This window comes from Thiorhodospira sibirica ATCC 700588, assembly GCF_000227725.2.
Lineage (GTDB): Bacteria > Pseudomonadota > Gammaproteobacteria > Ectothiorhodospirales > Ectothiorhodospiraceae > Thiorhodospira > Thiorhodospira sibirica.
In genome coordinates, this window is the sequence record NZ_MU255056.1 from 1,979,837 (window position 1) to 2,036,522 (window position 56,686).

General features: G+C 55.1%; 57 protein-coding genes. 39 read left to right on the forward strand and 18 right to left on the reverse strand.

The genetic code is table 11. The features are described from left to right. Nucleotides 1-524 precede the first annotated feature (524 nt). Nucleotides 525-1,187, forward strand: a complete 663-nt coding sequence (locus THISIDRAFT_RS09290) for a hypothetical protein (protein WP_006787896.1) — start codon at nucleotides 525-527, stop codon at nucleotides 1,185-1,187. Nucleotides 1,188-1,210: 23 nt separating this feature from the next. Beyond that, complete coding sequence (locus THISIDRAFT_RS09295; RefSeq protein ID WP_083824637.1) at nucleotides 1,211-1,546, forward strand: DUF1294 domain-containing protein; 336 nt, start codon at nucleotides 1,211-1,213, stop codon at nucleotides 1,544-1,546. A gap of 6 nt (nucleotides 1,547-1,552) precedes the next feature. Here THISIDRAFT_RS09295 and cas1 read toward each other — a convergent pair whose 3' ends face one another. The 4 genes from cas1 to THISIDRAFT_RS09315 all read right to left on the reverse strand — a co-directional run bounded on the left by cas1 (nucleotide 1,553) and on the right by THISIDRAFT_RS09315 (nucleotide 4,706). Beyond that, nucleotides 1,553-2,476 (reverse strand): CRISPR-associated endonuclease Cas1, encoded by a 924-nt coding sequence (gene cas1, locus THISIDRAFT_RS09300; protein ID WP_006787897.1) that lies wholly within the window; start codon nucleotides 2,474-2,476, stop codon nucleotides 1,553-1,555. Between the two features lie 67 nt (nucleotides 2,477-2,543). Further along, nucleotides 2,544-3,164, reverse strand: coding sequence for a CRISPR-associated endonuclease Cas2 (locus tag THISIDRAFT_RS09305; RefSeq protein ID WP_006787898.1), 621 nt, complete (start codon nucleotides 3,162-3,164; stop codon nucleotides 2,544-2,546). After that, on the reverse strand, nucleotides 3,161-4,015 hold the full coding sequence (locus tag THISIDRAFT_RS09310; protein ID WP_006787899.1) for a reverse transcriptase domain-containing protein: 855 nt from the start codon (nucleotides 4,013-4,015) through the stop codon (nucleotides 3,161-3,163). Before THISIDRAFT_RS09310 ends, THISIDRAFT_RS09305 begins: the two co-directional genes overlap by 4 nt. Nucleotides 4,016-4,100: 85 nt before the next feature. Further along, a complete protein-coding gene (locus THISIDRAFT_RS09315; RefSeq protein WP_006787900.1) occupies nucleotides 4,101-4,706 on the reverse strand; it encodes a hypothetical protein in 606 nt (201 codons plus the stop codon). A 189-nt stretch (nucleotides 4,707-4,895) separates the two neighbouring features. Between THISIDRAFT_RS09315 and THISIDRAFT_RS09320 the strand changes: the two genes are divergently transcribed. The 13 genes from THISIDRAFT_RS09320 to THISIDRAFT_RS09375 all read left to right on the forward strand — a co-directional run bounded on the left by THISIDRAFT_RS09320 (nucleotide 4,896) and on the right by THISIDRAFT_RS09375 (nucleotide 15,032). Beyond that, complete coding sequence (locus THISIDRAFT_RS09320; RefSeq protein WP_139064050.1) at nucleotides 4,896-5,699, forward strand: hypothetical protein; 804 nt, start codon at nucleotides 4,896-4,898, stop codon at nucleotides 5,697-5,699. Between the two features lie 14 nt (nucleotides 5,700-5,713). Next, nucleotides 5,714-5,908, forward strand: coding sequence for a hypothetical protein (locus THISIDRAFT_RS09325; RefSeq protein WP_006787902.1), 195 nt, complete (start codon nucleotides 5,714-5,716; stop codon nucleotides 5,906-5,908). Between the two features lie 155 nt (nucleotides 5,909-6,063). Then, a complete protein-coding gene (locus THISIDRAFT_RS15045) occupies nucleotides 6,064-6,198 on the forward strand; it encodes a hypothetical protein (protein ID WP_256439201.1) in 135 nt (44 codons plus the stop codon). Between the two features lie 15 nt (nucleotides 6,199-6,213). Further along, nucleotides 6,214-6,879 carry a LabA-like NYN domain-containing protein gene (locus tag THISIDRAFT_RS09330; RefSeq protein ID WP_006787904.1) on the forward strand — a complete coding sequence of 222 codons (666 nt, stop codon included), beginning with the start codon at nucleotides 6,214-6,216 and terminating at the stop codon, nucleotides 6,877-6,879. A 3-nt stretch (nucleotides 6,880-6,882) separates the two neighbouring features. Beyond that, the gene (locus THISIDRAFT_RS09335) at nucleotides 6,883-8,301 is read left to right on the forward strand and encodes a ThiF family adenylyltransferase (protein WP_006787905.1); all 1,419 of its coding nucleotides are present in this window, start codon (nucleotides 6,883-6,885) and stop codon (nucleotides 8,299-8,301) included. 201 nt (nucleotides 8,302-8,502) lie between these two features. Then, nucleotides 8,503-8,715, forward strand: a complete 213-nt coding sequence (locus THISIDRAFT_RS09340; RefSeq protein WP_221913989.1) for a helix-turn-helix domain-containing protein — start codon at nucleotides 8,503-8,505, stop codon at nucleotides 8,713-8,715. Continuing rightward, a complete protein-coding gene (locus THISIDRAFT_RS09345) occupies nucleotides 8,693-9,526 on the forward strand; it encodes a GTPase (RefSeq protein ID WP_006787906.1) in 834 nt (277 codons plus the stop codon). Before THISIDRAFT_RS09340 ends, THISIDRAFT_RS09345 begins: the two co-directional genes overlap by 23 nt. A gap of 53 nt (nucleotides 9,527-9,579) precedes the next feature. Then, on the forward strand, nucleotides 9,580-10,101 hold the full coding sequence (locus THISIDRAFT_RS09350) for a hypothetical protein (protein WP_006787907.1): 522 nt from the start codon (nucleotides 9,580-9,582) through the stop codon (nucleotides 10,099-10,101). A 29-nt stretch (nucleotides 10,102-10,130) separates the two neighbouring features. After that, on the forward strand, nucleotides 10,131-11,906 hold the full coding sequence (locus tag THISIDRAFT_RS09355; RefSeq protein ID WP_006787908.1) for a dynamin family protein: 1,776 nt from the start codon (nucleotides 10,131-10,133) through the stop codon (nucleotides 11,904-11,906). Between the two features lie 23 nt (nucleotides 11,907-11,929). After that, nucleotides 11,930-13,567 (forward strand): GTPase, encoded by a 1,638-nt coding sequence (locus THISIDRAFT_RS09360; RefSeq protein ID WP_006787909.1) that lies wholly within the window; start codon nucleotides 11,930-11,932, stop codon nucleotides 13,565-13,567. Nucleotides 13,568-13,845: 278 nt separating this feature from the next. Beyond that, on the forward strand, nucleotides 13,846-14,061 hold the full coding sequence (locus THISIDRAFT_RS09365) for a hypothetical protein (protein WP_139064051.1): 216 nt from the start codon (nucleotides 13,846-13,848) through the stop codon (nucleotides 14,059-14,061). A gap of 60 nt (nucleotides 14,062-14,121) precedes the next feature. Then, nucleotides 14,122-14,487, forward strand: a complete 366-nt coding sequence (locus THISIDRAFT_RS09370; protein WP_006787910.1) for a DUF6717 family protein — start codon at nucleotides 14,122-14,124, stop codon at nucleotides 14,485-14,487. A gap of 365 nt (nucleotides 14,488-14,852) precedes the next feature. Further along, nucleotides 14,853-15,032 (forward strand): hypothetical protein, encoded by a 180-nt coding sequence (locus THISIDRAFT_RS09375; protein ID WP_040852661.1) that lies wholly within the window; start codon nucleotides 14,853-14,855, stop codon nucleotides 15,030-15,032. 373 nt (nucleotides 15,033-15,405) lie between these two features. Here THISIDRAFT_RS09375 and THISIDRAFT_RS09380 read toward each other — a convergent pair whose 3' ends face one another. Both THISIDRAFT_RS09380 and THISIDRAFT_RS09385 read right to left on the reverse strand, forming a co-directional pair. Beyond that, nucleotides 15,406-16,047: a TerD family protein gene (locus tag THISIDRAFT_RS09380; RefSeq protein WP_006787912.1), complete on the reverse strand. Its 642-nt coding sequence runs from the start codon at nucleotides 16,045-16,047 to the stop codon at nucleotides 15,406-15,408. A 39-nt stretch (nucleotides 16,048-16,086) separates the two neighbouring features. Further along, complete coding sequence (locus tag THISIDRAFT_RS09385) at nucleotides 16,087-16,650, reverse strand: TerD family protein (RefSeq protein ID WP_006787913.1); 564 nt, start codon at nucleotides 16,648-16,650, stop codon at nucleotides 16,087-16,089. 171 nt (nucleotides 16,651-16,821) lie between these two features. Between THISIDRAFT_RS09385 and THISIDRAFT_RS09390 the strand changes: the two genes are divergently transcribed. After that, nucleotides 16,822-18,609: an ABC transporter transmembrane domain-containing protein gene (locus THISIDRAFT_RS09390; protein WP_006787914.1), complete on the forward strand. Its 1,788-nt coding sequence runs from the start codon at nucleotides 16,822-16,824 to the stop codon at nucleotides 18,607-18,609. A 57-nt stretch (nucleotides 18,610-18,666) separates the two neighbouring features. Beyond that, nucleotides 18,667-19,980 (forward strand): MFS transporter, encoded by a 1,314-nt coding sequence (locus tag THISIDRAFT_RS09395; RefSeq protein ID WP_006787915.1) that lies wholly within the window; start codon nucleotides 18,667-18,669, stop codon nucleotides 19,978-19,980. Nucleotides 19,981-19,984: 4 nt separating this feature from the next. Here the strand turns inward: THISIDRAFT_RS09395 and THISIDRAFT_RS09400 are convergent, their stop codons facing one another. Next, nucleotides 19,985-20,896 (reverse strand): ATP-binding cassette domain-containing protein, encoded by a 912-nt coding sequence (locus THISIDRAFT_RS09400; protein ID WP_006787916.1) that lies wholly within the window; start codon nucleotides 20,894-20,896, stop codon nucleotides 19,985-19,987. 155 nt (nucleotides 20,897-21,051) lie between these two features. Here THISIDRAFT_RS09400 and THISIDRAFT_RS09405 point away from each other — a divergent pair, with 155 nt between their 5' ends. The 6 genes from THISIDRAFT_RS09405 (at nucleotide 21,052) to THISIDRAFT_RS09430 (ending at nucleotide 26,707) form a co-directional block, all read left to right on the forward strand. Then, nucleotides 21,052-21,534 carry a DUF3299 domain-containing protein gene (locus THISIDRAFT_RS09405; protein WP_050984906.1) on the forward strand — a complete coding sequence of 161 codons (483 nt, stop codon included), beginning with the start codon at nucleotides 21,052-21,054 and terminating at the stop codon, nucleotides 21,532-21,534. A 355-nt stretch (nucleotides 21,535-21,889) separates the two neighbouring features. Next, nucleotides 21,890-22,618, forward strand: coding sequence for a septum site-determining protein MinC (gene minC, locus THISIDRAFT_RS09410; RefSeq protein ID WP_006787918.1), 729 nt, complete (start codon nucleotides 21,890-21,892; stop codon nucleotides 22,616-22,618). A gap of 236 nt (nucleotides 22,619-22,854) precedes the next feature. Continuing rightward, nucleotides 22,855-23,664, forward strand: coding sequence for a septum site-determining protein MinD (gene minD / locus THISIDRAFT_RS09415; RefSeq protein WP_040852664.1), 810 nt, complete (start codon nucleotides 22,855-22,857; stop codon nucleotides 23,662-23,664). Between the two features lie 3 nt (nucleotides 23,665-23,667). Next, on the forward strand, nucleotides 23,668-23,961 hold the full coding sequence (gene minE, locus THISIDRAFT_RS09420) for a cell division topological specificity factor MinE (protein ID WP_006787920.1): 294 nt from the start codon (nucleotides 23,668-23,670) through the stop codon (nucleotides 23,959-23,961). Nucleotides 23,962-24,059: 98 nt separating this feature from the next. Further along, nucleotides 24,060-24,989: an NAD(P)-dependent oxidoreductase gene (locus THISIDRAFT_RS09425; RefSeq protein WP_006787921.1), complete on the forward strand. Its 930-nt coding sequence runs from the start codon at nucleotides 24,060-24,062 to the stop codon at nucleotides 24,987-24,989. Next, nucleotides 24,989-26,707 carry an ABC transporter ATP-binding protein gene (locus tag THISIDRAFT_RS09430; RefSeq protein ID WP_006787922.1) on the forward strand — a complete coding sequence of 573 codons (1,719 nt, stop codon included), beginning with the start codon at nucleotides 24,989-24,991 and terminating at the stop codon, nucleotides 26,705-26,707. Before THISIDRAFT_RS09425 ends, THISIDRAFT_RS09430 begins: the two co-directional genes overlap by 1 nt. Here the strand turns inward: THISIDRAFT_RS09430 and THISIDRAFT_RS09435 are convergent. The 7 genes from THISIDRAFT_RS09435 to THISIDRAFT_RS09465 all read right to left on the reverse strand — a co-directional run bounded on the left by THISIDRAFT_RS09435 (nucleotide 26,704) and on the right by THISIDRAFT_RS09465 (nucleotide 32,947). Next, complete coding sequence (locus THISIDRAFT_RS09435; protein ID WP_006787923.1) at nucleotides 26,704-27,894, reverse strand: PilT/PilU family type 4a pilus ATPase; 1,191 nt, start codon at nucleotides 27,892-27,894, stop codon at nucleotides 26,704-26,706. The two genes, THISIDRAFT_RS09430 and THISIDRAFT_RS09435, sit on opposite strands and share 4 nt — an antisense overlap. Before the next feature lie 55 nt (nucleotides 27,895-27,949). Further along, entirely contained in the window at nucleotides 27,950-28,153 is a 204-nt protein-coding gene (locus THISIDRAFT_RS09440) for a hypothetical protein (RefSeq protein ID WP_006787924.1), read from the reverse strand. Beyond that, nucleotides 28,150-29,229, reverse strand: coding sequence for a homoserine O-succinyltransferase MetA (gene metA, locus THISIDRAFT_RS09445; RefSeq protein ID WP_006787925.1), 1,080 nt, complete (start codon nucleotides 29,227-29,229; stop codon nucleotides 28,150-28,152). The genes THISIDRAFT_RS09440 and metA overlap by 4 nt, the downstream gene beginning before the upstream one ends. Nucleotides 29,230-29,368: 139 nt before the next feature. Continuing rightward, the gene (locus tag THISIDRAFT_RS09450) at nucleotides 29,369-30,160 is read right to left on the reverse strand and encodes an ATPase (protein ID WP_418896143.1); all 792 of its coding nucleotides are present in this window, start codon (nucleotides 30,158-30,160) and stop codon (nucleotides 29,369-29,371) included. A 92-nt stretch (nucleotides 30,161-30,252) separates the two neighbouring features. Next, on the reverse strand, nucleotides 30,253-30,744 hold the full coding sequence (gene mreD, locus THISIDRAFT_RS09455) for a rod shape-determining protein MreD (RefSeq protein WP_006787927.1): 492 nt from the start codon (nucleotides 30,742-30,744) through the stop codon (nucleotides 30,253-30,255). A gap of 29 nt (nucleotides 30,745-30,773) precedes the next feature. Then, the gene (gene mreC / locus THISIDRAFT_RS09460; RefSeq protein WP_006787928.1) at nucleotides 30,774-31,673 is read right to left on the reverse strand and encodes a rod shape-determining protein MreC; all 900 of its coding nucleotides are present in this window, start codon (nucleotides 31,671-31,673) and stop codon (nucleotides 30,774-30,776) included. Between the two features lie 227 nt (nucleotides 31,674-31,900). Further along, the gene (locus THISIDRAFT_RS09465; RefSeq protein ID WP_040852666.1) at nucleotides 31,901-32,947 is read right to left on the reverse strand and encodes a rod shape-determining protein; all 1,047 of its coding nucleotides are present in this window, start codon (nucleotides 32,945-32,947) and stop codon (nucleotides 31,901-31,903) included. A gap of 601 nt (nucleotides 32,948-33,548) precedes the next feature. On the opposite strand from THISIDRAFT_RS09465, the gene THISIDRAFT_RS09470 reads away from it, so the two are divergent. Further along, nucleotides 33,549-34,526, forward strand: a complete 978-nt coding sequence (locus THISIDRAFT_RS09470; protein ID WP_040852509.1) for a cytochrome-c peroxidase — start codon at nucleotides 33,549-33,551, stop codon at nucleotides 34,524-34,526. Between the two features lie 118 nt (nucleotides 34,527-34,644). On the opposite strand, the gene folB is transcribed toward THISIDRAFT_RS09470, so the two are convergent. Next, nucleotides 34,645-35,004 carry a dihydroneopterin aldolase gene (folB, locus tag THISIDRAFT_RS09475; protein ID WP_006787754.1) on the reverse strand — a complete coding sequence of 120 codons (360 nt, stop codon included), beginning with the start codon at nucleotides 35,002-35,004 and terminating at the stop codon, nucleotides 34,645-34,647. A gap of 425 nt (nucleotides 35,005-35,429) precedes the next feature. Here folB and THISIDRAFT_RS09480 point away from each other — a divergent pair, with 425 nt between their 5' ends. The 15 genes from THISIDRAFT_RS09480 (at nucleotide 35,430) to THISIDRAFT_RS09550 (ending at nucleotide 52,309) form a co-directional block, all read left to right on the forward strand. After that, nucleotides 35,430-35,792: a HesB/IscA family protein gene (locus THISIDRAFT_RS09480; protein WP_006787752.1), complete on the forward strand. Its 363-nt coding sequence runs from the start codon at nucleotides 35,430-35,432 to the stop codon at nucleotides 35,790-35,792. A gap of 170 nt (nucleotides 35,793-35,962) precedes the next feature. Next, nucleotides 35,963-36,460 (forward strand): protein-export chaperone SecB, encoded by a 498-nt coding sequence (gene secB, locus THISIDRAFT_RS09485; protein WP_006787751.1) that lies wholly within the window; start codon nucleotides 35,963-35,965, stop codon nucleotides 36,458-36,460. A gap of 11 nt (nucleotides 36,461-36,471) precedes the next feature. Next, on the forward strand, nucleotides 36,472-37,479 hold the full coding sequence (locus tag THISIDRAFT_RS09490; protein WP_006787750.1) for an NAD(P)H-dependent glycerol-3-phosphate dehydrogenase: 1,008 nt from the start codon (nucleotides 36,472-36,474) through the stop codon (nucleotides 37,477-37,479). Between the two features lie 39 nt (nucleotides 37,480-37,518). Continuing rightward, nucleotides 37,519-39,210, forward strand: a complete 1,692-nt coding sequence (locus THISIDRAFT_RS09495; RefSeq protein ID WP_139064036.1) for an ATP-binding protein — start codon at nucleotides 37,519-37,521, stop codon at nucleotides 39,208-39,210. A gap of 73 nt (nucleotides 39,211-39,283) precedes the next feature. After that, nucleotides 39,284-40,063 carry an inositol monophosphatase family protein gene (locus tag THISIDRAFT_RS09500; RefSeq protein WP_217159226.1) on the forward strand — a complete coding sequence of 260 codons (780 nt, stop codon included), beginning with the start codon at nucleotides 39,284-39,286 and terminating at the stop codon, nucleotides 40,061-40,063. A gap of 44 nt (nucleotides 40,064-40,107) precedes the next feature. After that, entirely contained in the window at nucleotides 40,108-40,959 is an 852-nt protein-coding gene (locus tag THISIDRAFT_RS09505) for a tetratricopeptide repeat protein (protein WP_006787747.1), read from the forward strand. A 40-nt stretch (nucleotides 40,960-40,999) separates the two neighbouring features. Beyond that, nucleotides 41,000-41,773 carry a sulfite exporter TauE/SafE family protein gene (locus tag THISIDRAFT_RS09510; RefSeq protein ID WP_006787746.1) on the forward strand — a complete coding sequence of 258 codons (774 nt, stop codon included), beginning with the start codon at nucleotides 41,000-41,002 and terminating at the stop codon, nucleotides 41,771-41,773. A gap of 135 nt (nucleotides 41,774-41,908) precedes the next feature. Then, a complete protein-coding gene (locus THISIDRAFT_RS09515; protein ID WP_006787745.1) occupies nucleotides 41,909-44,635 on the forward strand; it encodes a DNA methyltransferase in 2,727 nt (908 codons plus the stop codon). 264 nt (nucleotides 44,636-44,899) lie between these two features. Next, nucleotides 44,900-45,580 (forward strand): zinc metallopeptidase, encoded by a 681-nt coding sequence (locus THISIDRAFT_RS09520; RefSeq protein ID WP_006787744.1) that lies wholly within the window; start codon nucleotides 44,900-44,902, stop codon nucleotides 45,578-45,580. A 119-nt stretch (nucleotides 45,581-45,699) separates the two neighbouring features. Then, entirely contained in the window at nucleotides 45,700-46,800 is a 1,101-nt protein-coding gene (gene hypD, locus THISIDRAFT_RS09525; protein WP_006787742.1) for a hydrogenase formation protein HypD, read from the forward strand. Between the two features lie 166 nt (nucleotides 46,801-46,966). After that, the gene (gene glgC / locus THISIDRAFT_RS09530; RefSeq protein WP_006787741.1) at nucleotides 46,967-48,232 is read left to right on the forward strand and encodes a glucose-1-phosphate adenylyltransferase; all 1,266 of its coding nucleotides are present in this window, start codon (nucleotides 46,967-46,969) and stop codon (nucleotides 48,230-48,232) included. Beyond that, a complete protein-coding gene (locus tag THISIDRAFT_RS09535) occupies nucleotides 48,222-49,955 on the forward strand; it encodes a glycoside hydrolase family 57 protein (RefSeq protein WP_006787740.1) in 1,734 nt (577 codons plus the stop codon). The genes glgC and THISIDRAFT_RS09535 overlap by 11 nt, the downstream gene beginning before the upstream one ends. 23 nt (nucleotides 49,956-49,978) lie before the next feature. After that, nucleotides 49,979-51,448 carry a 4-alpha-glucanotransferase gene (gene malQ / locus THISIDRAFT_RS09540; RefSeq protein WP_040852512.1) on the forward strand — a complete coding sequence of 490 codons (1,470 nt, stop codon included), beginning with the start codon at nucleotides 49,979-49,981 and terminating at the stop codon, nucleotides 51,446-51,448. 30 nt (nucleotides 51,449-51,478) lie between these two features. Continuing rightward, nucleotides 51,479-52,018, forward strand: a complete 540-nt coding sequence (locus THISIDRAFT_RS09545; protein WP_006787738.1) for a hypothetical protein — start codon at nucleotides 51,479-51,481, stop codon at nucleotides 52,016-52,018. An 84-nt stretch (nucleotides 52,019-52,102) separates the two neighbouring features. After that, nucleotides 52,103-52,309, forward strand: coding sequence for a dodecin family protein (locus tag THISIDRAFT_RS09550; protein ID WP_006787737.1), 207 nt, complete (start codon nucleotides 52,103-52,105; stop codon nucleotides 52,307-52,309). A gap of 2 nt (nucleotides 52,310-52,311) precedes the next feature. Here the strand turns inward: THISIDRAFT_RS09550 and dusA are convergent, their stop codons facing one another. The 3 genes from dusA to THISIDRAFT_RS09565 form a co-directional block, all read right to left on the reverse strand. Continuing rightward, nucleotides 52,312-53,298: a tRNA dihydrouridine(20/20a) synthase DusA gene (dusA, locus tag THISIDRAFT_RS09555; protein ID WP_083824625.1), complete on the reverse strand. Its 987-nt coding sequence runs from the start codon at nucleotides 53,296-53,298 to the stop codon at nucleotides 52,312-52,314. Nucleotides 53,299-53,860: 562 nt separating this feature from the next. After that, nucleotides 53,861-55,162: an ISNCY family transposase gene (locus THISIDRAFT_RS09560; protein ID WP_246585315.1), complete on the reverse strand. Its 1,302-nt coding sequence runs from the start codon at nucleotides 55,160-55,162 to the stop codon at nucleotides 53,861-53,863. A gap of 35 nt (nucleotides 55,163-55,197) precedes the next feature. Continuing rightward, nucleotides 55,198-56,478, reverse strand: coding sequence for a glycoside hydrolase family 15 protein (locus THISIDRAFT_RS09565; RefSeq protein ID WP_006788871.1), 1,281 nt, complete (start codon nucleotides 56,476-56,478; stop codon nucleotides 55,198-55,200). Nucleotides 56,479-56,686 lie beyond the last annotated feature (208 nt).

Genomic DNA, 56,686 nt, shown 5'->3' on the forward strand with positions numbered 1-56,686 from the left:
CAAGATGATGCTGCCACAACGCAAGCGGCGTCCGCCACAAGCCCCTGGAAAAGCGCCAAGGATGTTTTCCAGAACATGAAGTTTAACGGGACGTAGTGGCATGATTCCTGGGAGCGCGCAGCACCGGCTGCGCACCGAGGCCGTAGGCCTCGCGGGGGTTTAACGGCTATGCGCAGCTGGTGCTGCGCGCTCCCAGAGGCGGCATCAAGATGATGCCGCCACAACGCAAGCGGCGTCCGCCACAGGTCGGCTTATCTTTGCGAATGCGTCGAAAAATTGGAAAGGTATCTGAACGCTTACGTTGAGGCTTTAGGAGCGATGCAAACCCGTCGATCTTGAATTATTAAAATAAGGCGGTCATTCATACGCCTATACAGGACAAGAAAAACGGTAATCCATTGAATTATTAAAAAATCATATACTGCCCGATGCGCTAGCGATGCCCACCTGGCCGAATGTGATTACATGCATGCGCTTTTGAAAATGATTTTGACGAAGCGATTGCAAATTTTGATAAAGCATTGATGTTATTTGCACGACTGTCTGACCCAGATCAAGCCGAAAAAGAGGCCGCTCAGACACAAATTTATCGATTGATTGCGTTGATGGATCATCCGCATATTATCCCTGATGTTTTGTCTCGGGAGCTGTCGAAGCACCTGCTCAAAATAACTGGTGAAAAAACCTTGTTTGCGGTAACACACGCCTTGGCGTCCTGTGCAAAGCCCGTGCGACGGTTTACACATCATCTGTTTTTACGTACATTGGTGAATTATCCAGAAACATTTAGTGCTGAACGGCATGCATATCTTCAGCAAGCAACGAACTGGAAACATCAAGAGGACTATCCTTGGCCGCATATTGAGGCATATCGCGCATGGTTATGGGTGTTGGAAAATGAGCCTAAGCAGGCGCTTAAGCATATGAATGCTGCTATTGCGCTGGCTGAACATCATGCTTATGGCCCTATCATGCACTGGATTGCTGAGGTATTGCGCACCCTGGCGCAGGTGTTAGGATTGCAGACGCATACCCTACCAACGCAGACAGAACGTATGCGTTTGCAACAAACACTCAAGATGGCTCCACATACAGCACTGGCTGAATTCAATTGCCTGGAACAGCATAGTGCTCATGCGCATGTACGCGCTGCCATGAAACACTGTTTACCATTTAATTTTTGCTAAAATAAATTTAAAAGGAATAAAAAGTGAATAATGCGATTATTACTGGCGTTGTTATTTTCAGCATAATTGGCGCTGCATTTTTTTCAGAAAAAACAGATATAAGCTTTATTTATTCATGGATTTTAGTTATAAATGTTTCTTCTTTCTTATGTTATGGGTATGATAAAAACCAGGCCATACAAAGCCGATATCGCATACCAAACAGGTTTTTTATTTTGTTAGTCATGGTTGGCGGAGCAATAGGATCTTTTGCAGGCATACATCTTTTTCGTCATAAATATAAGTTTCAACCGATGTTGTTTTTTATAACATCAATACACTGCCTTATTTTATATATTTTTTGGTTTATGAGTCATTAAATTTAATCAATTCATTGACGTAGTGATCCCCAGCGCATCTCGCAAGGCTCCAAGCTCAATGCGTGTGCGCTGCTCTAAATGCTTTTCAATGGTAGTAAACCACAAATTAAAAAATTGCCGTGAGGCTTTTTTTTCTAAGCGGCAACCTTGTTTAGTATCATGAAAAAAATCACTGGGTTTAAATACCGCTTGATGGCATAAACTCAAAACCCATGTATCAATCCAGGGGCGCAGTGGCTCAACCAAATCCAATGCAAGACTGGGTCGCCCTGATGCGCCAGCATGCAAAAATCCCAGCGTAGTTTCATAGCCGTCCTGAGCTGTTAAACGGCCGACGGCATGACATGCCAACATGTAGCTCAATGACAATAAAGCATTGACTGGATCTTTGGGAGGACGGCGATTGCGTCCATGAAACCCCCATTCAGGCAATAATAGTTGTGGCCACTGCTTAAAATAATAAGCACTTGCTGCACCCTCAACCCCCATAAGGCTTGGAATGTCTTCACACTGACGGGCATGCAAAATAAAACGTTGAAAAGAGCTATTCAATCCATAATGACGTAAACAATGCGCTTGTCCTTCAAGCTTGTTAATTATAAATTGCTTTGCTATTGTGACTCGAAAAGCAGGATCAAAATAGGCTTTATATTGTGCCATACGCACATGCAAAGCTCCGGATGCCTGAGCAAAAACATGGCGGGTAGCTTCACCGCGCTGCGCCGGAAAAACTACCAGACTGATGCCTTCTTTTAAAGTTTGTTCAAGTAATCGACTGGAAAGACTAATTTCTTTTTTAATAATAATCTGTTTAAGTGCTTTGATTCCAATGCGATGGACTGCTCCATCGGGCTGCCGCAGCACTAAAACATCTTTTTGAAAAGATATTGAGGCTCCCGCCTGATCAATAATTAACGTTGCTTTATCCATGATATAATCCGGTTTAATAGATGTTTTTGTCAGTATTGTCAAATACTTTAATTAGATCAAAGTCGCGTTATTCATATAAATTTTCAAGACCTGCTAAAGGTGGTGTGTTTCCACACAAAAACCATAAATCACTCGGCTTGGACAAAGGATATACCCGTAAATCATCCTCTCCATTTAAAAGTAATTCTACTGTATCATTAAGTAGTTTTATTAAATGAAATCCCAATCCATAAAATAAATAGACTGACCGCTGTAAAAATATGGTTTTACGACGCAATAGACGCTGTATGCGTATTAGACGCTGGCGATCAAAGATATCGTAAGCCAATACATACCAACCATCGTGCAGTGATTCAGGCATGGTTTGTGGCAAATGTGCAAAGGGAATAACTGGTTGCACCGCGCTCAGCTGTAAAACTGGACCCTGACCACGCCGTGACAAGCGAAATACCAATAATCGATCAGTTTGTGGATCAATAAGTTCAGCCAGCTCTACACTTAAAGTTTCTACTTCCACTGCGGTCATCACTGCTTCATGCACTGAAAGCTGTCCATCCATGCGCCACCGCTGCAGGCAACGACGTACCGCTCGTGCATTTTTGGGATCTGAAATATCGTAACTAAATACAAAAGACGATCGTTCAAATCCCATGTGTTGCAACTGTGTCAGTTTATCAAGCAGGCTCATCCGGCAATCCTTTGTGGGCGTTTGGCTTTGGGAAGACGTTTTCCTAAAAAACGATGATGTGGTGATGTGCGTATGACCTGAGTTTTTTCAGGATGTAGCTGCAATTGCAGGCGTTGCAAGCTGTTAGCAGCGGCTTGCAGCGCCTGCCAAGCACCAGACTCTGTTTGACTTAATACGATAAAATCGTCGGCATAGCGTATACAGGGAATACCCTGTTCATGCAGATCCATATCCATATCATGCAAATAGATATTGCATAAAAAAGGTGACAAAACCATTCCCTGAGGCAAGCCATATCCAGCTCCAAAAGGTTGATGCTGTGGAGGAATGTTTTCCATCCATGCGGTAAGCAAATTAACGATTTGTTGGTCACCACACAATGCAAAAATCTGCTCTAAAACTGGCGCATGAGGAATATGATCAAAACATTGTAAAATATCTGCATCACCTAGCCATATATATCCTTCACGTACCCACTCACGCAAGCAAGATAGCGCCATATCCAGTGTACACATTGGACGGTATCCAAAGCTATGTGGATGAAATTTTTCTTCGCCTAGTGGTTCGAGCACAATCAATACTGCGCGTTGTATCAATTTGTCACGCACCGCTGGGGCACAGATCAATCGTTGACTGCCATCACCTTTACTGATTTCAAAGCAACGCACTTTTTGTGGCTGATATTGTCCACTCAGAAGATCCTCAGAAATTCTGCCTATGTGTAATGGCAGATCACGCGCTACATCTTGCATAGAAAGATCACGCGTCCAGCGTGATTTGTCTTTGCGAACATGACTCCAGGCCTGATTTAACACGGCTGCGCTAGCAACCTGACGAATAAAGTCAACCATATCAGTTCTCCATTTTGGTACATGCTTTAGGCTTTGCGTGTGTCTTTTTTTATACTTTTTGTGGACACACGATTTTTTATTTTGCTTACATGACCCGTGTTTCTTTGATTCGACCTGCTTCGGTATAGCGAACAAAGTCTTTTTGATAAAGAGTCCATCCGCAAATTTCTTTTATGTCTTGACCAGGTTCAGGTTTTTTTGAAGTTACATAATAGTGATAACCAATATCTTTCTTCCACAACCCCCAGTAATTTTTTTCAATTTTTACTAAATTTAAGTATTTTTTTAATAGCCGGCCATCACTTTCTATCATTAATGTCATGGTTTTTTCTGGAACTGCATTAAAGGTTTTATGAATACCTAAAAAACATCCTATAGACTCGTAATATTTTGGCTTTTCATGGGATTTATTTTTTATGTATAGGCTTGTTTTTTTATATATTCCTTGAGAAAAAATATCTACTCCTTTTGCAGTTTTTTCAGGATCATTATTGATTTTGTCTTTAAGTGATTTTATTGATCTAATTACTGACTTTTTTTCTTTAAAGTTATAGGCCAAAAAATTGAAACTATATGGAAGAAAGTAATAAGGTATATGAATATTTATAAGTATATTTCCATTGTTGTCAGAAATATAGTTTATAGAAAAATTACCTTTGAGCTTAAAAAAGAAAAAGCAACAAACATTCATATAGAATACTCCTGCTCAGGTTATGGACTGGGGGATGTTCAAGTCAATTAAAGCTTGTTGTATATATAACGTAGCAGAGTGTAATTTTTTTAAACGTAATGTTTACAGGGTATTTAAAAATGTAGCCACGGCGTGCGTTTATCTTTACAGGAACACAGGATTGGGCATCACGGAGGATGCTGGCCACGGATGGCATTTTACGACACTTTTTACCTGGAGACATGCGTCATGCAGATTCCTAACCCGATGTTTCGCGCTCGTCATACGGACACATCCAACGCTTCATCTGCTCCATTTAACACGACACCCCATCGGAGGAATTTAAACATGGCGATTATCAACGGCAGACGCATTGATCCCAGCCGCATTGGCAATGGTGTACGCGGTAGCGATTTGACCAGCCACATCAATGCCGGTCCAGGGCGTCGCACAATTATTGAAAATCAGGGCAAGGTAGAGCAGGTGGATCCTCACCGTTGGTATAAACCGCATGAGCTGGTCGATAAGAATGGACGTGGCGCGAAAGTCACCTCCATGCCGGATCGCTCCAAGGGCTATGGTTTTGGTGGGCCGCGTTCGCAGGAATCTTATCAGATTATCACCGAGCAGGTGGTTGATATTGCAGAAAACCTGTTCAAGCAGGGTGTTGCATTTGATGAAGACGAGGCCCACTGGATGGTGGTACCCAATTACTTTTTACCACCGCGTTGGCATAGCGTTGCTCGCAATACTTCGCTGCTGGTGGCATTTCCGAATGAATATCCACGCCTGCCACCGATTGGCTTTTATATGACGGCGGATTTGCCACTTTCGCCGGATGGTCATTTTTTCGATTGGGTCGCGCATGGTGCCTGGGAAGCACCGATCAGTCAAGGCTGGAAATGGTATTGCACCTACATTCACGACGGGGCCTGGCAACCGGCGCGCAACTGGCGCAACGGCGATAGCCTGTACACCTATTTTCACTTGATTAATGAAGTGCTAGGTAACTGAGGAGGATGCACATCATGGCAAATATTCCGCACTCGCATGAATTTCGCAATGGCTACAAACCGACGGCACCACAGGCCAATGTTAAGCCCACAAAGCAGCAACCGCAACAGACCTCACACAGTGATTCGCAAGAGGATGTGATTGAGGATCTGCTGAAGACGGCAGTGGTGGGTATCGGAGTGTTTTTACTTTTCAAGTTGTTTAGCTAACCGTCCATTCAGCGAGGCAAGCACTCATGGCTAATATTCCCCATTCCAGCCATTTTCGCAATTATTCGAGCACACACAAAAAGCATCCGTCAGTGCGTTCAAAAAAACGCAGCACACCTTCACAAAAACCTGGCCAGTCTGCAAAAAATGCGGATATGCGCCATACGATTGCGCTGTGGATCACGCTGTGCATCGCGTTACTGGTGGGGAGTTTGATGCTGCTGCAGTGGTATTGGACGGCCTTGTTCATCACTGCGTTGACGGGTTTTATCGTCGGCAAGCTGACCTAAAAAGGAGAATGTATTATGTTAGCCCACTCGTTAAATGCCCAGGAAAATCCCGGTGCATCCAATACCACCCCGGAGTATGCCATGGAAAAGCTCGTTGTTTTTTTAGATTATGCCAACATCAATGCGGCCTTTGATCTGCAAGGCTATATTCCGGATTATCAGGATCTGCTGGCCTATCTGGCAGAAGGGCGGTTTTTGGTGGAAGCCCATGCCTTTGTGCCGATTGATCCACGCAACCCGCATGCCCGCGATCATCTGATTGAATCGCTTTGGGATGCTCGCTATCTGGTACACAGCAAGGTCGGCAGTATCGCCGGGGAGACGTATCGTTGTGATTTTGATGTGGAAATTACTCTGGAAATGATGCGTACTGCCGAGATCGTGCGCCCGGATATTTTGGTGCTGGTCTCCGGTGATAAGGATTTTGTCCCGGCAGTTTTGGAGCTGCGCCGCCGTGGAGTGCGCGTTGAAGTGGCTGCCTTTGCCGGTGTCAATATGGCGCGTGAACTGCAACTTAAGGCCTCAGGCTTTATCGATCTGGAGGTTTATTTAAACGAAAACACGGATCTGGCAAATACCCCTTACCCTGCTGAGGGCGCTGCTGATGAAGATGACGAGGATGCAAACAGCGATGCGCACCCATTTGATTTGCGCCGTTATACACAAAAATACGAGGACTAAGTAATGCGTGCTAACGTGCATATCCGTTTCCCGCAAGGCGCGTTTGCCCGCTTGCATCAACGGCTGCTGCAAGACAAGCAGCGTGAGGCCTTTGCATTACTGTTGGGGCAAAGCCATCGTTTTGAGGATTACACCGTGATCAAAGTGGTGGAAATGGATATTGCACGGCCTGAGGATTATACCAGCCAAGGGATTGCACACCTGCGCCTGAAACGTGAATACATTTATGATCGCTTGGTCAAAATGCAGCGCCAGGGACATGCCGACACGCTGATTGATGTTCACACCCATCCCTTTTGTACTCAAGGCGCGGCTTTCTCCGGCGTAGATGACCGGGATGAGCGGGTTTTTCATCAATGGCTTGGGGATACCCTGGATAATGTGCATTATGCCAGCATTGTCCTGTCGCAAACCGACTACGCCGCCCGCCTGTGGGAACGCCGTCAAAATCGCCTGTTTGCAATCCCGGCGCAGATCAAAACCCAGACCGTTGCCGAGGCCTGGCCGTGCGCTCAGCAGCCGCCTGACAAGCGACCGTGTGAGCAAAATACCTTCGCCCGCGCTACCGATGCGCAGCAGGGGTTTTTAGCGCGCAGTGTGTTGGCATTGGGGCTGGAGAATTTGCGGCGCATGACCAATGACCAACGTATTGCCGTTGTTGGCGTGGGCGGGCTTGGTTCCATCATTGCAGAGCACTTGGTGCATTCGGGCTTTATGCACCTGGACCTGATTGATCATGACGTGCTAGAGATCACCAATCTCAATCGCATTGTTGGCGCGTATTATCGGGATGCCAAAGCGGCCAGACTCAAGGTTAAGACGGTGCAACAGCATCTGCAGCGCATCAACCCCTTTGCAACGATCCATGCGCACCCACAACGCATTGAAGAGGATAGTCTGTTGCCGGTGCTGGCGCGTGCTGACTGGATCATCCTGGCGACCGATGATCATGCCAGCCGCTTCAAGACACAAGAGATTGCCTTGCGTTTTGGTATTCCGCTGCTCTCTGCCGGGGTTAATATCACCGTCGAGGCGGGGCAGATCAGCGACATGAGCGGGGAGGTGATCATTGCGCGTCAAGGGGATCGCCTGTGTTTGAACTGCCTGGGGCGCATCTCTACTACCCGTCTGGCAGCGCAAGCCTTCCCTGATTTAGGAAAAACCCTGGCTGCACGCGGCTATGTCAGCGGTGCCGAGGTCAAGGAACCGGCCGTCAAAACCCTCAATGCTTTGCTTGCGACACTCAGCGTTGATCTGCTGATCAATCAATACACGGAACGCCAGCCGCATGTCCCGGTGTGGGTTTATGAAAACAACCTGGCGCCTTGCATCTATCCCGATACCGACAGCGTGGCACAGCGTCGCAAAGACTGCTTTTATTGTCATGATACCTGCAGCGACACTGCCGCCGTGTCGCACTAAGCCTGCAGACCGTCCTGTTTGTGTAGAGGCGCCAGGTATTGGCTTGGTACCTTATATTTTCTTCTTTAGTTTTTATCAGTTTGCGCGGGAAACCTCGGCCTTCAGGCCGAGGAGGGATAGCGCGGCGTGCGAAGCAAGCCTCCCGCGCTCCTTTCTATGTTGAGGTTTTACACAGTGCGCTATCGCGTGTAACGTATGGACATGGACATCAAACGCGCCTACCGCTTCCGGTTCTACCCGACGCCCGCGCAGGAACAAAACCTTGCCCGGACGTTCGATTGCGTAACGCCTATTTTTATTTTAAAGACGGCAGGTCGAGATTTAAAAATCACCAGGGATGCTTCGTTAAATAGGGTAGCGTTGATATTCCCACCTGTTTTGGAGGTTTTCCATGCTGCAATCCTTGCTGAGTGATTATCCTGAGTTAGCCCGTGCACTGTCGGCCTTAGAGGCTTTTGATCATGACGCACTCTCTGAGCGGCCCGTGTGTGTGGCGGCGCTGGGTTTATATAACGGCGGCAAAAGCACCTTGTTAAATGCCTTGACCGATCAGATTGAAGCGGAGTATTTCCCTACTGCATGTGTGCGTGAGACCCGCACGGCAAAAATATTGCACTTGCCCACGCATGATGTCATGGATACGCCCGGCATTGATGCGCAAGACGAAGACGACGCACATACCTTCGCCAGCATTGTAAAAGCCGATGTTTTGTTGATGGTGCATAACCTGCGTCTGGGTGAGCTGGATGCCCAGGCCCTGGATTATTTGGCCAAGATTCAAAAACAATCAACAGAGCCTTTGCATGAGCGCTTACTGTGCGTGTTGACCCATGCCGAGGGTAAGCGCGCTGAATTTACCTCGCTCATTGAGATGATCAATGCGCAATTGCACCATATCAGCGGCAAAGCAGCACCGATTTTTCTGGTCAGCAGCACGATTTATCTGCAAGGCCGCCGCGAAGGACAGCAGGCATTTATACAGGCCAGCGGTATTCCCGTATTGCAAAGTACCCTGGCTCGTCGGATTAGTGAGCTGCAACAGACCTTGACCACCGTCCGGGCGAAAAAGCGTCAAACCGTTGTGGCGCAGGTGTATGAACGCGTGACTCAGGCAATGCAAAGCGAGACCCAGCAAAAACACCATTTGCAGCGGTCCCTGGCAGAAAAATTACAGCGGGCGAATGAAAATTCCGCACAGCTGTTGCGTTCTTTACAGGGTGGTTAAGTCGTTTTTTGTAGCGAAGCCTCACACCAGTTATATATTTCAGGAGAATACATATGTTTTTTCTGGCAGCAATTCCTTTAGTAAAGATTATTGGTGGCGCTATTGCGACAACTGCAGCAGTAAGTACTGCTGCCTATGTAGCACATAAACTGAGCGAAAACTCCTCAAGCGCAGATGATGAGTATCATGCAAAACTCAAGGCGAGTCAGGAAGCCGAGGCCCGCCGGCAGCAGGCGCGTCAACAGCAGCTGCTGCAGGCCGCCACGGACAGCGTTGATCGCATCCTGCATCCCTTGGGCTTTGCCCGCCAGGGTGCGCTGGAGCCATACGATCTGCAGTGCTTGGCACAGCAGGATGTGGCGCTGGATGAAGATACGCACGAATGGGTGACTCACATGGCGCACCTGGCTGAAGTAGAGCCGACGCAGTTACAGGCCCTTGAACATGTGCTGACTTGCCTAAGCGCAAGCTATGAAGTCAAAGGCGATGGCCCGGTGCTGGCGATGCTTGAGCAGGTAAACATCCGCGCCCAGCGTATCGATGCCCTTGAGCAGCTATTGCACACGGTTAACTAAACCATATCCACGATAACAGGGAGTTTCTAATGCATCTCCAGCACGACACCGACCGTCACCACTTGCTTGCAACTTTTGCGGGTTTGGCCGAGCAGTTTGCTCAGGCCAAAGCCGATATTGCGCACAAGGAGCAGCACATTGACGCTGCCTTGCAACGCTTGGAAAAACAGCTTAGCGCACAAAAGCGCCTACCGAGCGTGGATTTAAAAAACAAGCATCCAGTGATGCAGGCCTTTGAGCACTATCATCAGCAATTCCAAAACATTGCGCACAACTGGCAGCAGCAGGTCAAGCAATACGAACGCAATACAGCGTTTCGCAAGGGGCTGGGTGATGCCTTTTTGTTGTATGTCTATGGCAAGGTCAATTCGGGCAAAAGCTCTTTGGGCAATTATGTCGCCACCGGCAGCGACACCCCAGATACAGCACGGGTGCAGCAGTGCAAAGCCGAAAGCGGCCTGCAATTTGGTTTACAGGAGGTTTCCAGCGTGGGCACCATTCACGAAGATGAGTTGCAGCAAGGTTTTGGAGTAGATCGTAAGGAATGTACCTGCGCCATTCAGTATTTTCTACTGCCGGGGCTAAACTGGGTGGACTCCCCCGGCTTGCATTCCAAAAATCCAAAAAATGGCGATTTGGCGCGTGAATATGCCAATAGTGCCGATCTGATTGTATACACCATGTCGGCGGCCAATCCTGCACGCCAATCTGACATGCACGAGATTGAACAACTGTTAAGCCTGGGCAAGCCGTTGATGATCTTGATCACACGTTCAGATACGACAGCGCCCGTGCTCACAGAACACGGTGAAGTGGAGTATCAAACCGTGATGTTCAGTGAAGCCGATCAGCAGGCGCAAATCCAGTACGTTCGCGATGAGCTTGAGCGGCTGCTGGCTCATGATCAGGCCCGGCGTGCTTTGATTAAGGCTGAGATCGTGCCGGTTTCCGTGAAAGTCGCTCAAGCGCAAAACGTTGAGATCTCTGGCATGGGCCGTTTGTTTGCGGTGATGTGTGAGCTTACTCAAAAAGAAAGTGTGCAGATGAAACTCAATACCCCGAAAAACAACCTGGCGCAATTCATCCTGCATTTGCAGGCATCAACGACGCGACTGGAAGAGGGGCTTGCCAAGCTTGCAGAGGTCATCGCGGATTGTGAGCAAGGCATTGAGGAAGGACGCACAGAGATCATAACCACTCTGCAACAAAGCTTGAATATCGTTCTCAATCAGGCCATGCAGCAGTATCAGGGAGATAACAAAGCATTGTTAAGCCGTGTCGGTGAACATTTAAACAAGGAGCTCGCTCGCGTGATAGAAAACAAGCTTCGTGAGCAGCTTGAGCAGCTGGATCAGGCGGTGCAAGATGCCCTGGATTTTTCTGATGCCACGGCCTTGCCAGGCTTTGAACAGCACTTTGAGACCATATCTTATTCAAATAGCGCAAGCCGTAGCGCCCTGGGCGGATTATTTGGCGCCGTGGTTGGAGGCGTTGCCGGATTTTTGATCGGCGGCCCGATGGGCGCAGCCATTGGCAGTACCTTAGGCAGTGCTGCCGGAGGAATGGGTGGCAAAGCATTGTCTGAGCAATTGGTACGGCGCATTCCCAACGGTGACAACCGTGAACAGATCGAAAACACGGCGCGTGAACTATTTACCCAAGGCTTGATCCGCGCTGTAGATACGCACTACACCCGTCCAGCCAAACAGGCGTACGTGCCGATACAGCAGCGCATGTTAGAAAGCCAAAAGGCCCTGCAACAGTTCAAACAGGCTCTGGCAAGTTTATCTATGTCCCGCGCCTGATCCAAAGGATAAGGAAACATACCATGATGCAAGACATTCATCCCGTTTTACATGCCTTCAACACGACCCGTTCGATTTTGGCGCGTTATCTGCCCGCCGAACGCCTTGAGGCTCTGGCCGCACACATAGAGGCGCGTGCCAGCGCAGCAACGCCGGTGATCTTGGTCTATGGTGTTTACAATGCAGGCAAATCCACCCTGATCAATGCCTTGCTGGGACGTGCTGAGGCGCCGATGGGATGTGTCCCTACGACAGCACAAACCCACCCTTATCAGTGGCGTGGTTACACCGTACTCGATAGCCCTGGCATTGATGCCCTCAGTGAACATGAACGGGTTGCGCAAGCACAGTGCGAGCGCAGCGATGTCGTGATTTTTGTGATCAACAGTTCACCGGCTGCCGATGAATTGCGTACCTATACCTGTATGCTTGAATTCGTGGCACGCAAACAGCGGGTCATGCTGGTCATTAACAATACCAGCGGTATCCGCTGGGGCAGTGCCGAACAATTTGCTGTGGTTGATGAAGTCCGCGCCAACGTACAAAAGCAAGCGAGCATCCATTCACAGGAAATACAAAAGGCCGTTGCACAAATCCCCATACACTGGCTGGATGCCAAGCTCGCCTTAGAGGGACGACTCACGCAACAACCAGCGTTCGTGCATCACAGTGGGATCATCCCCTTTGAACAATCGCTGCACAGCTTTATTGCCGCCACCGACAAAAGCGCACTGACCAAAAGCCTGGCCAGCCAACTGCACAGCGTGTTTGAGGAGGTACTTGCCGAGATCGAAAGTCGTCAGACCAACGAACACGACGCCCAGCTCAGCCGGATTCAAACGCGCTTGATGAACGAAGACGCTCGTTTGCGCAACGTCTTTGCCGAATTTATCCGCCATCAACAGCAACACCTCAAAAGCCACATCAAGGCACTGCTTAACCATCCCATGCAGGACCAAATGCAGGTGGAACAGGCCATGCAAGCCCTGAGCGAAACCCTGGGGAATGCCCTGCAGCAACGGCTGGAACAGGAACTGGAACACACGGCACGGCTGACCACGACACTAAATCAGACACTCGGACAAATACCGCCGCCTGCCATTGCGCTGCATCCAGAGGCAGTGCTACCGGTATCGCCGGAAACCTCAGCGCCAAACGCTGTGGAGCTTGATCAGCTTTTGCAGACGCATCAGGATAAAGTTGCTCTGCTGTTAAAAAGCATCAAAGAAGAACATATCATCACCGTACTCACCACGGTTAAAGCATACTTTCCCAGTTTGCTCAAAGGGATTGGGCCTAAAACCATGGAAAAAATCGCTGGCAAATGGGTGGGCATCCTAACCAAAGGCGTGCCGGTGGTATCCATAGGCCTGCAGGCTATTTTGGGGGCGGTGGATTACTATCGTGCACAGCAGGCACAAGAAGAAGAAATCAATGCCAAACAGCGCTATTTTCAGCAAGTCAATGACCTGGCCGAGCAGTTATCACAACAATACCAGTATGCCGCCAACACGGTCATTGAACAGTGTATCGTACAGGTTTTACAACCCGCACTGGAGACACTGCAAGCCATGCAGACAACGCTGCAAACTCAGTCTACGCAGCAGGCGCAGGATCAACAAAGCCTGCAGAGCGCGGCCAATCAGCTTAAGCGCCTCTGAATAAAATCCTGTGCGGCCTCACTGTAAATCGGGGCTTTGAAAAATCTCCAGCCTGGTTACGTTATATATATCAATAAAGCCAAAGCACTGCTGATGATCCTGGATGCGGGATGCATGCAGGCTGACAGGATGCCTTGCCCACGGAAGGGCTTTTTTTCAGGTTTGGCACCTCATCATTTAAAATCTGCCGAAATCATGCGTTAAGTCTATATAAACCGCGCAAGCCCGAAAAATGCCTCGCTTGTTGCTTCATTTCAAAAAATCACGGAGAACAAAATGTGCCATTCATTATTCCCGTTTGGGGTGTTGTTGCCATTGGTGTAATAGTTGCGGGCGCAATCGCCGCTTCTTCAAAAAGTGAACCAACGGTAGTTAATATTACAAAAGAAGTTGTTTGTAATGCACATAGACCTAAATGGTGGCTACTGGTCACTGCTATATCCTCAGTCATTGGGGCCATTTTATCCATTCTGCAAATTATTATTTTCAATTAGCTTAAAATTTCATGATCTAGCGATACACTTAATAACAAATCTTAATAAGAAAAATGCCCGATGAATAGCACCCCCTATGCCAATAACAGCATTCTGGTTTTAACCGTTTATTATTCCGATGGTCTGTGGATGTTTGATGATGACCGTGTTGGGTTATGCCGTGAGCCTTTTGTTGAAGGTGTTCCCGAGATCATAGAACATCATGTAAAAGACATTCACAATGCAGAAGATGGCTTCCGGATGATCTTTTCGGCAAAACCCTTCCCAGGATATCAAGAGCATCTGGTCTGGCAACGAGCGGAATACGGTGGTAACTGGTATTTAAGCAATGTCCTGCAAACGCAAGGCTGGCTGTGCCCCGCGATGTACAAATATTTCGAAAAAGCTCCCGAAAATATTTACGTCAAATGTGAGACACTCCGCTGATGACATAATCACCCGGTAGCATCATCATGCAGATGCTATCTTTTTTGCAGAGGCTACTTTTTTTCGTACCTTAACGTAATTTTATAAAAATTAAATTTTTAGTAATTCAAATTAAATACCTTCCTGCTCAGTCTCATTTTTTAAAAAATCCCGCATCAAGCGTTGTAATCATTAATGTATGCTTTTGCCAAGCTCGGCAGAAGTGACATCACCATCTTCATGTGTCTATACACTTCACAAAAGGAATGCTTTGATGATGTCTACCGCCCCTGTTGCACCATCGGTTTTTATTGAAGTATCTGGCGATGAACATATGGGAACCTCGAAAAACCTTGGCCCCCGCTGAGAAATAAAATGACATCGTAGTGAAACTTGCCATAGCCTATCCCGATGAAAAACGCACCGCCCTCAAGACAGAGCTGTTCGCTGACGAGCAGCACCGCAAGAAGACCGATGCTTTGGGGGATCCGCTGGTCGAGATCGCGTGCCTTGAATTTTCATCAGTTTGCGCGGGAAACCCCGGCCGCAAGGCCAAGGAGGGATAGCGCAGCACGCAAAGCGTGCGCCTGTTCCCGAGGCCTCCTCTTTGGTAGCTTGCTCTCTTATACATGGATGCTATCTTTATTTTAACCGCAGGGCTGGCGGGGTTAGTCTGTGGAGAAACTGTAAGTCCGGTATCTCTTTGAGGCATTTGGCAGGTAGGGCGGGGTGGATGTCAAGTTCTCAAACAGTGGAAGGCTTGGGACGTGGAGTAATAACGTAGCGAGGAGCGCCGAGTTGCACTCGGCTAGTCGGGATAAGGAGTTAAAAATCAGCCGAGTACAACTCGGCGCTCCAGATAACCACCCCGGCGCTACGCGCCACCCCTCCTTGAATAAGGAGGGGAGTTTTTTATGCGGCATCAAGACGATGCCGCCACTAAATATACTGCTTAAGCCAGTCTACAAAGGAATCGGCCTGGCTGGGGGTGCCAATGGCGCGAAACTGCCAGCCATCGCCTTCGCGTTCCAGTTCGGCGAATAAAAACGAGCGCGCTGAGGCATATTCTTGCCCGCCCGAGAGGTCAAAACGCGCCATTTCATGCCCTTGGGCGTCCACCGCCCGGATAAAGGCATTGCGCACATCGCCAAAGCTTTGCTTGTTTTCGATGCCGTTATAGATCTGGATGATAAATACCAGCTTGTGATACTGCGCGGGTAAGTCGTTGAGCCTGGCGATGATCTGCTCATCATCGCCCTCGCCTTCGCCGGTGCGATTATCGCCCGTCAGCCACACACAGCCGCTGGCGTGACGCAGCGCATTGAAAAACACAATATCGCCGTTGCGCAGCGATTTGTCCTCCTGCTTTTCCCCCAGATTGGCCACCTTGCCTTCGGCATTGCACAAAAAGGCAATCACATCCAGATCATAATCTGCGGCCTTTTGTCCCAGTAGACCGCCCAAAAATCCCCGGCCCTTGGCCTCATTAACATCCCAGCCCAAGCCGATGGTCACTTGCGAAAGATCATAATCGCTCTTGCGCAGACTCACCCCTTGGCCTTTGCGTAAACTCACCGCCATAGCCTTGACTCCTTCTCGTTTAAAAATAGACAACGCACATCAGGCGACATGCACCCCGAATTGCTCGCACAAGCCGTGCAGTCCATCCGCGTTACCCTCGCCGAGGGTCTTAAAAAACCAGCCGTTTTTCTCTTTGTAAACCTCGGCCACCTGCAGCGCGGTCTGGGTAGCGTATTGGCCGGTTAAATCAATACGCGCCAGTTCGGCCTGCGTATCCAGGTCCAGCATACGGATAAAGGTGCCAAACACCCGTCCGAAAGTCTGCTCGCGCAGATCGGCATCATGCAAAGACACCGTGAGTACAATACGCGTGACATGTTCCGGGGCTTTGGCAAGTTCCAGGGTGATGGTTTCATCATCACCCTGCCCCTCGCCGGTCAGGCTGTCCCCGGAGTGTATCGCAGTGCCACACGGTGAGCTGAGCTGGTTATAAAAGATAAAATCCCGATCACTGAGCACCCGGCCTGCCTTGGTCAGTAAAAAAGCGCTGAGATCCAGATCAAAATCCACCCCCTCGGTGATCCGCGCCTCCCAGCCCAGACCGATCAGCAGCCGCTTGATGGCAATGGCTTCGGCGTCTTTTTTGCGATTTTTGAAAAACATGTTGGTATTCCTCTTTCCAGTAACCATGAATTTGCATAAGACTTTGCCAGACTAATAACCTCTGGTAAAGTCTTGGCCCGCATTACAGATTACAGACGGCAGTTTAGCGTCTGTGCCCACGCACCGCCGCTGATTTGCACGGCATCAACCACAGGCATTCTGAAACCATTCATGCAACCACCTTCGATCAAAACGCCCGACAGCCGACAGCCGCGTAAACAGCTTGGTCCGTTATTGCAACTGGCGGGTTTTCTGCGCCCGTATAAAATCCGTCTGCTCTGGGCGGCGCTGGCCTTGCTCACCGGGGCGCTGGGGGTGCTGGCCTTTGGCGGGGTGTTGCGCATGGTCATTGACCAGGGTTTCCGCAGTGGCGATGCCGCCGCCCTGAATCAGGCCCTGCTGTGGCTGTTTGCGGTGGTTATTACCCTGGCGCTGGCCGTAGCGGCACGGGTGTATCTGGTGACCTGGCTGGGTGAGCGGGTGGTGGCGGATCTGCGCAAGGCCGTCTTTGAGCGCGCCTTGCAGCTGGAGCCGGCCTTTTTTGAAAGCACTCGTACCGGCGAGGTGATTTCGCGCCTGACCACCGATGCTGCCCTGATTCAGGTGGTGATCGGCTCAACGCTTTCCATTGCGGTGCGCAATCTGCTGCTGTTTAGCGGTGGGCTGATTCTCTTGATCATGACCAGTCCCACGCTGACCTTGTGGGTGTTGGGCGGGGTGCCGGTGGTGGTCTTGCCGGTATGGATTTTGGGGCGACAGGTGCGCAAACGCTCACGCCTGGCCCAGGATCGGGTCGCCGATATCAGTGCCTATCTGGATGAGACGCTGTATGGCATTCGCACCGTTCAGGCCTTTTGTCATGAGGCTCTGGATCGGCGTCGCTATGCCCAGCATGTCGAGAATGCCTTTGGCGCAGCCATTGCCCGCACGCAGAGCAGTGCTTTGCTTTCGGGGCTGGCGATGTTATTGATGTTCACCGCCGTGAGTCTGGTGTTGTGGGTGGGCGGGCATGAGGTTCTGGCCGGGCGCATGAGCAGCGGCCAACTGGCTGCGTTTGTGTTTTATGCGGTGTTGCTGGCAGGGACCGTCAGCGCCTTGAGCGAGATTGCCAGCGATCTGTTTCGGGCGGCCGGCGCGGCTGAGCGGCTGGTAGAATTGCTCAATACCGAGCCGCATATTACCTCGCCCCCGCAGCCTCGTGCCTTGCTCACCCCCGTTCAGGGCCGACTTGGCTTGGAAAATCTCCGCTTTCATTATCCGGCCCGCCCGGAATCGCTGGCCCTGGATGGCTTTTCCCTAAACCTTGAGCCCGGCCAACAGGTGGCGCTAGTCGGCCCTTCGGGGGCGGGTAAATCCACCCTGTTGCAATTATTGCTGCGTTTTTATGACCCGCAAAGCGGGTGCATCACCTTTGATGGCATCGACATCCGTGAGCTGGATCTCAACAGTCTGCGCAGTCAGATTGCCTGGGTTTCACAAGACCCGGTGATTTTCGGCACCACCGCCTGGGAAAACATTGCTTATGGCCTGGAGGGGGTTGGCGAAGACGCCATTTTAGCGGCCGCCGAGGCGGCCCATGCCCGCGAATTTCTGCAGGCCCTGCCGCAGGGGTTTGACACCTATCTGGGCGAGCGCGGCGTGAGACTCTCCGGCGGTCAGCGCCAGCGCATTGCCATTGCCCGTGCCCTGTTACGCAATCCTGCCGTGTTGCTGCTGGATGAGGCGACCAGCGCGCTGGATGCCGAAAGCGAGCACAGTGTCCAGCAGGCACTGGAGCGCCTGTTAAGCGGTCGCACAGCCCTGATCATCGCCCACCGCCTGGCCACCGTGCGCAAGGCTGACCGCATCGTCGTCATTGACCAGGGACGCCGGGTGGCCACCGGCACCCATAGCGAACTGGTCAAACAGGAGGGCCTCTACCGCCGCCTTGCCAAACTGCAGTTTCGGGATACCGTTTAAACGAAACGGTTACATAACACTGATTCATATCCAATACACGGACATTAACCCCGCACCATGACAGCCTTTGATATTGCCCGCTTCAGCCGGATTCGCTGGACCATTTACACCATTTTGGTCAGCGCCTATATGTTGGTGTTTTTCCACCGCTTTGCTCCGGCGATGGTGTCCGGGGAGCTGACGGAGGCCTTTGCGGTCAGCGCCGCCGCCCTGGGTTCGCTCTCGGCCATGTATTTTTATATCTACACCGCCATGCAGATCCCCGCCGGCGTTCTGGCCGATACCCTCGGCTCACGCTATGCCGTTACCCTGGGCAATCTGGTCGCCGGTATCGGCTCCATCACCTTTGGCCTGGCAGAAACCCTGGCCATAGCCAGCGTCGGGCGCTTTCTTGTCGGTCTGGGGGTATCGGTGGTGTTTGTCGGCCTGATGAAAAGCAACAGCGTCTGGTTTAGCGAGCGGCGCTACGGCAGCATCAGCGGCCTGACCCTTCTGCTGGGCAATCTGGGCGCTATCGCCGCCACCGGGCCACTGGCCTTGATGCTGCTTTATGTGGAGTGGCGCAGTCTGTTTGTGGCCCTGGGCCTGATTGCCATTGCGCTGGCCCTGCTGTCGTGGTGGCTGGTACGCGACCGCCCAGAGCAGCTGGGTTTTCCATCGGTGCGCGAGATGGAAGGATTGCCCGCCCACAACGCCCCGCGCCAGCATTGGCTCAAGGAGCTGCGCGTTGTGTTGGCGAACCGCCGCCTCTGGCCGGGATTTATCTATGACTTTGGCATCACCGGCAGCCTGTTTGGGATGCTTGGGCTGTGGGCGATTCCCTGGCTGCGTGATGTACACGCGCTGAGTCGCAATGAGGCGGCGCTGTATACCACCGTGGCGACCATCGCCTTTGCCGTGGGCTGTCTGTTTGCCGGGACCCTTTCTGACCGGCTGCAACGCCGCAAAATGGTATTGCAAAGCGGCGCACTGGCCTATCTGGGCGTCTGCCTGATGCTTATGTGGCTACCGTGGGGGCCGGGTTTGTCTGGATTATTATTGTTTGGACTGCTGGGGCTGACCGCCAGCGCCTTTGTCGTGGCCTACGCCCATGCCAAAGAAGTCGCCCCCCCGGCCTTTTCCGGCATGGCCATTGCCTTGGTGAATACCGGCCTGTTTCTCGGCGCAGCCCTGTTTCAACCCGTATTTGGCGCCATCATGGACTGGGGCTGGAGCGGCCAGCTTGTTCACGGATTGCCACAGTATGCGCACGGTGACTACCAGCGCGGCCTGTGGCTGCTGGTTGGCTTTGCCAGCCTGGCCACCCTCGCCTCATGGTTTTTTGTCGAAACCCGCTGCCAAAACATCACCACTGTCGCGGCAGCGCGGTGAAATCTTAATCCTCGCGCAGGGCGTGTCCGGTGAGGTGTAAAAATACGTCTTCAAGGTCGGCCAAACGATGCACATAGCGCAGGGGAGTTTGTTGCAGCTGGCTCAGTACGGGTTGCGGATCGTCAAGGTATAGCACTACGCCATCCAGGCTTTGATGGACCCGTTGCGCCAGAGGTGTGGCATGTGCGGCATACCAGTCCAGGGTGCCGGGGCCTTCCACTTCCACCACATGCGGGCTGACGTGGGTATTGATCAGGCTAAGCGGCGGGGCGCAGGCGATGATGCGTCCCTGATCCATGATGGCCACGCGATCACATAGCCGCTGCGCCTCTTCCATGTAGTGACTGGTCAGCACCAGGGTTTTGCCAGCCTCACGCAGTTGCCGCAGCTGCTGCCAGACATGCCGCCGGGCCTGCGGATCAAGCCCGGTGGTCGGTTCGTCCAAAATCACCAGTTCCGGTTCATTGACCAAGGCCCGCGCCAGAGTGACCCGCCGTCGCATCCCGCCGGATAAGGCCCCAATGGCCGCATCGGCGCGCCCTTCCAGCGCGACAAATTCCAGCAAGGCCGCGACCCGCGCCGCTGCCACGGCTTTTGGCACCGCAAAATAATTGGCATAATTGCACAGGTTTTCGCGCACCGTAAAATCGGGGTCGAGATTATCAAACTGCGGCACCACCCCCATGCGCACCCGCGCCTCACGCGCCTGCGCGGGTATCGGATACCCTAAGACCTGCAAACGCCCCCGATCCGGTGGCGTCAGGCCCAACAGCATCCGCAGCGTCGTGGTTTTGCCCGCCCCGTTTGGACCCAACAGCCCAAAACACTCGCCCGGCGTAATCGCCAGGTCCAGCTGATCCACTACATCCACTGCGCCGTAGCGCTTGCTTAGCCCTTCGGCATAGACAACATCCATCGGGACGCCCCTGATTTATGATTCACGCATTCATGATTTCGCGCAGCCCTACCGCAGCAAGGCCACGCCCCCAAACCCGTCTGTGGGTAGCGCAACGCGCACAAACACCCCGGCGGTATCTACATCACATACTCCTGTGCCTGCTGTTTAGCCTCATGTTTCCTGCCGCCCTGCTGGCCCAAGCGCCTGCCGCTGAAGTCCTGCGCGAAACCCCACCGCCAATCCCCTGGTATTATCGAATGCTCATCCCCGAACCGGTGGAAGGCGGTCTTGACTGGGCAGTGCTGGAGCAGGTCAGCGTTATTTATACCCAGCACGGTGAACAAATCGAACACCGCGTGGAATTTAGCGAGGCGGTCATGCAACACCACCGCCGCCGCGTGATCCTAAAAGGTTACATGCTACCCCTGAACGCCCCTGAAGCAGAATCCGCCATACGCCATTTTCTGCTGTCGGCCCTGCCCGCACATTGTCCTTTTTGTATGCCCGCCGGCCCGGCACGCCTCGTTGAGGTGGAAACGGACCTGCCGATGGCCTACACGGATCAAGCCCTCGCCATCGAGGGACGTTTTCATGCCCTGACAGCGGACGCCCAGGGGACTTTTTACCGGCTCACAGACGCACGCCGCTGGCCTTGAATCTGTTTATCAGGAGTTACGCCGTTGGAGACTGCGAAACATATAAAAAATCATGTTTCATCCTTCGCGCCCTTCGCGGCTTCGCGTGACTCTTTAAAGACTGAACGCTGAAAACGGCGGCGCAGCCGCCCCTGAAGGGCTGATCTCACGCGAAGCCGCGAAAAATATAAAATCGAACCTGGCAACATCCATCAGCTAGACGCTAACGGCGTAACTCCTATGTTTATTACGCGTTGAGATGCGTGCGATACCTACTCGCAGGATTCTGTATAATAGCTGACAAACACGCCCCGCGCAGCGATGCAATGCGCCCCTGTTCACGAACTGACCGCCGGATGCTTGAGCCAACCACACCATGACTGCTGAAGTTCGCACCCTGGCTGCCCTGGAGTTCAAAGGGCGGATGATCACTGTCACCGTACTGCGCGTGCTGGAACCTACACTTTCGGTGCTGGCGCGGGATTTGGACCGCCGCCTTGCCGAGGCCCCGGAGCTCTTGCGCGGCTTACCCACGCTGCTGGATCTGGATGCGGTGAGCGCGTCGCTGGATTCGCTGGATATCTGCGGTCTGGTGAGATTACTGCTTGAGCGCGGTATAACGCCTATCGGCGTGCGTTCTCCCAGCGCCCAGATGAGCGCCCTGGCGAAAAAAGGCGGCTTGTTAGCGATCACCTCTGATGGCACAGATGTCATCCGCCGCTTTGCGGAATCCAAGGTGCAAATGACCGCTGCCCCGGTGACACCTGCCAAGTCGCCTGCCTTGCTGATTACCCATCCGGTGCGTTCAGGACAGCAGGTCTATGCCCCGGAAGGGGATTTGATCATTACCTCATCGGTCAGTGCCGGTGCAGAGATTTTGGCCGATGGGCATGTGCATGTCTATGGCCCCCTGCGTGGGCGGGTGATGGCGGGGCTGCGTGGGGATACCAGCGCCCGCATCTTTGCCCTGCATCTGGATCCGGAACTGGTCGCCATTGCCGGGAATTATCGCATCAGTGAATATATTGAAGACCGGGAGCGGGGTGATAATATGCAGGTGTATTTACACGGCGAAAGCCTAAAGATTGAAAAAATCAAGTCCTAGCGAGCGGTACATATCTGGGCGAGTAAGACCTGATAGAACTTTAACATTGACCTCAACGCACGATTTCCTGATTTGTTTGGATTTTGAGATAAATGTGTTAAATTTTCAACCTTTATCAAACCAGTCGTATTGTGTGTGCGATCATTCTGCGTTAAGTTGATTGGCTAAGGTGTGCGGGTGTCGCTTTTCTATTGTCCATTGTTGGAGGTGTTTATGTTGACTCCTTGGGGTGCGCTGTGTCCAAGATAGTCGTTGTTACGTCAGGGAAAGGCGGCGTGGGCAAAACCACGACCAGCGCCTCGTTTGCCACTGGGCTTGCGCAGGCCGGTCACCGCACTGCCGTGGTCGATTTTGATGTGGGCTTGCGTAATCTTGATCTCATCATGGGGGTGGAACGCCGGGTGGTCTATGATTTTGTCAATGTCATTCATGGCGATGCCTCGCTCAAGCAGGCCCTGATCAAAGACAAGCGCGTTGATGGGCTGTATATTTTGCCCGCTTCGCAGACCCGCGATAAAGATGCCTTGAGTCACGAGGGGGTAGGGCGAGTACTCAGTGAATTGGCGGCAGAATTTGATTATGTCATCTGTGACAGCCCCGCTGGCATTGAGCGAGGCGCCTTGATGGCCGCCTATTTTGCCGATGAGGCCATTGTGGTCACCAATCCGGAGGTTTCCAGCGTCCGCGATTCAGACCGGATTTTAGGCATTCTGGCTAGCAAGACCCAGCGCGCCGAGCGTGGTGACTCGCCCATGCCCGGACGGTTGTTGTTGACCCGCTATGCCCCGGCACGGGTGATCAAGGGCGAGATGCTCAGCGTCGATGATGTGCTGGAAATTCTGGCGATTGATATGCTGGGGGTGATTCCTGAATCCTTGTCGGTACTCAATGCCTCCAATGCCGGTTTACCGGTGATCCTGGATGATGACTCGGATGCGGGTCAGGCCTATCAGGACGCTGTGGCCCGTTTTCTGGGTGATGAACGACCCCATCGTTTTATGTCAGTGCCTAAAAAAGGGCTGCTTGAACGCTTGCTAGGGGGATAAATTATGGTAAACAGTCTGTTGAGCTATTTTCAGTCGCAAAATAAGACACCATCCACCGCAAAGCTCGCCAAAGAGCGTCTCCAGGTAATTGTCGCCCGCGAACGCTCGCAGCGTAACGGACCGGATTATCTGCCCTTGATGCAGGAAGAATTGCTCAATGTGATTCGCAAATACGTCCCTGTGGATCGGGATTCGGTGATGATTCAACTGGATCGTGACGGTGATTATGAAATTCTGGAGCTCAATGTCATCCTTCCTGAGCAGGATAACTCCTCCTCTCGCTTTCCTCCTGATTAACCAGCCGAATACTCAATCCTGATCAAGACGGTCTGAGGGTGCTGCGGTGTAGGCATCATACACCGGATGCGGCATGCATTCAGGCCGAGGAAACCTGCATGACAACACAGCCCGAAGCCTCTCCGGTGGCTACGCAACCTGAGACTCTGCAACTGGCCTATATCGGTCTGGGTATCATGGGCCAGCCGATGGCCAGACGCCTGCTTCGGGCCGGTTATCCTCTGCATTTGTGGGCGCGCCGCCCGGCCAGCGCCGCCACTTTGCTCAACGAAGGCGCGCAGTGGGCACCCTCGGTGGCGCAGCTTGTTCAGCGTGCTGATGTGTTGTTTTTAAATGTCTCGGATACCGCCGATGTCGAGCAGTTATTGCTCGGTTCGGGTGGCGTACTGGAAAATGCCCGCCCCGGGCTGATTGTGATTGATCACAGCACCATCTGCCCCCTGGCAACGCGCCGTATGGCCCAAAGCCTGCAACAAGGCGAGATCACCTTATTGGATGCCCCGGTGTCCGGCGGTGAGCAGGGCGCGATTCATGGCACGCTGTCATTGATGATTGGCGGCCATGCAACGGCGTTAGAGCGAGTACGGCCCGTGTTAGCTCACGTCGGCACCACCCTGACGCACGTCGGTGACGTGGGTGCTGGCCAAGTCGCCAAAGCGTGTAATCAGATGCTGGTCGCGCAAATGCTGGTGGCCGTAGGCGAAACCCTGCTCTTGGCAGAAGCCGCCGGGGTTGATCCCGCCAAAGTGCGCACGGCGCTGCTAGGGGGCTTTGCCTACTCCAAAATCCTCGACGTGCATGGGCAGCGGATGCTGGAGCAACAATTTACCCCCGGTTTTAAGGCGGCTTTGCATCGTAAGGATATGGGCATTGTGCAAGACCTGGCCCGCGAGCTGGGTCTGTTTGTACCCGGTTGCACCCTGGCCACGCAATATATCAATGCCGCCGTTGGCCAAGGCTGGGCGGAGCAGGACTCCTCCGTCATTGCGCAGATACAACACGCGTTGTTGCCTAAACTTCCACAATAATGACGCCTGCTGACGCCTCCCTAAGCCCCCAGAGCACCGAACCGCTGCTGGCGGTGCGCGAGCTGTACACCGACCTGCGCGTCGGACAGCAAAGCCTGCGGGCGGTGGATGGCATCAGCTTTACCCTGCATCGTGGCGAAACCCTGTGCCTGGTCGGTGAATCCGGCAGCGGCAAGTCCGTCACTGCCTTGTCCGTGATGCGGCTTCTGGCCGAGGATGTTGCCACGCATCCTCACGGCGAAATCCTGTTTTATCCGCCGGGTCAGCCGCCGCTAAATCTGCTGACCGCTGCTGAGGATACCTTGCGACAGTTGCAGGGCGGGCGTCTGGCGATGATTTTCCAGGAGCCGATGACCTCACTCAATCCGGTGTTTACCATCGGTGAGCAGATTATCGAGACCCTGCGCCTGCATCGTCCCCAGCTTGGCTATTCCCAAGCGCGGGCGTGTGCCATCGAAGCCCTGGCAGAGGTTCAGATCCCGCAGCCGGAAAAACGCATCGATGAATATCCGCACCGTCTGTCAGGCGGCCAGCGCCAGCGGGTGATGATAGCCATGGCCATGGCCTGTGAGCCGGACATCCTCATCGCCGACGAACCGACCACCGCGCTGGATGTCACTGTACAGGCGGAAATCCTGCGCCTGATGCGCGCATTACAGCAGCGCAAGCAGATGGGCCTGTTATTTATCACCCATGATTTTGGGGTGGTCGCACAGATGGCCCACACCGTCGCGGTGATGCAACGCGGCAAAATCGTCGAGATGGGCGCCGCCCACCGCGTGTTGACACAGCCACAACATGCCTACACCCGCAGCCTGATTGACGCCCTGCCCGAACACCTGCCCAGACAGGCCCGCTCGCAGATAGACGTCTCCGATGCACATTACACCCAAGAAAAGCCGTCGCACAACGTGCCGCTATTGCGCCTGCGTGGATTAAAAGTCCATTTCCCGGTACGCAAGGGCTTGCTGCGCCGGGTGGTGGATTGGGTGCGCGCCGTGGATGGCGTTGATCTGGATATTGAACGTGGCCAGGTCATGGCCTTGGTGGGCGAATCCGGCTGTGGTAAAACCACCTTGGGGCGCGCCGTTTTGCGATTGCTCCCCGTCAGCGCCGGATCGATTCAGTTTGCCGGTGCAGAGATTCGTCATGATTCGCGCAAGACCTTGCAACCGCTGCGCCGCCGCCTGCAGGTGGTCTTTCAAGACCCGGCGGCCTCACTCAATCCGCGCTTAAGCATTGCCAACACCTTGCTCGAACCGATGGCGGTACACGGCATTGGCAGCAGCACCGAGGAGCGTTTGGCGCGGGCGCGCCAGATACTCGATCAGGTACAGCTCCCCCCGGATGCCCTGTGGCGCTACCCGCATGAATTCTCTGGCGGCCAAAAACAACGCATCGGCATCGCCCGCGCCTTGGTTCTGGAGCCTGAGTTTATCGTCTGTGATGAGATCACCAGCGCCCTGGATGTCTCGGTGCAGGCAGAAATTTTGCAAATTCTCATGGAGCTGCGCCACAGCCATCGTCTCACCCTGCTGTTTATCACCCACAATATTGGCGTGGTGGAATACTTAGCCGATGAAATGGCTGTGATGTATCAGGGACGCATCATTGAGCAAGGCCCGCCAGACCAGGTTTGCAACCACCCGCAACACCCCTACACCCAAAAACTGCTGGCCGCCGTACCGCGCTTTCAGCGCAATCCATTGCCCGGCTAATCCTGCGATTTTGCGCCAGCAGAGCTGGGGACGATGCCGGCTTCTTCGGGGGTTTGTTCGATGCTGAGCTGACCGACATCATCCAGCACGCTATGGCCGTCGCGTTTACTGTTCAGCTTGATCCGCAAACGCAGATCGTTGACAGAATCGGCGTTGCGCAGCGCCTCGTCGTAAGTGATGTCCCCGCTTTCATAAAGGTTAAACAGCGCCTGGTCAAAGGTTTGCATCCCCATCTCATTGGATTTGGCCATCAGCGATTTCATTTCATGCACTTCCCCCTTGAAAATCAGATCCGACATCAGCGGGCTGTTGATCATGATTTCTACGGCGGGTACGCGTCCCTTGCCGGAGGTACGCTTGATGAGGCGTTGTGATACCACGGCTTTAAGATTAAGCGAGAGATCCATCAACAGCTGCGGGCGGCGTTCTTCGGGAAAGAAGTTGATGATGCGATCCAGCGCCTGATTGGTGCTGTTGGCGTGCAGGGTGGACAGACACAGATGCCCGGTTTCCGCAAAGGCAATGCCATAATCCATGGTTTCCCGATCCCGGATCTCGCCGATGAGAATCACATCCGGGGCCTGGCGCAGGGTGTTTTTCAGGGCGATTTCATAGGATTCCGTATCGACACCGACCTCGCGCTGGTTGACCAGACAGTTGATATGCGAGTGCACAAATTCAATCGGGTCTTCGATGGTGATGATGTGGCCATAGCTGTTTTGATTGCGATAGCCCAGCATCGCCGCCAGTGAGGTGGATTTACCACTGCCGGTGGCACCGACAAAAATAATCAGCCCCCGCTTGGCCATCACAATTTCTTTAAGCTGGCCAGGCAGACCCAGATCGTCAATGCTGGGGATGTCGGAGGTAATAACGCGAATGACCATGCCATTGGTGCCTCGCTGACTAAAGGCATTCACACGAAAGCGCGACACCCCCGGCAGGCTGATGGCAAAATTGCATTCCTGGGTGCTCTCAAACTCCGAGGCCTGGCGGTCATTCATGATGGAGCGCACCAGCACCTGGGTATGCGCCGGTGAGAGCGGCTGATTGGTGATGGGTGTCATCCGTCCATCGACCTTCATGGAGGGCGGCGCGCCTACCGTAATAAATAGATCGGAGCCTTTTTTACTGACCAGGGTGCGCAGCAGGTCATGCATGAAACGTATCGCTTTATCGCGATCCATGGGAGGGGTCCTCGGCGTTTAGCGGTTAGCAGAAACTAGCACTGCTTAAAAGACACTATTTACGGCGGGATTTCAAGGGTTTGTCGGTTTGTTGGTCAGCATTTTTTTGCTTTTGCAGACTACGCTGGGTATTTTTCGCCGGATTGCTGAAAACAAAACGCCCGGCCAGTACGCAGCCTTTCATTCCAGGGTCGCAGGGACGCCCATCCAGGTGATGGCAGCGCCCCTGATATTCATGCGGACATCCCCAGCCGCTCATAACGCCAGCCCCTTGAGCTTAAGCGGGTCATGCGGGTCCAGATCGTCTCTGAAGGGTTTGTGACGATCCAAATGCGTGACTTGATAGACATTGCCGATCCAGTTGTTGATCACCGCCTCGGCCGTATCATGCCAGGTATTATCCAGCCCTTGCAGCAGTAAGACCTCAGGTAAATCCGGCGGCAGGGCCTGGGCCTGCATGGCCTGCTCCACCCGCAGCCGATGTTCTTCGAGAATGGCCTGCATCTGTACCCCGAAATAATGCTCCGGAAACGGCGGATAATCCCGGCGTTCACCGCGCGCAAAGGCGTTGACCTCGCGCTTATATTCCTTGAGCAGACTGATAATGTCGTATTCAGGATGGCCCTGCAGGAAGACGATGCGAAAACCATCCTCACTGACCGCCAGATGCACCCCTGCCTGTTCACTTTCAACCAGCACCTTGATGCCGGCGGCATGAAACTGTGCCCGCGAAATGTCGTTAAAGCGTGAGTGCGGCACATCAAAACGGGTATTCACGCCCAGCACCAGCGGATGCGTACGATCCACCACCTGGTGCGGATACACGCCCCAGAGCTTGGCGCCGCGATGGACCCGATGCTGCTGGTAGCGAAACTGCATCACCGCATGGGTCGCCAGACACGAGCACAGCGTTGAGGTGACATTGGCATAGGCCCAGTCGATCACCTCAATCAGCGGTTGCCAGAAGGGTTCTGCGGATAAATCAGCCTGGGTCACATTGGCGCCGGTAATGATCAGGGCATCCAGCCCTTGCGCCTGGATGTCTGCAAAGCTTTCGTAATATTGCGCAATGTGCGCCTGGCCACGCGGGCCACGGGATAATTGCGGCAGCGTAAACGGGTGCATATAAAACTGCGCAATCTGATTGGCCTCCCCCACCAGGCGGAAAAACTGCCGCTCGGTGGCCTCCAGGGCGGCATCGGGCATCATGTTCAACAGGCCAATATGCAGCGCCCGGATGTCTTGCTGCAAGGCATAATCACGCGGCAGCACCGTCTCGCCTTCGTGTTGCAGGCGGGCAAAGGTGGGCAGGGAACTATGAGCAACCAAAGGCATGATGTTAATCGTCTACTCCCGCACACGCCTCATGCGTTCGCGGGTTTTCAGGCAATCTGGCGAAGGCATCGTGCGTTCGCGGGTGTTAAAGCGACACCTGGAAAGTGTCGCCACGCTTATACGGATTTTAAAGCGACGCCTAGACGGTGTCGCTACGCGCAATGGCGCGTTCAATCAAGGCCAGAAAATCGGCCTCGTTTTTGACGGCCCACAGCTCATCGGTGGTTACGGTATAGCCAAATTCCCTGGCAATGGCCTCATAGCGCGGAATCCGGGCGCAAAACAGCCGGGGAAAGGTCCAGCGTACAAAATCATCAGGATCAATCTGGGCGACATAATCAAGCCCCCGCTCGGCCAGATAGATGGCCAGCTGCTCATCTAAAAACGCCTCCCGATAATATAACGGCTTGGGGTCCGCCTCGGCGCGGCGAATCAGCTCCTGCTCATCGTTGCGGCTGGCCTGAATATATAAAATCAGCGTATGTTCTGCCAACAGGCGCATCACCGCAGGGTCATCGAGTTCGCTGACACTGCCGCCACCGTCAATAATGACCCGCTCATAGCCGTAGATCTCATGGGCTTTGTGGATAAACTCCGGGACATCTTTCATCGCTGCAATCTCAGCCTGGCGGTGCAGTTCCTGGCGGCGCTTAAATTCCGGCAAGGACAAACCGCTCTGTTCCGGATTGCCCAGCTTGCCCAGAAAACTGGAGACCGGGTTAAGATTATCCACGGTGATATTATTGACGATGTAAATCGAATCGGTGCGCAGCAGATCACGCAAAAATGGCACCTGCATCGCCTGGCGCTTGATATTGTCCAGAATCGGCTCATCTAAATAGCGGGTACCGATACGATAATCGCCCGAATAATGAAACCAGTCATAGCGGCGCAGCATCTGCGCCAGTTGTGTCTTGCCAACCCCGGACATTCCCAGCAAGGTGATGGATTTATGCTTCCAGGTGCGAAAGGCATGGGTGGATAATTTCACGAAAAAGACTCCAGCAACTCAAATCAGCGAATTTAGTTGACGCCCAGACACCAGCGCCGCCGCACATCCCGCAACAATAAAAATACCCACGGCCATAAGGCCATACTGGTGAGCACGGGGCCCCAGTACAGCGAGGTTTGCGGGGCACGCCCCATCATTCCGTAAACCCACAGCAGCAACAGCAGATGAATGGCCAGCATCAGGCCGATGGCAAAGGATTGCTGCCAGAGCGGAAAAACGCGGATACGCTGATGAAAGCGCAAGGTGAGGTAGGCAATGACGGCAAAACCCAGGGCATGTTGCCCAAGCAGGGTGCCTTTGATGATATCCAGCAACAACCCCAAAATCCAGGCATAGCCCACGCCAACACGACGCGGCAGCGCCATGCTCCAGTAAATCACGACCAGCGCGACCCATTCCGGCCGCCACAGCACCGCCCATTCCGGCAAGGGAACGATGGTCAGCATGAACGCAATGATAAAGGTCAGCGGAATGACGAATAAAATGGCGTGCGGGTTGCTCAAGGTTATCAGCTTAACGACATGGGAAACATTCAGGAATCGCTGGCATCGTCTGAGGCTGCATCATCACCGGCCTGTGGGCGAATCAACAGCACCTCGCGGGAGCGATCCAGCAGCGCAAAGGGACGTGCCTCAATCATCGCAAAGGCCTCGCCGGGGACGCGCTCCACGCGGGTAATGCGCGCCACTGGATAATCTGCCGGAAAACGCCCCCCCAGGCCCGAGGTACTGATGGTATCACCCACCTCAATATCTTCACTCGGCGGAATATAGCGCAGTTCCAGACGCTGCGGATGACCGGTTCCCACCGCCAGGGCGCGCAGCCCGGTGCGGTTAACCAGCACCGGCAAGGCATGACTGGGATCTGAAATCAGCACCGCAATACTGTGCAAGGCATTGACCTCCAGCACCTGCCCGACGACCCCCTGGGCGTTGATCAGCGGCTGGCCTTCATAGACCTGATGCAGGCGACCCTTGTTCAAGACCAATTGCTGACGAAAGGGGTCCAAATCAACCGCCAGCAATTCGGCAATCAAAACCTCGGTACGCAACCGTTGCGAGGTATCCAGCAACTCACGCAAGCGGGCATTTTCCTGCTCCAGCGCCTCAAATTGCAACAACAGGGCGTGCAGATGCGTATGCTCCTTGCGCAGGCGTTGATTCTCCTGAATCAGTAGCTGGCGCAGGGCAAATTGTTCGGTCAGCCAAATGCCAGCACGGATCGGCAAATCCACCGCATACTGGATCGGATACATGACCAGGGCAAGCGTTGCTCGCGCCTCCTGCAGGTGCGGCAGGCGATGATCTACGGTCATCAAGGCCATGGATAAAAAGCCAAGCACCGCCAGACGAGCAAATGGAGAAGGGCCTAGATTGAAAAGCGGTGTTTTAATAAAAGACCTGCTATCAAGAACATGCACCAAGGTGCGCACGGTTCTCTTCCTGTCCCGGGGTGCTCGGCATGTGTTTGGAGCAGACAGGCATCACCTTCCCGACTACGGCAGGAGCCCTTCCTGCCACAGTGCCGCCGTTACCGGACGGACTTGCCACGGGTAGCGCAGTTACGGTTGCGAGCCGTTATGGATGGTGTAGCAAACTCAACTGATGCCCGCTTGATCTTTTGCAGCCCGGCGACGACCGGCTAAACAACATGTTGCCCTTATTCGACCGAGAAAAAATCCGCGCCGTGTTCGTCCATCATCTCCAGAATCCGGCCACCGCCGCGTGCTACACAGGTCAGCGGATCATCGGCGATGACCACCGGAATACCGGTTTCTTCCATCAGCAGACGGTCAAGATCACGCAGCAAAGCCCCGCCGCCGGTCAACACAATCCCGCGCTCGGCCACATCCGCGCCCAGTTCGGGCGGTGTTTGTTCCAAGGCGGTACGCAAGGCGCTGACAATGCCGTGCAAGGATTCCTGCAAGGCTTCCAGGATCTCGTTGCTGTTGAGGGTAAAGCTGCGCGGCACCCCTTCAGCCAGATTGCGCCCGGTGACCTCAATTTCCAGAAGCTCTTTGCCCGGATAGGCCGAACCGATCTGATGCTTGATCCGCTCTGCGGTGGCCTCCCCGATCAACATGCCATAATTGCGGCGCACATAAGAGACAATCGCTTCATCAAATTTATCGCCGCCAATGCGTACCGAGGCCGAATAGACAATGCCATTGAGCGAAGTCACCGCAACCTCAGAGGTGCCACCGCCAATATCAAGCACCATCGAACCGCGTGCCTCATCTACCGGAATGCCGGCGCCGATGGCTGCTGCCATCGGTTCTTCAACCAAAAACACCTTGCGTGCCCCCGCCCCTGCAGCGGATTCACGAATCGCCCGGCGCTCCACCTGCGTTGCCCCGCAAGGCACACAGATCAACACCCGTGGACTGGGGCGAAAAACGCGATGCTGATGCACCGCCTTGATAAAGTGCTGAAGCATCTTCTCCGTGGTGGTAAAGTCAGCGATCACGCCGTCTTTCATGGGACGAATCGCGACAATATTTTCCGGGGTGCGCCCCAACATCTTCTTGGCTGCTGTCCCGACCGCCGCGATGGAACGCGGCCCGCCGGGTCCGCGATCCTGACGAATCGCCACCACAGAAGGTTCGTTGAGAACAATCCCTTTGCCACGCATATAAATCAGCGTATTAGCTGTTCCCAAATCAATGGATATATCGTTTGAGAGGAAACCGAAAAGCCGGTCGATCATGAGTCGTAAATTAGGATCGGTGAAAGGAAAGGCGCTACTGTAACAACGCCTGAGGTTTTGAGCAAGGCTATCTTGGCATTTCATGCCGTTTCTTCCAGAAAAACCCGCGTGCAAAGCGCTTAAGGGCGCCGCACTCACGCTCTGCATAGAATATGCCGCATTTCCCAGGTAGCGCTTACTCAAGCGCACAGCTGGAGCGGTTCGGATGATCGCTACCATGCGCCATGGCCATGCTACCGGGCCATCGTGTATCATCAGTTTGCGCGGGAAACCTCGGCCCTTCAGGCCGGGGAGGGATAGCGCAGCGCGCAATGTGTTAACCGCCGGGCTGGCGGGGTTAGTCTGCACAGAGAACGTAAGTCCCGTGTTGCTGTAAAGCGGCATCGGCTGATCTCGTTGAAACAGAAAGTCCTGATCGTGAGGTTAGGAATCCCCCGCCTTCAGGCGGGGGAGGATGTCAACGTAAACAATGCCTGCAGGACCGGCTTGCCTTTGCAGGCAGCCGTATAAAAACACGGGTATTTTGATGGTGATGCGCCCGAAGGTCCTGCGGGGGTGTTGTCGTGGAGAAAGGTTAATGCTGAGAAAAAAATCTGGGTTGATGGCGGCGCTGGCAGCGGGGCTGGCGTTGCATGTGGGTGTGGGCACAGCGCTGGCGGCGGATGGGTATCACAGCCGTTATGCGGAGCGTTTTCAGGCGTTACCGGCGTTGCCGCCGATTCCAGCCAATAACAGTTTAACCGCTGAGAAGGTGGAACTTGGCAAGATGTTGTTTTTTGAGCCGCGTATCTCGGCCAGCGGGGTGATCAGTTGTGCGACCTGTCATAATCCGGCGCTGGGCTGGAGTGATCGTATCCCGCGGGCCGTGGGCCATGCCGGTCAGGTGGGTGAGCGCAATACGCCGACGGTATTAAATTCGGGATTTTTCACGGCGCAGTTCTGGGATGGACGTGAACCAGATCTGGAAGGTCAGGCGCTTGGGCCCATTGAAGCCGAGGTGGAAATGAATATGCCGCTGGATCAGGCGCTGCAGCGGATCAAGGAGTTTGAGATCTATCATGAAAAATTTGCGGAGGCCTTTGGCGGCGCGCCTGGCGAGGCGATTACCCTGGCCAATGTCGCCAAGGCGCTGGCCAGTTTTCAGCGCACGCTCAATACGCCCAACTCGCCCTTTGATCGTTATCTGCAGGGGGATTTGCAGGCCTTGAGTGATTCACAAAAGCGCGGCATGGCAGCCTTTGTCGATAACGGTTGCACCGCGTGTCACACTGGCCCGGCATTGACCGATAGCCTGTTTCATCGCATTCAGGTGCCTGGCTCTAGTGATTTGGGTCGTTATCTGGTGACGGGGGATGAAAATGATCAGTATCGGTTCAAAACGCCGACCTTGCGCAATGTGGCCGTGACCTATCCTTATTTCAACAATGGCGCTACCGCCACGCTGGAAGAGGCCACGCAGATCATGGCGCGTGAGATGTTGGGACGTGAGTTTGATGAACAGACCATCAAGGATGTGGTGGCCTTTTTGCATTCCCTGACCGGGGAAATGCCGGATGTGCAGGTCCCGGCGCTGCCCTGAACGCGGCTTTTAATCAGTGCGGCATGTTCGTTTTAATGCCGCACCGCGTTACAGCCAACACCCAAAAACGCTTCCCTGCCAAGGAGGCGACCCACCGTTTATTCATCAGAACGAGCGATTAAAGCGGTATGCGCGAGCGCTCGATCTGAATCCCCACTTCACGGGCACTGGACAACGCACCCGGCTTACTTAAACTCAGGCGCAGTCGGCTAATCGCAAACTCATGCAGCAGGGTATTGGCAATGTGTTCGGCCAGTGCCTCCATCAATTGAAACTGATGCTGATCAAGCAGCGTGCGCACCCGCTCGCTGATCATGACATAATCCAGCGTATCGGCAATATCATCGCTGTGTGCCGCCGGACGAATATCTGTCTCCAGCTCAAGATCAAGGCGCAAGGTCTGACGGATGCGCTGCTCCCAGGCATGCACCCCAATCACCGTTTCAATACGCAAGTCACGAATATAGATAGTATCCATGGAATGCGACTATACGCTAAAACCCCTCAAGACCGCCACAGCGAGCCCGCACCATTGGCCATTGCAATGTGATGTGCCGAACGCCGCTGGCCGTATTGCGATAGTAAAACGCTGCCGCCCCTTCGTGCTGCGCGGGCTTTGGTGTTTGCAGCGTGGATGCCGGGAAATCCACAACAAGGGATGGGAAAATGGATAAAATGGCACGCGGATTAACCGGGTTGTGTCAAGCCTTGGCCTTAAGGCTGGGGAGGATGGCGCGTGGTGGCGGACGCACCCTGCGTTCGCTTTTGTACAGCGACACCTGGAAGGTGCCGCCACGCACTACCACGCTGGAGTGATCCGGTCTGCGGCGAAGGTGTTTTTGACGGTGATTAACTTTTTACAAACGAGGAGGGCGTGGGTCGTGATGGCCGCGTGAATGAGTGATGCAAGAAAGGCTTTCTCATCAAGAAGAGGTTGATGCACAGGTACGTTTGACAGCGAAGGCGGCGGCGCATGTGCGCAGGCAGTTGGCACAAGATGCCAAGGCCATTGGGCTGCGGGTGGGGGTAAAGCGTACCGGCTGTTCGGGCTGGGCGTATGTGGTGGATCGGGTGTATGCCGCGCAAACAGATGATGTGGTGTTTAACGATGCCAGCGGGATTGATATTTATGTGGCTTCACAAAGTCTGGAGATGTTGCGCGGTCTGGAGGTGGATCTGGTGCGTAAGGGGCTGACCGAGCAGTTGCAGTTTAATAATCCCAATAGCACCAGTCAATGCGGGTGTGGCGAAAGCTTTGCGGTGTGAGACCGCGCCTGGCGGATTTGCCCTGAAAGGCGTGGGGCTACTATTATTGCGCCTTGATTTGCCAACCCAGTGATAGCTTTTAACAGAGGAGAACGCGGGTCGAGGTCGCCAGCCGGCGAGTGCTATCCCTCACCGCTGTAGTTTGGCGGCTTGCCTGCGAAAATTTTTAAATGACTGATAATGCTGACCAAGCGGCCGTAAAAGGCCCTGAGAATGTTCCCGCCCAGCCGGAATTTTCCCTGCAAAAGATTTATACCAAGGATGCCTCGTTTGAGTCGCCACGGGCCCCACAGATTTTTACCGGCGACTGGAAGCCTGAAACCAATGTGCAGCTCAATTCACAGGCGCGGGCGCTGGATGATCAGGGGCTGCATGAGGTGGAGCTGAGCGTGACAGTGACCACCACCTCGCATGAGCAGACGGCGTTTCTGGTGGAGGTCAAGCAGGCGGGGATCTTTGTGATCCGTGGCTTTGAGCCGCAGCAAATGGGGCATCTGCTGGCGGCGTATTGCCCCGGCATTTTGTTTCCCTATGCGCGTGAGGTGATTTCGGATCTGGTCAGCAAAGGCGGTTTTCCGCAGATGTTGCTGGCGCCGGTGAATTTTGATGCCCTTTATGCCCAGCAACTGCAACAGCAAAATGCCGGGGCCTCTTCGGCGCTGAATTGATTGGCCAGATGATGCAAACGATACCTTGCGTGGGCGTGATCGGTGCGGGTTCCTGGGGCACCGCGCTGGCGATTCATCTGGCGCGCCAGGGCGTACCGGTGCGGCTGTGGGGCAGAGATCCGGTGCAAATGCAGGCAATGCGGGAGCAGCGTCAGAATCTGCGCTATTTGCCGGGGATTGATTTTCCGCCCTCGCTGCAGCCGGTGGTGGCGCTTGAGCAGCTTTTGCACGATGCCCCCCGCCTGCTGGTTGCGGTTCCCAGCAGCAGCTTTCGCGCCACCTTGCGTCTGATCGCTGCACAGTGTGCCCATCTTGAGGGGCTGGTATGGGCCACCAAGGGGCTGGAGATGGATTCCGGCCAATGGCTGCATGAGATCATCGCGCAAGAGCTGCCGCGCCCTTTGCCGCAGGCGGTGGTGTCCGGGCCTTCCTTTGCGCAGGAATTGGCACGCGGCCAGCCGACGGCATTAACCGTGGCCTCCTGGGAGGGGGCCTTTGCCCAGGAGGTGACCACCTGGCTCAATGGCGGCACCTTGCGCACCTATACCAGTGAAGATGTGCTCGGCGTTGAGCTGGGCGGGGCACTAAAAAATGTTCTGGCGATTGCGGCGGGCATTTCCGATGGCCTGGGCTTTGGTGCCAATGCGCGGGCGGCCTTGATTACCCGGGGCCTGGCAGAGCTGATGCGTTTGGGTGAGGCCGTCGGGGCGCGCACCGAGACCTTGATGGGCCTGTCTGGGCTGGGGGATCTGGTGCTCACCTGTACCGATAATCAATCACGGAACCGCCGTTTAGGGCTTGCCCTGGGGGCGGGGCATTCGCTGGATGAGGCGATCGCGCAGATTGGCCAGGCGGTTGAGGGTGCGCGCACGGCGGCGGTGATTGTGGATAAGGCCGCACAGGCCGGGGTGGAGTTGCCAATCAGCACGCAGGTGCATCATGTGCTGTATGCAGGGCTGCCCCCGCAACGGGCGGTTGAAATTCTGCTACGTCGCGAAATCAAGCCAGAGTTTCGCTGATTCGATCCTTTGCTGCTGGCTTTTCAGGATTCCCAACCTTTGAGCATATCTCTTGAGATGCGTCCACGCTGGTCGTGGCGCTTTTTTGTTTTCTGGCACACCTTGCGCAAACAGCCCGGTTTTCGCATGGTCAATGTCGCCATGCGCGATGTCTATCGTCTCTCTTTGGGAGATTCACACCATGAGCTGATGTTATTTACGCGGCTGTGGCAGCAGATGGGACATTGGCCGGAATTGCGCGTGTGGATTGATGGGCGTGAGGTCACTGCGACTGAATTTCAGCACATTTTTGGCTGCCTGCAACAGGCTGTTTTGGCGCCGTCGCCGCAACGCTATTGTCAGGGGGAGGCGCCATTCATTAAGCCCAAGGCAGGCACTACCTGGCGCGATGATCCTGCCTTTTTGTTGACCGGATGCCGTTTTCTGGTGGCGGATGATCCGCTGGCGGGACATCTGGAGGCTAAGCCTTGGTATGACTACGGACACATGGATGGCGAAGGGGTCTATCACATTGATCATGCCGCCTTGCAACAGGCCCTGCAACAACACGCCCGCGAACAATGCTGTGATCTGTGTCCGCTGCTGGATCTCAAAGCCTTAAACAGCCGCATTCAGCAACTGCCCGCACATATCGCCCCGCGTGATGACCCGCGCTGGCAGTATCGTTTTGATGCCCAGCAACACCCCATCGGCGTATTGCGCTCAAGCCCCCCGCCTTCGTGGGCCGGACGCACCGATATGGATTCCAGCGTGACCGCTAAAGTCGTGGATGAAGCGGCAGCACAGACCCCGCCCGCGCCTGCCCCGGTCGAGGCGCTCATACACCCACCTGCCGCCTCGCCCAGTGCGCCTCGCGATACAGAATGGACCGAGCCCAGCCCCTTTACCCCGCAAACCGAGCAACGTATCGGCTATGCCGATGTCGGCGGACAACGCGAGGCCATTCGCCTGATTCGTGAGGCGGTGGAAGTCCCCTTGCGCTTTCCCGATTTAATCAAACGTCTGGGGATTCGTGCGCCGCGTGGGATTTTGCTATATGGGCCGCCCGGATGTGGCAAGACCCTGCTGGCTGAAGCCGTGGCCCATGAGGTCGATGCCGCTTTTTTTGCGGTGAAGGGGCCTGAGTTTTTATCCGCATTGCACGGCCAAAGCGAAAAACGCCTGCGCGATTTATTCGCCCAGGCCGCCAAACAGGCACCCAGCATTCTGTTTTTTGATGAGATTGACGCCTTTGCCTTTGACCGGGGGCGCAGCAGCTCAAGCTTTGAAGCCACCCTGGTGGCACAGTTTTTAGCCCTGCTGGATGGCTTTGATCGGCGTGAACAGATTTGCGTGATTGCCACCACCAACCGCCTTGACGTTCTCGACCCCGCGCTGCTGCGCCCTGGGCGCTTTGATCATCGCATCCATATTGGCCTGCCCGAGCGCGATGATCGCCTGCACATTCTCGGTCTGCATACGGCCAAACTGCCGCTGTATAACGACGTAGCGCTGGAGTGGCTGGCGGATCACACGCAGGGCTACACCGGTGCCGATCTGGCGGCCCTGTGCGCCAAAGCCGGCCTGATGGCACTGTATCGCGCCCTGGGTGAAGATATGGAAGCATGGATTGAGCGCGACGAGGCGATTTTGGAACATATCAGCGTGCGTCAGGCTGATTTCCACAGCGCATTAAGCGAAGTACGCCCCTCCGTCTCCGCCGCCCAAGCCCAAGATGGCTTAAGCCTGTAGGTTAAAGCACGGTTTTGCGCTACTATTGGCGGCACGGTCTTGTGCCGATTGTCTCGGCTAACGGAGCTAAAACATCTTTATGAGTCCCTTTTTACAAACGGCGCTGGATGCGGCCCTGAACGCCCAGGAAATCATCAGCCACTACTACCGCCAGGGCGTTGCAGTCAAGCTCAAAGCCGATCAAACGCCGGTGACGGTGGCCGATATTGAGGCGGAACGGGCGATTAAGGCCTGCATTCTCGGGATGTTTCCCCATCATGGCTTTTATGGCGAGGAAACCGGGCGCGAGCGTGCCGATGCTGAATATGTCTGGCTGATTGATCCGATTGATGGTACCAAAAGCTTTGTGCGCGGCTATCCCTTCTTTTCCACGCAGATTGCCCTAATGCGCGACGGTGAGCTGGTGCTGGGGGTTTCCAATGCCCCGGAGTTTCAGGAGCTGGCCTATGCGGAAAAGGGTCTGGGGGCGTATCTCAATCAGCAGCCGATTCAGGTAAGCCACAAAGAACACCTGCCAGAGATCACCTTATCACTGGGCAATCTCACCACACTGACCCAGGGCGAACGCTGGCAAGGTCTGGGGCGTCTCATCCAGAAGGTGCAGCGCACCCGTGGCTATGGTGATTTTTATCACTATCATCTGCTGGCCTCCGGGCGCATTGATCTGGTGATTGAATCGGATGTCAATATTCTTGATATTGCGGCGCTGACCATGCTGGTCAATGAGGCCGGTGGGGTGTTTACCGATCTTGACGGTCAGCCGATCGGCCTGGAAACCACCAGCGTACTGGCGGCGGCAAATCCGGTCTTGCATGACAAGGCGCTGCGTTTGTTGGGAATTGACGAGGACTAAATAAATTGCGCTGCAGTTAGGCGCATTGCTCACGAGGTCTGCCCATGTCGCTTTCTCTCCTTCTCTGTATGCATCGTCTGCATATCCCCGGTCTGTATGCAGGCGTGATGGCACTTTGCCTATTGCTGTGTGTGCCGGGCGTGATGGCACAAAGTGACAGCGCCAGTTATTTCCGGCTGGGACAGATGCATGAACAGGGTCGTGGGGTTGCCCGCGATGTACATGCCGCCATGCGCTGGTATCGGCTGGCGGCTGAACAAGGCCATCTGGAAGCCCAATACACCTTGGGACGGATGCTAGCCAATGGCGAAGGCATCCCGCCCGACGATCGCCGTGCCCAGCACTGGTACCGCCTGGCGGCTGCACAGGGAGATCGTCGGGCCCAGCGGGCACTGTGGGAAATGCTGCTGGCCGAGCGAGGAACCCATGAAGATCTGCCCCGGTTGCTGGAGTACCTGCAAAAAGACGCCAGCGAAGGCGATTTAACCGCCCAAAAAGCCCTGGCCGACCTATACGCTCGCGGTCAGCGGGTTGCGCGGGATTATCGTGCAGCGGCTCAGTGGATGCGCAAAGCCGCCGAGCAAAACGATGCCGATTCACAATATGCCCTGGGCGCCATGTATGACCACGGCTATGCCCTGCCGCAGGATTATCTGCTGGCCAAGGCCTGGTATGAACGGGCCGCCGAACAGGGGCAGCGCGAGGCGCAGTTTGCCTTGGGCGAGCTGTATCTGCAAGGACGCGGGGCCGAGGTGGATGAATTGCTGGCGCATAAATGGTTTAACCGGGCCGCCGCGCAAGGACACGCCGAGGCTTTGACCCAGCGCGACCGCGTGGCGCGTAATCTCGGACCAGAGCAGCTGCTTGAAGCGCAAGAAATGGCCCGCCAGGAATAAGCCCGCCATGCTGGTACACGCTTTGTAAATCACGCCCGCCTTGGACGCCTTCACCCTCAACGAACTGCTCATAGCCTTTGGCGTGGTGCTGCTGGCCGGACTGGTACACGGCACCTTCGGCATTGGCTTTCCGATGGTAGCCACCCCGGTGCTGGCCGCTTTCAGCGATGTCAAAACTGCCATTTTGCTCACCCTGGCACCCAATATCGCCGTGAACATCTGGAGCCTGCTACACGGCGGCCAGTGGCTCGACAGCGTGCGGGCACATTGGCCGGTGGCGGTATGGATGCTGGGCGGCTCGGTGATCGGTACCTGGCTTTTAAGCCAGATGGATCCCAATCCCTTTCGCCTGTTACTGGCGCTGACTCTGGCACTGTATCTGCTCAGCCACCATCTGCGCCAGATCAACTGGCAATGGGTACGCAACCACCCGCGCCGCAGCGGTATCGGCTTTGGCCTGTTGGGCGGCTTTCTGGGCGGAACCGTCAACGTTGGCGGCCCGCCCCTACTGATCTATTTCATGGAACTGCGCCTGGCGCCGGTGGTGTGGGTACAGGCGCTAAACCTGTGCTTTCTCGTGGGCAAAACCGCACAGGTCAGCACCTTTGCCATCCTGGGACTACTCTCCGCGCCTTTATTACTCTGGTCGATCCCCATCGGCGTAGTCGCCCTGATCGGCCTGCGCAGCGGCATGTGGTTACGCGCCCACATCCCCGCCCAGCGCTACATCCACTGGCTACGGGCACTGCTGTGGGGACTGTGCGCATTACTTTTGCTACAGTTTCTGCGCGAATTTGTGGCGGCATCATCTTAAAAAACACCCCTCCTTATTAAGGAGGGGTGCCCCGTCAGGGGCGGGGTGGTTAAAAAGCCTGACCCCCACCCCATCCGCTTTTTGCTAAAATCCCCGCATAAACACCCCATCCCCACATCACATGGAGTCAGTCTTATGCCCTTGAGTTGGAACGAAATCCGCGAGCGCAGTATCCGCTTTGCCAACGAATGGGCGGAGGAATACCGTGAAGAGGCCGAGGCCAAGACCTTCTGGGATCAGTTTTTTCACATCTTCGGGATAGAGCGCCGGCGCCTGGCCAGTTTCGAGCAGCAGGTGCAAAAACTCAGCGGCCAGCGGGGCTTTATTGATCTATTCTGGCCGGGGGTGTTGCTGGCCGAACACAAATCACGCGGCAAGGATTTAGACAGTGCCTATGCGCAAGCCTTGGATTACTTCAGCGGCCTGAGCGACAAAGAACTGCCGCGTTATGTGATTGTGTCAGATTTTGCCCAGTTTCATCTGTATGACCTCGACGCCCAGACCCACACCCAGTTTCCCTTAAGCGCCCTGCCCGAACACATCCAGACCTTTGGCTTTATCGCCGGGTATGAAAACCGCGTCTACAAAGAACAAGACCCGGTGAATATGCAGGCGGCGCATAAACTCGCCCAGCTACATGACGGGCTGCGCGAGATTGGCTACGACGGCTATGATCTGGAAGTCTATCTGGTGCGGATTTTGTTTTGCCTGTTTGCCGAGGATACCGGGATTTTCCTGCCGCGTGGCGCCTTTCAGGAATTCATCCAGCAGCGCACCAGCATCGATGGCTCCGACCTTGCCGCCCGCCTTGCCGAACTCTTTGAAGTCCTCAACACCCCCGACACCAAACGCCTCAAACTCCGCGACGAACAACTGGCCGCCTTCCCCTACATCAACGGCCAACTCTTCGCCGAACGCCTGCGCATCGCCGCCTTTGACAGCCGTTTACGCACCCTGCTGCTGGACTGCTGCGAACTGGACTGGGGCCAGGTCAGTCCGGCCATCTTTGGCAGCCTGTTTCAAGGCATCATGGACAAAGACCTGCGCCGCAATCTCGGCGCGCACTACACCTGTGAACAAAACATCCTCAAACTCATCGGCCCCTTATTTCTGGAGCAACTGCGCGCAGAATTTACCCGCCTGAGCCAAGACCGCAGCACCCAAAAACAGGCCCGGCTCAAACGCTTTCATGAACAGCTCAGCCGCCTGCATTTCTTTGACCCCGCCTGCGGCTGTGGCAACTTTTTGATCATCGCCTATCGGGAACTGCGCCTGCTGGAATTAGACCTCATCCGCGAACTCTACGCCGTTGAAATGAGCCAGCAGTTATCCCTGGATGCGGTAGACCAGTACGTCAAAGTCAATGTCGATCAATTCCACGGCATTGAAATTGAAGAATGGCCGGCGCAGATTGCCAAAACCGCCATGTGGCTGATGGATCACCAAATGAACATCGCCATTTCCAAAGAATTTGGCAACGCCTTTGTGCGCATCCCCTTGGTGAAATCCGCCAATATCGTGCATGGCAATGCGCTACAACTGGATTGGACGCAGGTCATCGCCCCAGCGCAGTGCAGCTACATTCTGGGCAATCCGCCGTTTGTCGGTGGGCGTTGGATGAGCAAGGAACAGCGTGCTGACCATGAGCGAGTTCATGCTGGAAATAAAAGTTCAGGCTTACTTGATTTTGTCTCCGGCTGGTATGTCAAAGCGACACAGTTCATGCAGCACAACCCCGTGATAGAAACCGCGTTTGTCTCCACCAACTCCATCACCCAAGGCGAACAAGTGGGCGCACTATGGCCGGGGCTGTTAGCCAAAGGGGTGCATATCAACTTTGCCCATCGCACCTTTCAATGGAAAAGCGACGCACCCGGCGCGGCGGCAGTGCATTGTGTCATTGTCGGTTTTGCGTTGCAGGAACGTGAGATAAAACGGCTGTTTAGCTATGAACTCACGCAAGGGAAATTGGTGGAAACGACCGTAAGCAATATCAATCCGTATTTGACCGAAGGGCCGGATGTTATATTACTTAGGCGCCAACTGCCTCTGTGCGATGCGCCCAAAATGGTCAGCGGAAATAAACCGATTGATGATGGAAATTATCTGTTCACGCCAGAAGAAAAAGCCAGCTTTCTTGATCTGGAACCTAAAGCAGCCCCTTTCTTCAAGCGTTGGCTTGGCGGACGTGAGTTTTTAAATGGCATTGAACGCTGGTATTTATGGTTGGGCGAATGCAGTCCCCAAGAATTACGAAATCTACCGCATTGCATGAAACGGGTTGAAGCTGTCAAAAAATTTCGCCAAAACAGCAAAAGTGCTCCAACGCAACGACTAGCTAATATGCCTCGGCGATTCCATACCGAGTTTATTCCCACAGGCCCTTATATCGCTTTGCCGCAAGTCTCTTCTGAAAGACGAGAATATATTCCGATGGCTTTTCTTGGGGCCGATACCTTGTGCGGGGATAAACTACGCCTAATTGATAACGCAACGCTCTATCATCTGGGCGTATTGTGTTCAGTGATGCACATGGCTTGGACACGGCAAGTTTGCGGTAGATTAAAAAGCGATTATCAATATTCGGCGTTGATTGTTTACAACAACTTCCCCTGGCCAGAACCCACCGACGCCCAGCGCGTACAGATCGAAAAAACCGCACAAGCCATTCTCGACGCCCGCGCCAACCACCCCGAGGCCACCCTTGCCGATCTGTATGACCCGCTGGCCATGCCCCACGACCTGCGCAAAGCCCACCAAGCCAACGACCGCGCCGTTGACGCCGCCTACGGCAAACACGGCTTCACCACCGAAGCCCAACGCGTCGGCTTCCTCTTCCAACGCTACCAAAGCCTTGCATAACCCACCGGCACCTTGGAGCGCCGAGTTGCACTCGGCAGGTCAGGCAGCCCAGATATGGATTTAAAACCAGCCGACTACACGTCGGCGCTCCAGATAACCACCCCGCCTGCGGCGGGACTCCCTCTTAACAGGGGGGAGTTCTTTAACTGCTGACGAGTACAACTCGGCGCTCCGGGGTGAAGCGTCGTCTCTCAAAGCCTGCGCGTTCCAGTGAGTCGATAAGCGCTTTAATTTTTGGTGGTAGCTTTGTGCTATGCTGCGCGCATGTTGCTGTTCATTCTGATCATTTTCGTACTCTTGCTCTTTTATCTGCCGGCGTTCTGGGCTCAGGCGGTGTTGCGTCATTATGGTCAGGCGCGTGAGGATTTTCCCGGTACTGGGGGCGAATTGGCGCGCCATCTTTTGGATCGGCGCGGCTTGCAGCATGTGCCGGTGGAAGTAACCGAGGCCGGTGATCATTATGATCCCCAGGCGAAAGCGGTACGCTTGTCGCTGGCGCATTTTGAGGGGCGTTCCCTGACGGCGGTGACGGTGGCGGCGCATGAGGTCGGTCATGCCTTGCAGCATCACGAAGGGTATACGCCGCTGTTGGTGCGCACCCGTCTGGTGTTTGCGGCGCAGCGGGCGGAAAAAGTCGGCGCCTGGTTGATGATGCTGATGCCCGTGATGGCCTTGCTGAGCCGTTCGCCGCTGGGCGCGGGTATGATGCTGCTGGCGGGGGCCTTGTCGTTTGGGGTGGCGGCGCTGGTGCATCTGGTGACCTTGCCGGTAGAGCTGGATGCCAGTTATCGGCGCGCCCTGCCGATGCTGACCCGTGGGTATATCCCGCCACGCGATTACCGCGCTGCCCGGCGCATTCTGACGGCCTGCGCCTTGACCTATGTCGCCACGGCACTGGCCTCAACGCTTAATCTCTGGCGCTGGCTGGCGATCATCCGCCGCTAATGCGCACCGTGGCGGCGGCTTCCAGCCGTGGCGGACGCCTCTTGCGTTCGCTGATTTTTAAGCGACACCTGGAAGGGGCCGCCACGTTCTTTCTACTGTCCTGAATAAAGGTCTTTGCCATGCATTTACAGGCTAAGGATTATCTCCAGCGCATCCAGCAGTTTAGCGTGCCCCAGCGCGTGCGTATCCTCAATGTGTGCGGCGGTCATGAGCGTTCGATCACACACGCGGGCCTGCGTAGCCTGTTGCCCAAGGCGATTGAATTAGTGCCGGGGCCGGGGTGTCCGGTGTGTGTGTGTCCAGAGGTCGATATCCGCCTGGCGCTAGCGCTGGCCTTGCATGAAGGCGTTTTATTGGCGGCCTTTGGCGATATGCTGCGTGTGCCGATCAATGCAGAAAGCGGCGAGATTCGCTCGTTGGCGCAGGCCAAGGCCCAGGGCGCGGCCATTGTTCCGCTGGCCAGCCCGCAAGAGGCGGTGGCTCTGGCAAGACAGCACCCGCACCGGCAGGTGGTGTTTTTCGCTGCGGGTTTTGAGACTACGATGGCTCCGGTGGCGGCGATGCTGGCCGAAGGGGTGCCTGATAATCTGGCGGTCTTGCTGTCGGGCCGCCTGACCTGGCCGGCGGTGGCGCGCTTACTTGATACTCAGGCCAGCGCCTTTGATGCCCTCATTGCCCCCGGTCATGTAGCGACGGTGATGGGGGCGAGGGAGTGGAATTTTGTCAGCGAACAGTATCAAATAGCCTGTGCAGTGGCGGGGTTTACCCCGGATAGCCTGCTGGCGGCGGTGTATTCGGTCTTGCGTCAGCGGCTGAGCCAGCCCCCCCGCTGCTTTGTGGATAATTGTTATGCGCGGGCGGTGAGCGAATCCGGTAATCTGCAGGCGCAGCGCTGCCTGGATCAGGTGTTTGAGGTGATCGACAGTCAATGGCGCGGGATTGGCGTTTTGCCCGCATCCGGTTTTGCGCTGCGACCGGCCTATCAGGCGCATGATGCCCGGCTGATTTTTGCGACACAGCAGCGCGCCATTGCCCAGGCAGCGCCGCAGGATATGCCGCCGGGCTGTGCCTGTGCGGAGGTGTTGTTGGGCCAGCGTTACCCGGATCAATGCCCGCTCTACGGGCGTCGCTGCACCCCGCATACCCCGGTGGGGCCGTGCATGGTGTCGGATGAAGGCGCTTGTCAGATCTGGTGGGCCAGCGGACAGCACGCCGCATGAGTGCCTCTTTAGCACATACCGGATAGATAAAGCGCGTTGCTGGCTTGGCATCAATGGGCTAAACAGTTACCCTTGATGGGTCTTTTTTTGTCACCCACTTACATGGAGGACGCTGCTTCCTTGCCCCGATCAAGCGCATCAAGGGTGCGGCGTGAATGTCTATCTTATGAAGCCTAAATCTCAACGTTTTGTCAGTCGTATTACGCGCGATACCTTGGCGCTGATTCTGGCGGGCGGTCGCGGTTCGCGTCTAAAACAAATGACCCTGTGGCGCGCCAAGCCCTCGGTGCCCTTTGGGGGGAAATTCCGCATCATTGATTTTCCGCTGTCCAATTGCATCAACTCCGGCATTCGCCAGGTCGGGGTTTTGACTCAATATAAATCGCATTCCCTGATCCAGCATATCCAGCGCGGCTGGGGATTTTTGCGCGGCGAGTTTGGTGAATTTGTGGAACTGCTGCCCGCCCAGCAGCGTATTGAAACCTCCTGGTATGAAGGCACGGCGGATGCGGTGTATCAAAATATCGACATCATCCGGGCGCATAATCCGGCCTATGTCCTGATCCTTGCCGGGGATCATATCTACAAGATGGACTACGGCGACATGATTGCCTATCACGTCGAAAATGAAGCCGATATGACCGTGGGCTGTCTGGAGGTGGATGTGGATACCGCCCGTGCCTTTGGGGTTATGGGGGTTAACGAGCAGGGGCGAGTGAGAGAATTTGCCGAAAAGCCGGAAAAGCCCCAGGCCATTCCGGGCAAACCCGATAAAGCGCTGGCCTCGATGGGGATTTATGTGTTCAATACCGCCTTTTTATTTGAGCAGCTGAGTAAGGATGCCGCCACGCCGCGCTCCAGTCATGATTTTGGCAAAGATATTATTCCGGATGTGATTCAGCGCTACCGGGTGCTGGCCTATCCCTTTCGTGATGCGCAGACCGGCACACAGGCCTATTGGCGCGATGTGGGCACCATTGACTCCTATTGGCAGGCCAATCTGGAGTTGATCGGAGTGACCCCTGAGCTGAATCTGTATGATCAGGACTGGCCGATCTGGACGTATCAAGAACAATTGCCGCCCGCCAAATTTGTCTTTGATGATGACGACCGTCGCGGCATGGCGGTAGATTCGATGGTTTCCGGGGGGTGCATCATCTCCGGGGCCAGCATTCGCCACTCGCTGCTGTTTTCCAATGTGACCGTCAATGCCTACAGCCACATTCAAGACTCGGTGATTCTGCCGGATGTGGAGATTGGGCGGCATTGCCGCATCACCAAGGCCATTTTGGAAAGTGATTGCGTCGTGCCTGACGGGACGGTGATTGGCGAAGATCCGGTCGCCGATGCCAAGCGTTTTTATGTCTCGCCCGGTGGAGTGACCGTCGTGACCCCTGAAATGCTTGGGCAAGCCGTGCATTATGGCCGCTGAAACCGAGAAATTATCGGTGGTGCTGTGCTGGCACATGCACCAGCCGTATTACCGGGATTTGCGCACCGGGGATTATGCCCTGCCGTGGGTGTATTTACATGCCATCAAAGACTACACCGACATGGTGGCGCATCTGGAGGCCTGTCCGGATGCCAGGGTGGTGGTGAATTTCGCGCCCACGCTGCTTGAGCAGATTGATGATTATGCCCAGCAGTTGGGTGCCTTTCTGGCAGATAACACCCCCCTGTCTGATCCACTCCTGGCCGTGCTCGGTGGCGGGCCGGTGCCGAGCAATCCGCAGGAACGCAGCGCCTTGGCGCAGGCCTGTATCAAGGCCAACCGCACTCACCTGATTGAACCCTACCCGCACTATGTGGCCTTGGTCGATATGGTGCAATGGCTGGAGCAAGCGCCCAGCCGCTTTGCCTATCAGGCAGATCATTTTTTCACCGACCTGCTGACCTGGTTTCATCTGGTCTGGATGGGCGAAACCGTGCGCCGAGAAGATGCGCGCATTCAACGCTTGATGGACAAAGGCGCGGCCTTTTCTCTGGAGGATCGGCGCGAGCTGGTGCAGATCATTCATGAATTGCTCAGCACGGTCATTGGGCGGTATCAGTGTCTGGCCGCAAAGGGGCGCATTGAGCTTTCATTTACCCCGTATGCGCATCCGATCATGCCCTTGTTGCAGGATCTGCGCAGCGCCCACGAGGCGCAGCCTGAGGTTCCCTTACCCGAGCCTGCGCAATATCCAGGGGGGGCGGTGCGGGTTGACTGGCATATCCGGCAGGGTCTGGAGGCCTTTGCGAACTATTTTGATACGCCGCCGGTGGGCTGCTGGCCCTCGGAAGGCGGTCTGAGTGAAACCACCATCGCCGCCCTGGCACAGCATCGTATCGCCTGGACAGCCACTGGCGAAACGGTGTTAAAAAACAGCCTGCAACAGGCACAACGCCCCTGTCCCGATGCGGATAAAGACTGGCTCTATCAACCCTATCGGCTGGCCGATCAAGACACCTGGGTGTTTTTCCGCGACGATGGCCTCTCCGATGCGGTGGGCTTTAAGTATGCCACCTGGCATGCTGATGATGCCGTGGCGGATCTGCTCTCTCATCTGGAACATATTGCAAATCAGGCTGAGGCGAAGGGCACCCTGGGCCAGCGCGTTGTTTCCATCATTCTGGATGGGGAAAACGCCTGGGAATATTATCCCGCCAACGGCTATTATTTTCTCCAGACGCTGTACACCAAACTGGCATCACACCCGCGTCTGAATTTGACGACCTTCAGCGACTGCAAAGCCCGGCTCACCGCTGCGCCCCTTAAACATCTGGTTGCCGGTAGCTGGGTCTATGGCAATTTTGCCACCTGGATTGGCTCTGCGGACAAAAATCGCGGCTGGAAGATGCTGCTTGAGGCCAAGCAGCAATATGATCAAGCTGTGGCAGCACACCGCCTCACGCCCACCCAATTACACGAGGCCACGCTGCAACTGGCGATCTGTGAAGGCTCTGACTGGTGCTGGTGGTTTGGGGATTACAATCCCGCCACGGCGGTCAGTGACTTTGAGCGCCTCTATCGGCTGCACCTGACGAATTTATATCACCTCATTGAGGTGACGCCGCCGACCTACCTTACGCAGCGCTTTACCCACGGTGGCGGCGCTCCCGCAACGGGGGGCACCATGCGACAAGGCCAGGCCGATAAGGAGTCCGAACCTTGAACCGCGATAGCATACCCACCTTCATGCAGCAACGCCGGGGAGGCGTCTTGTTGCATCCGACATCCTTGCCAGGACCCGCCAAGCTGGGTACGCTGGGGGCCGATGCGTACCGTTTTGTGGACTGGCTGGAACGCACCGGAATGGCGGTTTGGCAAATGCTCCCACTCAATCAGACCCATCCGGGCGGCTCACCCTATCAATGCCTCAGCGTGCATGGCGGCAATGTGCAGCTCATCTGCCTGGAACAGTTAGGCGTCTGGGGCTGGCTTGACGATCTCAGCGAAGACCCGCACAGCTATCGCAACCCCTTTGATTGTGCGCCCTTGCAACGCGCCTATGCGGGCTTTATGCGGCAGGCCGATGAAGCACAGCACGCGGCCTATCAGCACTTCATCAGCCAACAGGCGCACTGGCTGGATGATTATGCCCTGTTTCTGGCGATCAAAAACGAACGCCAAGGCGCGCCGTGGTGGGAATGGGATAGCGATCTGCGCACCCGCAACCCCACGGCACTGGCGGCACTCCAAAAGCGCCTGCATCCTGTCCTGGAACATCACCGTTTCGCCCAATATGTGTTTTATCGCCAGTGGCGAGAACTCAAAGCCTACGCCAACCAAAAAGGCATCCTGCTGTTTGGGGATATGCCGATCTTTGTGGCACATGACAGCGCCGATGTTTGGGCACAACGCACCTTATTTGACCTGGACGAGGCCGGGCGGGCGCTCACTGTTGCCGGTGTACCGCCGGATTATTTCTCCAGCACCGGACAGCGCTGGGGCAATCCCCACTACAATTGGGTGGAGATGGAAAAACAAGGCTTTAGCTGGTGGATTGAGCGCATCGACGGGGCGCTGGAGCTTTTGGATCTGATCCGCATCGACCACTTTCGCGGCTTTGAAGCCTATTGGTCCATTCCCGCACAGGCCGACACCGCCATGCACGGACACTGGGTACAGGCCCCCGGCGTGGCGCTGTTTGAACGACTCAAGCAACATTTTGGCGTATTGCCCTTGGTGGCCGAGGATTTGGGCATTATCACCGCCGAGGTCGAAGCCTTGCGTGATCAATTTGGACTGCCAGGGATGAAAATCCTGCAATTTGCCTTTGGTGGCGATGCCGATAATCCCTATCTGCCGCATCATCATGTCGAAAACTGCGTGGTTTACACCGGCACTCATGATAATGACACCTCACTGGGCTGGTTCAGCAGCTGCACCCCGCCGTGTCGTGAACACGCTCTGGCGTATCTGGGACAACCGCAGGAGGCCATGCCCTGGCCCTTGATTCGCTGTGCGCTGGCATCAACGGCGCGTCTGGCCGTGATCCCCCTGCAGGATTTATTATCCTTAGACACCGCCCACCGAATGAACACCCCCGGCACCGTGGAAGACAACTGGTCATGGCGTTTTGCCTGGGAAATGATCCCCGAGGGTCTTGAACACCAGCTGCGCCACTTGCTGCACCTGTACGGACGCGATGGCAGTGCTCATTAACCTCTTAACCTTGCTCACGAGACGAGATCTATGCCAAAACATCACCATCTGATTCCACTGGCGGTTTTTTTGGGCGTACTGGCCATGCCATTACACAGCACTGCCCAGCAGTGGCCTGAACTCAATCCCGGTCTGCGTGCCACCCAAGCCAGCAATGACCGCGCCAATGTCTTGCAGGACGCCTTCGGACGCTTCAGTATCCAGATTCCCAGCGGCGTAGTGCCGATGGGCTCAACGTATAACATGGTGATCGCCGATGAAAAGATTCACATCAGCGTCATCACCGCAAGTCAGGATGAAATGTTTAACATGAATCTGGAAAACTTCCCGGAGATGGTGCGCCAGATGGGCGCGGAGATGGAGGCACAAGACACCTTCGAGGTGCGTAAAGGGCTGTCTGCACGTTACTTTGCCGCGAGCATCCGTGATCCGCAATCCGAACGGCGCATGCGCTCGGTGCATGTCTTTATTCCCGGCCCGAATATCTGGCTTCAAGCCACCGGCCCGGATGCAGACACACGCACCCTCAGCGCCCATGTCCAGAAGTTTTTAGATGGCCTGCGGTTTTAGGCCACAACGGTGCAACACCCTTTTGAGCGTGTTGCGAACATAAAAAAATCGGCACAGCCGATGCAGGTGGAGGTATAAAAACCCATGAGTGTTTATAAAGTCATTGAATTGATCGGCACCAGCCCTAATTCCTGGGAAGAAGCCGCCAAATCCGCCGTGGATAAAGCCCGCGAAAGTCTGCGAGACCTGCGCGTCGTTGAGGTCAACAAACTGGACCTCAAGCTGGATGATCACGGCAACGTGATTGCCTATCGCGCCCGGATCAACGTCTCCTTCAAATACGAAGGCTAGATTCAGCCATCACCCGGCGCAGGTCGGCGCGTCAACGCCAGCGCCTGCGCCACCACCGCAACGCCCGCCCCTTCGCGGTGGGCGTTTTCACTCAAATGACGCCGCCACAGACGGCCGCGTGGCTGCGCATGAAACAGCCCCAGAATATGCCGGGTCATCGCCTGCAAGGGCACCCCACGCTCAAGCTGATGCTGCGCATATTCCATCCATGCCGCCATCACCGCCGCCCGCGTAGGCATGGGTCGATCATCCCCATAAAACATCTGATCCACCGCCGCCAGCAGATAGGGATTTTGATAGGCCTCGCGCCCCACCATTACCCCATCCACCGGCCCAAGCTGCGCCAGCCCTTCCTCAAGGCGCACAATCCCGCCGTTGATAATGATCTCCAGAGCCGGGAAATCCTGTTTGATCTGATGCACCCGCGCATAATCCAGCGGCGGAATGGAGCGATTTTCCTTGGGACTTAAGCCATTCAGCCAAGCCTTGCGGGCATGAATAATAAACACCTCACAACCGCCGTGAGCCACCGTCTCGATAAAGCGGTGCAGATCGGCATAACTATCCTGGGCATCAATCCCAATACGGCTTTTCACCGTCACCGACAAATCACAGGCGGAGCGCATCGCCGCCACACAGGCGGCCACCGTCTCAGGCTGAGCCATCAGACAGGCGCCAAACTGCCCGGCATGGACCCGATCCGACGGACAGCCGACATTAAGATTGATCTCATCATAGCCATATTCTTGCGCCAGGCGCGCACACTGCGCCAAGGCGTGCGGATCATTGCCTCCCAACTGCAACGCCAGCGGACGCTCAAAGGGATCAAAGCCGAGCAACTGCTCACGATTTCCGTGCAACAACGCGGCAGTGGTCACCATCTCGGAATACAACACCGCCCGGCGCGTCAACAACCGCCAAAAATAACGGCAATGGCGATCCGACCACTCCATCATCGGAGCCGTACAAAAACGTCGGTTAATAGACATTAAACAACCACTTGAATTGATTTTTACATTGATTTTCAGGGTTCAAGATGCAAGAAGCGGGCACCAGACACCCGCCTGCTTTTCCTGAACAGCGTATGCGATTTACCATGAATCACCGTCACCTGCATGTAAAGCCAGCGCTCTGCGCTCCCAGAGGCGGCGTTTCATCAGTTTGCGCGGGAAACCCCGGCCGCAAGGCCAAGGAGGGATAGCGCGGCTTGCGAAGCAAGCCTCCTGTTCCCGACGCCTCCTCTTTGGTAGCGTGCTCTCTTTATACATGGATGCTATCTTTATTTTAACCGCCGGGCTGGCGGGGTTAGTCTGTGGAGAAACTGTAAGTCCGGTGTCTCTTTGAGGCATTTGGCAGGTCTCGGCGAAGCAGAAAGCGCTCAGCAGCAATGCTGGGAATCCCCCTCCTTCCTACCTGCCGCGACGCACGCGGCGCAGGCAGGTAGGGCGGGGAGGATGTCAAGTCAGGCGCTCTCTGCGCAAAACTATGTCAACCCAATTCAGAAAAGTCCCCTTTTGTGCAAAGCAGAAGTGTCCCCCGTAGAATGCGTGGTTATGGTGTTTGGGCTGGTGCCGGAGTGATGTTGCCCCGACCTCTCCAAGGGTGGTCCGGCGCCGGTTTGTAGGTTGGCTTGGCGGTCTGTTTTGCCTTGGCCTGGTCGACGCTGTGGTGGACACTTTTTTCATCATCCAGCGGTGTGGGCGGTTCGCCCTCAGCCAACAGACGGTAAGGCATGATGTGCCCCTGGTGCAGGAGGGTGATGGTGCCGTCGAAGGCCTCGCAGACGGTGAGGGTGGCACCCCGCAGGCGGTAGCCCTTGCCCTGTCCCTGAAGCTGATATTCCCGGTTCTTGAACTGGAAGCAAAGGTTCTTGGAGAGCTTACGGGTATGGTGCATGCAAAGGATGAGGGCCTGCTCCTCGGGGCTGTGCAGCACCGGTCGGTGGGCATCCTGGGGGCTTTGTGGCTCGACGGCGAAGCGGGCGTTGAAGTCGGCCATGAAGGTGGGGAGGAAGGCGTTGGCGGCGTCGATGTCCGAGATCTCACGCAGGCGCAGCTCCTTGACCAAACGGTCTTGCAGGGTCTGGTTGGCCCGCTCCACCCGCCCCTTGGCCTGAGGCGTGTTGGCATGAATGGCGGCGATGTCGAGGGTCTTGAGGGCGCGGGAAAACTGGGTCAGCTCCCCGTCGTGCTCAGGATGATTGACACGGAAGATGCTGTGTTTGTCTGAGTAGAGGGCCACCGGACGTCCGTGCTGATCCAGGTATTGCTGTAGGGTCTCCATGTAGGCCTGGGTGGTCTCGGCGGGCACGAAGCGCAGGGCCATCAGGCGCCCTGTGGCGTCGTCGATGAACACAATCAGGGTACAGCGCGGGCCGCGCACCTCAAACCAGTCATGGGGCGAGCCGTCGATTTGAATGAGCTCCCCCAGGCAGGGGCGGCGTGGACGGCGCTGATGAATGCGGGCTTGCTTGCGTTGCTTGGGCTGCCATAGCCCATCGGCCACCATCCACTGGCGCAGGGTCTCGACCGAGAGATGATGACCATGGCGCTCGGCCAGCTTTTCGCAGGCCAGGGTGGGGCCAAAGTCGGTGTAGTGCGTCTTGACCAAGGCGAGCACCTCCTGGCGTACTGTCTCGGCAATGGCGTTATTGGGACGTCGGCCACGGTGGCCACTGCGTAGCCCTGTCGCCCCATGCTCACGATAGCGGCGAACCAGGCGCTTGACCTGGCGCACGCTCAACCCCAGGCGCTGGGCCGCCTCGGCCTGCCGCAGATGCTTGTTCGCCACCGCCTGAATCATCTCTAGTCGGTCAATTTCTTTGTGACTCATCGTAATGTGCTCCTTCGTCATGCGTGCCCCTCCCGCTTAAATATAAAGGGGACATTTTAGAATTGGACGAAGGGGACATTACTGCTTTGGGCTAACACAGGCTTCCGTTGCGACTTGACAGGCACCCGGACCGAAGATATATTGCGGTGAAAGCGGTTGGATTTCCTATCCTTCGACCAAAGCTCAAGCTGGGTGGCTTTTTCGTAGACTTCATCCAGCAAATCTGCCACCGTTAGGGGGCGATCGCTCTCCCAGGGAAGTTCGTAGGTCAGTCCTTCTACTTCACAGAGGGTGTCTAGCAGCTCGATTTGTTCGTAGAGGCTAGCGGATTGTTTTAATTGGTCTAGGATAGCTTCAGCTTCAGTTTCGCATTCCAGCAAAAACTCCTGGGGCCCAGTCAGCGGCTGGTTGACCGCTGGATCAAAGGGTAAGAATTTGGGCTTGGGCGGGACAGGACGTACGGGCGCTTGGCTAAAGCGGAAATCATGGACGAAATCAATGCGCTCTATCGCCGCTGTGGAAATTAACTGGTTCAGCGGCGCAACGCGCACGGAGACATCATCACAGCGGCCGCTCATCAACTCCTGAATCAGCTTCAGTAACGGTGATTCACCAATGGCGCTGGGCTGACCTACTTCAAACATGCTGTGGGTTAGCAACAGGGTAAGAGTGGGGCGTCCTAACTGGCTCCAGTGGCGCTGGATATAGGCTAGTTCGCCTTTGATTTGGGCAACCAGGAAGTGGTAGTCGATGGTTAGATAAAACTGCTGCTGATCCAAAAACGAAGGTAAGAAAGCTATGGCATCGCCATGGACGTAGAAGAGGCGGGACGTGGTCAGGCTGCGCAGGCGGCGCAGGGGACGCCCTGATAGCCCCAGGACGTCGTTGCGGCCAATTTGGCTGTAGATAACGGCTAGCTCTGCGGCATGGCGAATTTGCACCGGCTCCACTTGGCTGGGCACCTGGGTGGGCACGCCATAGGTGGATAGCTGGGCCTGCAGGGCTTCATCTTCGGCAATCAGGGCAACCTGCACCAGCGGTGCTTGGGGAGCCTGGAGGGATAAATGCCGTCCTAGGGGATCGAGATCGCCCACGGCAATCAAATGCTCTGACAGCAGTTGCCCTAGGTAGTAGAGGCTCTGGGCCCAGACCAGCGGCACATTGTCATTGGGCTGGCGGATTTGGCTGCCGGGGTCGTCGCGTTCGGCATCCAGATGCTCTGGGGGGACATAGTACAGTTCCGGGAGCAGCATCCGTCCATTCTGTTCCACCAGCACCGATTGCAGGCGCTGTTGATAGTCGTCGATCTGAGGGCGATCGCCAATGTGGACAGCCATGCATGCCTCCCCTCAAAATTTGCGAAAAACGCATTATAGAGGATATTGATCGAGGGAAAATCTGTCGATAACGTGAAAGGGTGCTGAATGACGGGAACAGGATCGCCGCGATCAGCTTTGATCTAGGGTGGCTGACCCTGCTCACCGATCAGGCGAGAGCACGACGCTTGGCATAGAACCAGACCGGAACCGCGTGACAGGATCTGGA

Coding starts and splice junctions, on each gene's coding strand:
- THISIDRAFT_RS09370 (WP_006787910.1), top strand. CDS start 14,122: ATGAATAGCACCCCCTATGCCAATAACAGCATTCTGGTTTTAACCGTT.
- THISIDRAFT_RS09520 (WP_006787744.1), top strand. CDS start 44,900: ATGTTGCTGTTCATTCTGATCATTTTCGTACTCTTGCTCTTTTATCTG.
- THISIDRAFT_RS09330 (WP_006787904.1), top strand. CDS start 6,214: ATGTTAGCCCACTCGTTAAATGCCCAGGAAAATCCCGGTGCATCCAAT.
- minE (WP_006787920.1), top strand. CDS start 23,668: ATGGTAAACAGTCTGTTGAGCTATTTTCAGTCGCAAAATAAGACACCA.
- secB (WP_006787751.1), top strand. CDS start 35,963: ATGACTGATAATGCTGACCAAGCGGCCGTAAAAGGCCCTGAGAATGTT.
- THISIDRAFT_RS09360 (WP_006787909.1), top strand. CDS start 11,930: ATGATGCAAGACATTCATCCCGTTTTACATGCCTTCAACACGACCCGT.
- THISIDRAFT_RS09490 (WP_006787750.1), top strand. CDS start 36,472: ATGCAAACGATACCTTGCGTGGGCGTGATCGGTGCGGGTTCCTGGGGC.
- THISIDRAFT_RS09560 (WP_246585315.1), bottom strand. CDS start 55,162: ATGACGAAGGAGCACATTACGATGAGTCACAAAGAAATTGACCGACTA.
- THISIDRAFT_RS09435 (WP_006787923.1), bottom strand. CDS start 27,894: ATGGATCGCGATAAAGCGATACGTTTCATGCATGACCTGCTGCGCACC.
- THISIDRAFT_RS09505 (WP_006787747.1), top strand. CDS start 40,108: ATGTCGCTTTCTCTCCTTCTCTGTATGCATCGTCTGCATATCCCCGGT.
- THISIDRAFT_RS09290 (WP_006787896.1), top strand. CDS start 525: ATGTTATTTGCACGACTGTCTGACCCAGATCAAGCCGAAAAAGAGGCC.
- THISIDRAFT_RS09350 (WP_006787907.1), top strand. CDS start 9,580: ATGTTTTTTCTGGCAGCAATTCCTTTAGTAAAGATTATTGGTGGCGCT.
- minC (WP_006787918.1), top strand. CDS start 21,890: ATGACTGCTGAAGTTCGCACCCTGGCTGCCCTGGAGTTCAAAGGGCGG.
- THISIDRAFT_RS09405 (WP_050984906.1), top strand. CDS start 21,052: ATGTTTCCTGCCGCCCTGCTGGCCCAAGCGCCTGCCGCTGAAGTCCTG.
- hypD (WP_006787742.1), top strand. CDS start 45,700: ATGCATTTACAGGCTAAGGATTATCTCCAGCGCATCCAGCAGTTTAGC.
- THISIDRAFT_RS09395 (WP_006787915.1), top strand. CDS start 18,667: ATGACAGCCTTTGATATTGCCCGCTTCAGCCGGATTCGCTGGACCATT.
- THISIDRAFT_RS09470 (WP_040852509.1), top strand. CDS start 33,549: ATGGCGGCGCTGGCAGCGGGGCTGGCGTTGCATGTGGGTGTGGGCACA.
- THISIDRAFT_RS09305 (WP_006787898.1), bottom strand. CDS start 3,164: ATGAGCCTGCTTGATAAACTGACACAGTTGCAACACATGGGATTTGAA.
- THISIDRAFT_RS09545 (WP_006787738.1), top strand. CDS start 51,479: ATGCCAAAACATCACCATCTGATTCCACTGGCGGTTTTTTTGGGCGTA.
- THISIDRAFT_RS15045 (WP_256439201.1), top strand. CDS start 6,064: ATGCGCCATACGATTGCGCTGTGGATCACGCTGTGCATCGCGTTACTG.
- malQ (WP_040852512.1), top strand. CDS start 49,979: ATGCAGCAACGCCGGGGAGGCGTCTTGTTGCATCCGACATCCTTGCCA.
- THISIDRAFT_RS09335 (WP_006787905.1), top strand. CDS start 6,883: ATGCGTGCTAACGTGCATATCCGTTTCCCGCAAGGCGCGTTTGCCCGC.
- folB (WP_006787754.1), bottom strand. CDS start 35,004: ATGGATACTATCTATATTCGTGACTTGCGTATTGAAACGGTGATTGGG.
- THISIDRAFT_RS09315 (WP_006787900.1), bottom strand. CDS start 4,706: ATGAATGTTTGTTGCTTTTTCTTTTTTAAGCTCAAAGGTAATTTTTCT.
- THISIDRAFT_RS09325 (WP_006787902.1), top strand. CDS start 5,714: ATGGCAAATATTCCGCACTCGCATGAATTTCGCAATGGCTACAAACCG.
- THISIDRAFT_RS09400 (WP_006787916.1), bottom strand. CDS start 20,896: ATGGATGTTGTCTATGCCGAAGGGCTAAGCAAGCGCTACGGCGCAGTG.
- THISIDRAFT_RS09355 (WP_006787908.1), top strand. CDS start 10,131: ATGCATCTCCAGCACGACACCGACCGTCACCACTTGCTTGCAACTTTT.
- THISIDRAFT_RS09465 (WP_040852666.1), bottom strand. CDS start 32,947: ATGATCGACCGGCTTTTCGGTTTCCTCTCAAACGATATATCCATTGAT.
- THISIDRAFT_RS09425 (WP_006787921.1), top strand. CDS start 24,060: ATGACAACACAGCCCGAAGCCTCTCCGGTGGCTACGCAACCTGAGACT.
- THISIDRAFT_RS09535 (WP_006787740.1), top strand. CDS start 48,222: ATGGCCGCTGAAACCGAGAAATTATCGGTGGTGCTGTGCTGGCACATG.
- THISIDRAFT_RS09480 (WP_006787752.1), top strand. CDS start 35,430: ATGCAAGAAAGGCTTTCTCATCAAGAAGAGGTTGATGCACAGGTACGT.
- THISIDRAFT_RS09345 (WP_006787906.1), top strand. CDS start 8,693: ATGCTGCAATCCTTGCTGAGTGATTATCCTGAGTTAGCCCGTGCACTG.
- THISIDRAFT_RS09515 (WP_006787745.1), top strand. CDS start 41,909: ATGCCCTTGAGTTGGAACGAAATCCGCGAGCGCAGTATCCGCTTTGCC.
- THISIDRAFT_RS09310 (WP_006787899.1), bottom strand. CDS start 4,015: ATGGTTGACTTTATTCGTCAGGTTGCTAGCGCAGCCGTGTTAAATCAG.
- THISIDRAFT_RS09380 (WP_006787912.1), bottom strand. CDS start 16,047: ATGGCGGTGAGTTTACGCAAAGGCCAAGGGGTGAGTCTGCGCAAGAGC.
- THISIDRAFT_RS09565 (WP_006788871.1), bottom strand. CDS start 56,478: ATGGCTGTCCACATTGGCGATCGCCCTCAGATCGACGACTATCAACAG.
- THISIDRAFT_RS09430 (WP_006787922.1), top strand. CDS start 24,989: ATGACGCCTGCTGACGCCTCCCTAAGCCCCCAGAGCACCGAACCGCTG.
- THISIDRAFT_RS09550 (WP_006787737.1), top strand. CDS start 52,103: ATGAGTGTTTATAAAGTCATTGAATTGATCGGCACCAGCCCTAATTCC.
- dusA (WP_083824625.1), bottom strand. CDS start 53,298: ATGTCTATTAACCGACGTTTTTGTACGGCTCCGATGATGGAGTGGTCG.
- cas1 (WP_006787897.1), bottom strand. CDS start 2,476: ATGGATAAAGCAACGTTAATTATTGATCAGGCGGGAGCCTCAATATCT.
- THISIDRAFT_RS09390 (WP_006787914.1), top strand. CDS start 16,822: ATGCAACCACCTTCGATCAAAACGCCCGACAGCCGACAGCCGCGTAAA.
- THISIDRAFT_RS09440 (WP_006787924.1), bottom strand. CDS start 28,153: ATGAGCGGCTGGGGATGTCCGCATGAATATCAGGGGCGCTGCCATCAC.
- THISIDRAFT_RS09340 (WP_221913989.1), top strand. CDS start 8,503: ATGGACATCAAACGCGCCTACCGCTTCCGGTTCTACCCGACGCCCGCG.
- THISIDRAFT_RS09450 (WP_418896143.1), bottom strand. CDS start 30,160: ATGTCCGGGGTTGGCAAGACACAACTGGCGCAGATGCTGCGCCGCTAT.
- THISIDRAFT_RS09385 (WP_006787913.1), bottom strand. CDS start 16,650: ATGTTTTTCAAAAATCGCAAAAAAGACGCCGAAGCCATTGCCATCAAG.
- metA (WP_006787925.1), bottom strand. CDS start 29,229: ATGCCTTTGGTTGCTCATAGTTCCCTGCCCACCTTTGCCCGCCTGCAA.
- THISIDRAFT_RS09320 (WP_139064050.1), top strand. CDS start 4,896: ATGGCATTTTACGACACTTTTTACCTGGAGACATGCGTCATGCAGATT.
- glgC (WP_006787741.1), top strand. CDS start 46,967: ATGAAGCCTAAATCTCAACGTTTTGTCAGTCGTATTACGCGCGATACC.